The organism is Escherichia sp. E4385, from assembly GCF_963883145.1.
Classification (GTDB): domain Bacteria; phylum Pseudomonadota; class Gammaproteobacteria; order Enterobacterales; family Enterobacteriaceae; genus Escherichia.
In genome coordinates this window covers 114,569-171,348 of sequence record NZ_CAWOOJ010000014.1, presented here as the reverse complement: position 1 = coordinate 171,348, position 56,780 = coordinate 114,569, and the positions used below count along the sequence as shown (strand labels likewise).

The 56,780-nt window shown below is 52.0% G+C and carries 54 protein-coding genes, 1 tRNA gene and 2 pseudogenes (2 of these 57 running past the window's edge); 24 read left to right on the top strand and 33 right to left on the bottom strand.

Going from position 1 to position 56,780, the window contains the following annotated elements; all coding sequences use genetic code 11:
- The 4 genes in view from AACS80_RS15340 to cueR are tightly spaced (at most 3 nt apart) and all read left to right on the top strand, a layout consistent with a single transcriptional unit that may run on beyond the window.
- Positions 1–3,351: the final stretch of an Ig-like domain-containing protein gene (locus AACS80_RS15340; protein WP_135409627.1), read on the top strand. Its footprint begins 18,318 nt before the window's first position; 3,351 of the gene's 21,669 nt are visible here — the last part of the coding sequence; its start codon lies off the left edge, out of view; the stop codon is at positions 3,349–3,351.
- 3 nt (positions 3,352–3,354) lie between these two features.
- Positions 3,355–5,517 carry a type I secretion system permease/ATPase gene (locus AACS80_RS15335; RefSeq protein ID WP_135409628.1) on the top strand — a complete coding sequence of 721 codons (2,163 nt, stop codon included), beginning with the start codon at positions 3,355–3,357 and terminating at the stop codon, positions 5,515–5,517.
- Positions 5,514–6,689: an HlyD family type I secretion periplasmic adaptor subunit gene (locus tag AACS80_RS15330; RefSeq protein WP_130206337.1), complete on the top strand. Its 1,176-nt coding sequence runs from the start codon at positions 5,514–5,516 to the stop codon at positions 6,687–6,689. The genes AACS80_RS15335 and AACS80_RS15330 overlap by 4 nt, the downstream gene beginning before the upstream one ends.
- Positions 6,686–7,093 (top strand): Cu(I)-responsive transcriptional regulator, encoded by a 408-nt coding sequence (gene cueR, locus AACS80_RS15325; RefSeq protein ID WP_001026744.1) that lies wholly within the window; start codon positions 6,686–6,688, stop codon positions 7,091–7,093. The genes AACS80_RS15330 and cueR overlap by 4 nt, the downstream gene beginning before the upstream one ends.
- 3 nt (positions 7,094–7,096) lie before the next feature.
- On the opposite strand, the gene AACS80_RS15320 is transcribed toward cueR, so the two are convergent.
- From AACS80_RS15320 to AACS80_RS15310, 3 genes are read right to left on the bottom strand one after another with little or no spacing between them, the layout of a single operon-like run.
- Complete coding sequence (locus AACS80_RS15320) at positions 7,097–7,300, bottom strand: hypothetical protein (RefSeq protein WP_024257417.1); 204 nt, start codon at positions 7,298–7,300, stop codon at positions 7,097–7,099.
- The gene (locus tag AACS80_RS15315; RefSeq protein WP_130260281.1) at positions 7,297–7,719 is read right to left on the bottom strand and encodes a hypothetical protein; all 423 of its coding nucleotides are present in this window, start codon (positions 7,717–7,719) and stop codon (positions 7,297–7,299) included. The genes AACS80_RS15320 and AACS80_RS15315 overlap by 4 nt, the downstream gene beginning before the upstream one ends.
- 53 nt (positions 7,720–7,772) lie before the next feature.
- On the bottom strand, positions 7,773–8,789 hold the full coding sequence (locus AACS80_RS15310) for a YadA C-terminal domain-containing protein (protein ID WP_135409629.1): 1,017 nt from the start codon (positions 8,787–8,789) through the stop codon (positions 7,773–7,775).
- 365 nt (positions 8,790–9,154) lie between these two features.
- Between AACS80_RS15310 and AACS80_RS15305 the strand changes: the two genes are divergently transcribed.
- Positions 9,155–9,517 carry a hypothetical protein gene (locus tag AACS80_RS15305; RefSeq protein ID WP_001001643.1) on the top strand — a complete coding sequence of 121 codons (363 nt, stop codon included), beginning with the start codon at positions 9,155–9,157 and terminating at the stop codon, positions 9,515–9,517.
- A gap of 151 nt (positions 9,518–9,668) precedes the next feature.
- On the opposite strand, the gene AACS80_RS15300 is transcribed toward AACS80_RS15305, so the two are convergent.
- Both AACS80_RS15300 and AACS80_RS15295 read right to left on the bottom strand, forming a co-directional pair.
- Positions 9,669–10,127, bottom strand: a complete 459-nt coding sequence (locus AACS80_RS15300) for an NfeD family protein (RefSeq protein WP_130206345.1) — start codon at positions 10,125–10,127, stop codon at positions 9,669–9,671.
- Positions 10,124–11,041 (bottom strand): SPFH domain-containing protein, encoded by a 918-nt coding sequence (locus AACS80_RS15295; RefSeq protein WP_135409630.1) that lies wholly within the window; start codon positions 11,039–11,041, stop codon positions 10,124–10,126. The genes AACS80_RS15300 and AACS80_RS15295 overlap by 4 nt, the downstream gene beginning before the upstream one ends.
- Before the next feature lie 145 nt (positions 11,042–11,186).
- On the opposite strand from AACS80_RS15295, the gene fetA reads away from it, so the two are divergent.
- Positions 11,187–11,864 carry an iron efflux ABC transporter ATP-binding subunit FetA gene (gene fetA, locus AACS80_RS15290; protein ID WP_138183861.1) on the top strand — a complete coding sequence of 226 codons (678 nt, stop codon included), beginning with the start codon at positions 11,187–11,189 and terminating at the stop codon, positions 11,862–11,864.
- Positions 11,851–12,630 carry an iron efflux ABC transporter permease subunit FetB gene (fetB, locus tag AACS80_RS15285; RefSeq protein WP_010347707.1) on the top strand — a complete coding sequence of 260 codons (780 nt, stop codon included), beginning with the start codon at positions 11,851–11,853 and terminating at the stop codon, positions 12,628–12,630. Before fetA ends, fetB begins: the two co-directional genes overlap by 14 nt.
- A 62-nt stretch (positions 12,631–12,692) precedes the next feature.
- On the opposite strand, the gene cnoX is transcribed toward fetB, so the two are convergent.
- Genes cnoX through tesA form a run of 3 tightly spaced genes read right to left on the bottom strand, consistent with a single transcriptional unit; the run spans position 12,693 to position 15,030 of the window.
- Complete coding sequence (cnoX, locus tag AACS80_RS15280; RefSeq protein WP_138183860.1) at positions 12,693–13,547, bottom strand: chaperedoxin; 855 nt, start codon at positions 13,545–13,547, stop codon at positions 12,693–12,695.
- Between the two features lie 60 nt (positions 13,548–13,607).
- Positions 13,608–14,417, bottom strand: coding sequence for an NADP(+)-dependent aldehyde reductase (gene ybbO / locus AACS80_RS15275; protein WP_135409631.1), 810 nt, complete (start codon positions 14,415–14,417; stop codon positions 13,608–13,610).
- Positions 14,407–15,030, bottom strand: coding sequence for a multifunctional acyl-CoA thioesterase I/protease I/lysophospholipase L1 (gene tesA, locus AACS80_RS15270; protein ID WP_001295836.1), 624 nt, complete (start codon positions 15,028–15,030; stop codon positions 14,407–14,409). The genes ybbO and tesA overlap by 11 nt, the downstream gene beginning before the upstream one ends.
- On the opposite strand from tesA, the gene ybbA reads away from it, so the two are divergent.
- Both ybbA and ybbP read left to right on the top strand, forming a co-directional pair.
- Positions 15,001–15,687, top strand: a complete 687-nt coding sequence (gene ybbA / locus AACS80_RS15265; RefSeq protein ID WP_032237096.1) for a putative ABC transporter ATP-binding protein YbbA — start codon at positions 15,001–15,003, stop codon at positions 15,685–15,687. The two genes, tesA and ybbA, sit on opposite strands and share 30 nt — an antisense overlap.
- Entirely contained in the window at positions 15,684–18,098 is a 2,415-nt protein-coding gene (ybbP, locus tag AACS80_RS15260; RefSeq protein ID WP_135409632.1) for a putative ABC transporter permease subunit YbbP, read from the top strand. Before ybbA ends, ybbP begins: the two co-directional genes overlap by 4 nt.
- A 343-nt stretch (positions 18,099–18,441) precedes the next feature.
- Here the strand turns inward: ybbP and mnmH are convergent, their stop codons facing one another.
- Positions 18,442–19,536, bottom strand: coding sequence for a tRNA 2-selenouridine(34) synthase MnmH (gene mnmH / locus AACS80_RS15255; RefSeq protein ID WP_135409633.1), 1,095 nt, complete (start codon positions 19,534–19,536; stop codon positions 18,442–18,444).
- Positions 19,537–19,604: 68 nt separating this feature from the next.
- Complete coding sequence (gene allS / locus AACS80_RS15250; protein WP_135409634.1) at positions 19,605–20,531, bottom strand: HTH-type transcriptional activator AllS; 927 nt, start codon at positions 20,529–20,531, stop codon at positions 19,605–19,607.
- A 229-nt stretch (positions 20,532–20,760) separates the two neighbouring features.
- On the opposite strand from allS, the gene allA reads away from it, so the two are divergent.
- From allA to AACS80_RS15225, 5 genes are all read left to right on the top strand, one after another.
- Positions 20,761–21,243 (top strand): ureidoglycolate lyase, encoded by a 483-nt coding sequence (gene allA / locus AACS80_RS15245; protein WP_135409635.1) that lies wholly within the window; start codon positions 20,761–20,763, stop codon positions 21,241–21,243.
- 77 nt (positions 21,244–21,320) lie between these two features.
- Complete coding sequence (gene allR / locus AACS80_RS15240) at positions 21,321–22,136, top strand: HTH-type transcriptional repressor AllR (protein ID WP_000141275.1); 816 nt, start codon at positions 21,321–21,323, stop codon at positions 22,134–22,136.
- Between the two features lie 89 nt (positions 22,137–22,225).
- Complete coding sequence (gcl, locus tag AACS80_RS15235; RefSeq protein ID WP_135409636.1) at positions 22,226–24,007, top strand: glyoxylate carboligase; 1,782 nt, start codon at positions 22,226–22,228, stop codon at positions 24,005–24,007.
- A gap of 12 nt (positions 24,008–24,019) precedes the next feature.
- Positions 24,020–24,796: a hydroxypyruvate isomerase gene (gene hyi / locus AACS80_RS15230; RefSeq protein WP_130260272.1), complete on the top strand. Its 777-nt coding sequence runs from the start codon at positions 24,020–24,022 to the stop codon at positions 24,794–24,796.
- 106 nt (positions 24,797–24,902) lie between these two features.
- The gene (locus AACS80_RS15225; RefSeq protein WP_135409637.1) at positions 24,903–26,204 is read left to right on the top strand and encodes a uracil/xanthine transporter; all 1,302 of its coding nucleotides are present in this window, start codon (positions 24,903–24,905) and stop codon (positions 26,202–26,204) included.
- A gap of 36 nt (positions 26,205–26,240) precedes the next feature.
- Here AACS80_RS15225 and purK read toward each other — a convergent pair whose 3' ends face one another.
- The 5 genes from purK to ppiB all read right to left on the bottom strand — a co-directional run bounded on the left by purK (position 26,241) and on the right by ppiB (position 29,570).
- A complete protein-coding gene (gene purK, locus AACS80_RS15220; RefSeq protein ID WP_135409638.1) occupies positions 26,241–27,308 on the bottom strand; it encodes a 5-(carboxyamino)imidazole ribonucleotide synthase in 1,068 nt (355 codons plus the stop codon).
- On the bottom strand, positions 27,305–27,814 hold the full coding sequence (gene purE / locus AACS80_RS15215; protein WP_001295318.1) for a 5-(carboxyamino)imidazole ribonucleotide mutase: 510 nt from the start codon (positions 27,812–27,814) through the stop codon (positions 27,305–27,307). Before purE ends, purK begins: the two co-directional genes overlap by 4 nt.
- 95 nt (positions 27,815–27,909) lie before the next feature.
- The gene (locus AACS80_RS15210; protein WP_130260270.1) at positions 27,910–28,239 is read right to left on the bottom strand and encodes a hypothetical protein; all 330 of its coding nucleotides are present in this window, start codon (positions 28,237–28,239) and stop codon (positions 27,910–27,912) included.
- Between the two features lie 111 nt (positions 28,240–28,350).
- Positions 28,351–29,073 carry a UDP-2,3-diacylglucosamine diphosphatase gene (lpxH, locus tag AACS80_RS15205; protein ID WP_135409639.1) on the bottom strand — a complete coding sequence of 241 codons (723 nt, stop codon included), beginning with the start codon at positions 29,071–29,073 and terminating at the stop codon, positions 28,351–28,353.
- 2 nt (positions 29,074–29,075) lie between these two features.
- The gene (gene ppiB, locus AACS80_RS15200) at positions 29,076–29,570 is read right to left on the bottom strand and encodes a peptidylprolyl isomerase B (RefSeq protein WP_000256002.1); all 495 of its coding nucleotides are present in this window, start codon (positions 29,568–29,570) and stop codon (positions 29,076–29,078) included.
- Between the two features lie 173 nt (positions 29,571–29,743).
- On the opposite strand from ppiB, the gene cysS reads away from it, so the two are divergent.
- Positions 29,744–31,129, top strand: a complete 1,386-nt coding sequence (cysS, locus tag AACS80_RS15195; RefSeq protein ID WP_000912345.1) for a cysteine--tRNA ligase — start codon at positions 29,744–29,746, stop codon at positions 31,127–31,129.
- Positions 31,130–31,164: 35 nt separating this feature from the next.
- On the opposite strand, the gene AACS80_RS15190 is transcribed toward cysS, so the two are convergent.
- The 4 genes from AACS80_RS15190 to AACS80_RS15175 form a co-directional block, all read right to left on the bottom strand.
- Positions 31,165–31,686 carry a metal-dependent hydrolase gene (locus tag AACS80_RS15190; RefSeq protein ID WP_001143552.1) on the bottom strand — a complete coding sequence of 174 codons (522 nt, stop codon included), beginning with the start codon at positions 31,684–31,686 and terminating at the stop codon, positions 31,165–31,167.
- Positions 31,687–31,793: 107 nt separating this feature from the next.
- Positions 31,794–32,006, bottom strand: coding sequence for a ribosome-associated protein YbcJ (ybcJ, locus tag AACS80_RS15185; RefSeq protein WP_135409640.1), 213 nt, complete (start codon positions 32,004–32,006; stop codon positions 31,794–31,796).
- A 1-nt stretch (position 32,007) separates the two neighbouring features.
- The gene (gene folD / locus AACS80_RS15180; protein WP_130206375.1) at positions 32,008–32,874 is read right to left on the bottom strand and encodes a bifunctional methylenetetrahydrofolate dehydrogenase/methenyltetrahydrofolate cyclohydrolase FolD; all 867 of its coding nucleotides are present in this window, start codon (positions 32,872–32,874) and stop codon (positions 32,008–32,010) included.
- Between the two features lie 71 nt (positions 32,875–32,945).
- Positions 32,946–33,188, bottom strand: coding sequence for a hypothetical protein (locus AACS80_RS15175; protein ID WP_135409641.1), 243 nt, complete (start codon positions 33,186–33,188; stop codon positions 32,946–32,948).
- A 57-nt stretch (positions 33,189–33,245) separates the two neighbouring features.
- Between AACS80_RS15175 and AACS80_RS15170 the strand changes: the two genes are divergently transcribed.
- Positions 33,246–33,322 (top strand) — tRNA-Arg (locus AACS80_RS15170).
- Between the two features lie 42 nt (positions 33,323–33,364).
- On the opposite strand, the pseudogene AACS80_RS15165 reads toward AACS80_RS15170, so the two are convergent.
- Positions 33,365–33,508: pseudogene (locus AACS80_RS15165) on the bottom strand (integrase); the annotation flags it as partial.
- A gap of 94 nt (positions 33,509–33,602) precedes the next feature.
- Between AACS80_RS15165 and emrE the strand changes: the two are divergent.
- A complete protein-coding gene (emrE, locus tag AACS80_RS15160) occupies positions 33,603–33,935 on the top strand; it encodes a multidrug efflux SMR transporter EmrE (protein ID WP_001070440.1) in 333 nt (110 codons plus the stop codon).
- Positions 33,936–34,289: 354 nt separating this feature from the next.
- Here the strand turns inward: emrE and AACS80_RS15155 are convergent, their stop codons facing one another.
- The 6 genes from AACS80_RS15155 to cusR form a co-directional block, all read right to left on the bottom strand.
- On the bottom strand, positions 34,290–34,964 hold the full coding sequence (locus tag AACS80_RS15155) for a hypothetical protein (protein ID WP_240730953.1): 675 nt from the start codon (positions 34,962–34,964) through the stop codon (positions 34,290–34,292).
- 238 nt (positions 34,965–35,202) lie between these two features.
- A complete protein-coding gene (locus AACS80_RS15150) occupies positions 35,203–36,093 on the bottom strand; it encodes a DUF4434 family protein (protein WP_138183858.1) in 891 nt (296 codons plus the stop codon).
- Entirely contained in the window at positions 36,094–39,066 is a 2,973-nt protein-coding gene (gene nfrA / locus AACS80_RS15145; protein ID WP_135409642.1) for a bacteriophage adsorption protein NfrA, read from the bottom strand.
- Complete coding sequence (gene nfrB, locus AACS80_RS15140; RefSeq protein WP_135409643.1) at positions 39,053–41,290, bottom strand: cyclic di-3',5'-guanylate-activated glycosyltransferase NfrB; 2,238 nt, start codon at positions 41,288–41,290, stop codon at positions 39,053–39,055. The genes nfrA and nfrB overlap by 14 nt, the downstream gene beginning before the upstream one ends.
- A gap of 149 nt (positions 41,291–41,439) precedes the next feature.
- A complete protein-coding gene (gene cusS / locus AACS80_RS15135) occupies positions 41,440–42,882 on the bottom strand; it encodes a Cu(+)/Ag(+) sensor histidine kinase CusS (protein ID WP_138183857.1) in 1,443 nt (480 codons plus the stop codon).
- Positions 42,872–43,555: a copper response regulator transcription factor CusR gene (gene cusR / locus AACS80_RS15130; RefSeq protein ID WP_135409644.1), complete on the bottom strand. Its 684-nt coding sequence runs from the start codon at positions 43,553–43,555 to the stop codon at positions 42,872–42,874. Before cusR ends, cusS begins: the two co-directional genes overlap by 11 nt.
- 156 nt (positions 43,556–43,711) lie before the next feature.
- Between cusR and cusC the strand changes: the two genes are divergently transcribed.
- The 5 genes from cusC (at position 43,712) to pheP (ending at position 51,464) form a co-directional block, all read left to right on the top strand.
- On the top strand, positions 43,712–45,085 hold the full coding sequence (gene cusC, locus AACS80_RS15125) for a Cu(+)/Ag(+) efflux RND transporter outer membrane channel CusC (RefSeq protein ID WP_138183856.1): 1,374 nt from the start codon (positions 43,712–43,714) through the stop codon (positions 45,083–45,085).
- A gap of 157 nt (positions 45,086–45,242) precedes the next feature.
- On the top strand, positions 45,243–45,575 hold the full coding sequence (gene cusF, locus AACS80_RS15120; RefSeq protein WP_000709870.1) for a Cu(+)/Ag(+) efflux RND transporter periplasmic metallochaperone CusF: 333 nt from the start codon (positions 45,243–45,245) through the stop codon (positions 45,573–45,575).
- A gap of 15 nt (positions 45,576–45,590) precedes the next feature.
- On the top strand, positions 45,591–46,814 hold the full coding sequence (cusB, locus tag AACS80_RS15115) for a Cu(+)/Ag(+) efflux RND transporter periplasmic adaptor subunit CusB (protein WP_138183855.1): 1,224 nt from the start codon (positions 45,591–45,593) through the stop codon (positions 46,812–46,814).
- An 11-nt stretch (positions 46,815–46,825) separates the two neighbouring features.
- Positions 46,826–49,969, top strand: coding sequence for a Cu(+)/Ag(+) efflux RND transporter permease subunit CusA (gene cusA / locus AACS80_RS15110; protein WP_138183854.1), 3,144 nt, complete (start codon positions 46,826–46,828; stop codon positions 49,967–49,969).
- A gap of 112 nt (positions 49,970–50,081) precedes the next feature.
- The gene (pheP, locus tag AACS80_RS15105) at positions 50,082–51,464 is read left to right on the top strand and encodes a phenylalanine transporter (protein ID WP_064529014.1); all 1,383 of its coding nucleotides are present in this window, start codon (positions 50,082–50,084) and stop codon (positions 51,462–51,464) included.
- A gap of 96 nt (positions 51,465–51,560) precedes the next feature.
- On the opposite strand, the gene ybdG is transcribed toward pheP, so the two are convergent.
- The 6 genes from ybdG to AACS80_RS15075 form a co-directional block, all read right to left on the bottom strand.
- Positions 51,561–52,808 (bottom strand): mechanosensitive ion channel YbdG, encoded by a 1,248-nt coding sequence (gene ybdG / locus AACS80_RS15100; RefSeq protein ID WP_130206401.1) that lies wholly within the window; start codon positions 52,806–52,808, stop codon positions 51,561–51,563.
- Between the two features lie 257 nt (positions 52,809–53,065).
- Positions 53,066–53,719 (bottom strand): oxygen-insensitive NAD(P)H nitroreductase, encoded by a 654-nt coding sequence (nfsB, locus tag AACS80_RS15095; RefSeq protein WP_135409645.1) that lies wholly within the window; start codon positions 53,717–53,719, stop codon positions 53,066–53,068.
- A gap of 93 nt (positions 53,720–53,812) precedes the next feature.
- Positions 53,813–54,181, bottom strand: a complete 369-nt coding sequence (locus AACS80_RS15090) for an MmcQ/YjbR family DNA-binding protein (RefSeq protein WP_135409646.1) — start codon at positions 54,179–54,181, stop codon at positions 53,813–53,815.
- 64 nt (positions 54,182–54,245) lie between these two features.
- A complete protein-coding gene (locus AACS80_RS15085) occupies positions 54,246–54,494 on the bottom strand; it encodes a DUF1158 domain-containing protein (protein WP_130260260.1) in 249 nt (82 codons plus the stop codon).
- Between the two features lie 65 nt (positions 54,495–54,559).
- Entirely contained in the window at positions 54,560–55,678 is a 1,119-nt protein-coding gene (locus AACS80_RS15080; RefSeq protein WP_135409647.1) for a YbdK family carboxylate-amine ligase, read from the bottom strand.
- A 215-nt stretch (positions 55,679–55,893) separates the two neighbouring features.
- A complete protein-coding gene (locus tag AACS80_RS15075; protein WP_138183853.1) occupies positions 55,894–56,163 on the bottom strand; it encodes a hypothetical protein in 270 nt (89 codons plus the stop codon).
- Here AACS80_RS15075 and hokE (AACS80_RS15070) point away from each other — a divergent pair.
- Positions 56,132–56,284: a type I toxin-antitoxin system toxin HokE gene (gene hokE / locus AACS80_RS15070; RefSeq protein ID WP_000956465.1), complete on the top strand. Its 153-nt coding sequence runs from the start codon at positions 56,132–56,134 to the stop codon at positions 56,282–56,284. The two genes, AACS80_RS15075 and hokE (AACS80_RS15070), sit on opposite strands and share 32 nt — an antisense overlap.
- A gap of 119 nt (positions 56,285–56,403) precedes the next feature.
- Here hokE (AACS80_RS15070) and AACS80_RS15065 read toward each other — a convergent pair.
- Positions 56,404–56,665 (bottom strand): annotated as a pseudogene (locus AACS80_RS15065) (hypothetical protein); the annotation flags it as partial.
- Here AACS80_RS15065 and hokE (AACS80_RS15060) point away from each other — a divergent pair.
- On the top strand, positions 56,634–56,780 hold the 5' portion of the coding sequence (gene hokE, locus AACS80_RS15060) for a type I toxin-antitoxin system toxin HokE (protein WP_000956465.1). The gene runs 6 nt beyond the window's last position; the window shows 147 of its 153 coding nt (coding positions 1–147); it begins with the start codon at positions 56,634–56,636; the stop codon falls past the right edge of the window. The pseudogene AACS80_RS15065 and the gene hokE (AACS80_RS15060) sit on opposite strands and share 32 nt — an antisense overlap.

Sequence of the window (56,780 nt, the reverse complement as noted above, 5' to 3'; positions counted from 1 at the left end):
ACCGTGCGCGGCGTACTGGGCGCGGCGCTCGGCACTAATGAATTCGCGCAAATCAGCACCGACAACGGTGCAACCTGGGTGAACGTAACGCTGGCGGCAGACGGCCTGAACTGGAGTTACGTTGACGGACGCACGCTAACGAATGGCACGACGACCTGGCAGGTACGAGTGGTCGATCTGGCGGGCAACGTTGGCGCAACCGGCAGCCAGTCGGCGCAGATTGACACCGTTAACCCGGCGCAGGTGTTGACCATCGCCAGCATCAGCACCGACACGGGGAGTTCGTCCACCGACTTTATCACCAGTGATACCTCGCTCACGCTGACCGGTTCGCTGGGGGCGGGGCTTGCCAGCGGCGAAGTGGCGCAGATTAGCCTTGATGGCGGTGCGACCTGGACCACGCTCACTACCAACGGCACGCAGTGGACTTACACCGACAGCCGCACGCTGACCGATGGCAGCTATGTTTATCAGGTGCGGGTGCTGGATCTGGCGGGGAACACCGGCCCGGTGGTGTCGAAAACGGTGGTGGTCGATACGATTAACCCCACCGCCACGCCAACTATTGTGTCGTATACCGATGATGTCGGGCAGCGGCAGGGGACGTTAAGCAGTTCGCAGGCCACTGACGATACCACGCCACTGCTGAACGGCGTGCTCTCCGGTCCGCTGGCCAGCGGTGAAGTGGTTTACCTCTACCGTAACGGTCTGCTGTTAGGCGCGGTGACGATGGTAGGTGCGCTGAACTGGACCTACAGCGACAGCGGTCTGGTCAGCGGCGCCTATACCTACAGCGCGCGGGTAGTGGATCTGGCAGGGAATATCACCTCCTCCAGCGATTTTATCCTGACGGTCGATACCTCTATTCCGACCACGCTGGCGCAAATCACCAGCCAGACCACGCGCGATACCACGCCGATTATCAGCGGGGTGATCACTGCCGCGCTCGCCAGCGGGCAGTATGTCGAAGTGGTCATCAATGGCAAAACCTACACCTCGCAGCCGGGCGGTGCGGTGGTAGTCGATCCGGCGCATAACACCTGGTATGTGCAGTTACCGGATACCGATGTGCTGGCGGCGTCCGCGACCGCCTATAACGTCACCGCGCAGGTAAAAAGCTCGGCGGGCAACGGCAACACCGCCAACGTCAGCAACGGCACGGTGACGGTCAACGCGGCGATTGATTACACGCCCGCCTGGACAACTGCCAATAAAACGACCGCCTGGGGGCTGACCTACGGCCTCGACAACCACGGGATGTGGACGGTGCTGGCTAACCAGCAAATTATGCAATCAACCGATCCGCTCACCTGGTCGAAGACCGCACTGACGCTGGTGCAAAGCGGCAACAACTACGCCACCAGTTCAATTGCCGATTATGACCGTAACGGCACGGGCGATCTGTTTATCACCCGTGATGACTACGGTACGGGCTATATCAACGGCTTTACCAATAACGGCGACGGCACCTTTTCCAGCGCGATTCAGGTGAACGTCGGTACGCTGACGTGGTATGGCTCGATTGTGGCGTTTGATAAAGAGGGCGACGGCTATCTCGATTTCTGGATTGGCGACGCAGGTGGGCCGGACTCTAATACCTTCCTGTGGAATAACGCAGGCACTCTGGTAGGCAACTCCACCACCGCCAACAACGGAGGGAGCGCCACGGTCGGCGGGGTAGTAAACGGCTATCTTTCCCTTAACGAAGGTTCCGGCGTCGATCTCAACAATGACGGCAGGGTAGACCTGGTTCAGCACACCTTCAACCTGAATAACTACTACACCCTTTCATCGCTCATCAGCCAGGGCAACGGCACGTTTGTCTGGGGACAAAACACCATCAACACCTTCCTCAGCGTTGCAGGCAGCGGTGGTAACTCGACGTCTGTGTCCATGACCTGGGCAGATTTCGATGGTGACGGCGATATGGACCTCTTCCTGCCCGCCAGCCAGGGAAGAGCTAACTACGGCTCGCTGTTATTCAATACCAACGGCGTGTTGGGGAATCCGGTGGCGGTGGGGGCAACGGGTACAACCTATGCCAGCCAGTTCAGCGTGGCAGTGGACTGGGATCATGACGGGTTAATGGATATCGCGCGTATTGCTCAGACCGGGCAGTCGTACCTCTATACTAACGTCAGTAATGCCAGTAACTGGACACAATCTACCCTCGGCGGCAGCCAGAGCGGCATCACCAGCGGCGTGGCGGCAATGGATTACGACTGGGACGGCGCGGTGGATGTGCTGGTGACCAAACAGTCGGGCAGCGTGTTCCTCATCCGTAACACCAACACGGTGAGCTACGGCACCTCGCTGCACCTGCGTATCACCGATCCCAACGGCATTAACGTCTATTACGGTAATACCGTAAAACTCTACAACTCGGCGGGAGTGCTGGTCGCTACGCAAATCATCAACCCGCAGTCGGGGATGGGCGTCAACGACACCTCGGCGCTGGTCAATTTCTACGGGCTGAATGCCGGAGAAACCTACAACGCGGTGCTGATCAAATCCACCGGCACCACTGCCAGCAATATCGACCAGACGGTGAATACCAGTTGGGGCGGTTTACATGCCACTGATGCTACCCACGCTTACGATCTCAGCGCCGAAGCAGGCACGGCGAGCAACAACGGTAAGTTCGTTGGTACCGGCTATAACGATACCTTCTTCGCTACCGCAGGTACCGACACCTACGACGGTTCCGGCGGCTGGGTGTACAGCTCCGGCACCGGAACCTGGCTGGCGAACGGCGGAATGGACGTGGTCGATTTCCGCCTCTCCACAGTGGGGATCACCGCCAACTTAAGCACCACCACTGCCCAGGCGACCGGCTTTAACACCTCGACATTTACCAATATCGAAGGCATTTCCGGCTCCAACTTTAACGACACCCTGACGGGCAGCAGCGGCGATAACCAACTGGAAGGGCGCGGCGGTAACGACACCATCAACATCGGCAACGGGGGCCATGACACCTTGCTCTATAAACTGCTCAACGCCAGCGACGCCACTGGCGGCAATGGCTCGGACGTGGTGAATGGCTTTACGGTAGGGACATGGGAAGGCACCGCCGACACCGATCGCATTGATATCCGCGAGCTGTTACAGGGCAGCGGCTATACCGGTAATGGCAAAGCCAGCTACGTCAACGGCGTGGCGACGCTGGATGCGCAGGCCGGAAACATCGGTGATTTTGTCAAAGTCACCCAGAGCGGCAGCGACACCATCGTGCAGATCGACCGCGACGGCACGGGCGGCACTTTTGCGGCAACTAACGTGGTCACGCTGACGGGCGTGCATACCGACCTCGCCACATTGCTGGCGAATCATCAGTTGATGGTGGTGTAAATAATGAAAAAAAATGCCCAGTCCGTGGAAGCCTGGCTGGAGGCGATGATCGCCGTGGCGCGCTATTATCGCCTTGATTTTTCACAGGAGAACGTGCGCGCGACCGTCAACTGGGAGCGCGACAGCAAGCGGGAAGAGTTACTTACCGATATGGCGCGGCAACTGGGGATGGGGCTGCGGCTGGTGGAGTTTTCCGCCGATTCGCTTAACCCCTGGCGGCTGCCGTTGATTGCTGTGTTTGATAATCAACAGATTGGTGTGATCACCCGCCGCGACAATCACGACAATATCAGCGTTCAGTTCAGCGGTGACGAAGGGCTGGAAACCACGCTGAACGTCGCGGATGTTGAAGATAAAATTGTCGAACTGGCGCTACTGCGCCCGCTTAGCGCCATCCCTGATGCGCGGGTGGATGACTACATTCGCCCGTATCAGGCGAACTGGTTCTGGAGTCTGTCGCTGAAAGACTGGCGGCGCTACGGCGATATTATGCTGGCCTCACTGGTGGCGAACGTGCTGGCGCTGGCGGCGATGATTTTCTCGATGCAGGTTTACGACCGCGTCGTTCCGGCGCAATCGTACCCGACGCTGTGGGTACTGTTCGCCGGGGTGATGATGGCGATTCTGTTTGAGTTCTGTATGCGCATGGTGCGCACGCACCTCTCGGATATGATTGGCAAGCGGGCGGATCTGCGCATTTCGGATCGCGTTTTTGGTCACGCATTACGGCTGAAAAACAACGTGCGATCGAAATCCACCGGATCGTTTATCTCGCAGATCCGCGAACTGGAATCAGTGCGGGAGCTGATCACTTCCACCACCATTGGCGCGGTGGCGGATCTGCCGTTCTTCCTGCTGTTTGTCTTTATTCTGTGGATGATCGGCGGCTGGCTGGTGCTGGTGGTTTTGCTGGCGCTGCCATTACTGGTGATCCCCGGTCTGCTGATTCAACGCCCGCTGGCGCGGCTGGCGAACGAAGGGATGCGCGAGTCAGCGGTACGCAACGCTACGCTGGTGGAAGCCGTGCAGTCGATTGAAGACATTAAACTGCTGCGCGCCGAGCAGCGTTTTCAGAATCAGTGGAACCACACCAACGACGTGGCCTCGTCCATCAGCATGAGGCAACGTTTTCTCACCGGGCTACTGCTCACCTGGACCCAGGAAGTGCAATCCATCGTCTACGTGGTGGTGCTGTTGGTGGGCTGCTTTATGGTGATGAACGGCGACATGACCACCGGTGCGCTGGTCGGGACGACGATCCTGGCTTCGCGCACCATTGCGCCGCTGTCGCAGATATCCGGCGTGCTCTCGCGCTGGCAGCAGGCGAAAGTAGCGCGCAACGGGCTTGATGAACTGATGAAGCGCCCGGTGGATCAGCCGGAACACGGCAAACTGGTGCATAAAGCGGTGCTGCACGGCAATTATCAGTTCAGCAACGCGGTGTTTTATTACGACGAAGAAGAGAAAATTGCCGATGTGGCGATTGGCAAACTCAACATTCAGGCTGGTGAGAAAATCGCCATTCTCGGGCGCAACGGCGCGGGTAAATCAACGCTGCTGCAAATGCTCGCCGGAATGCGTATCGCCCAGCAGGGGCAGGTGTTGCTGGATAACATCAGCATCGGGCAGCTTGATCCGGCGGATCTGCGCCGCGACATGGGGCTGCTCAGCCAGACCGGACGACTGTTCTTCGGCTCGCTGCGGGAAAACCTGACGATGGGGATGCCGGAAGCCAGCGATGAAGATATCGAACGCGCGTTAACCCTCAGCGGGGCGCTGCCGTTTGTGCAGAAGCAGAAAAACGGCCTCAACTACATGATTCAGGAAGGGGGATTTGGTCTTTCTGGCGGCCAGCGGCAAACGCTGCTGCTGGCGCGGCTCCTCATCTCTCAACCGAATATCGTCCTGCTCGACGAACCCAGCGCTTCGCTGGACGAAATGGCGGAAGCGCACTTAATCGAACAACTGAAACAGTGGATTGGACATCGCACGCTGGTCATCGCCACTCACCGCACGGCGATGCTGCAACTGGTGGACAGGATAATCGTGATGGATCAGGGGCGGATTGTGATGGATGGCGCGAAAGAGGCCATTTTGCGTGAACAGGGCGAACCCACGGCGCGACGGGTGGTGTTGCAGGAGAAGAATAAGGGGTCTGCCGCATGAACGGACAACTGCAATATAACCGTGGCCTGACTGAACCCCGCCTGCCGCGCTCGGCGCTGGCGGTACGTGTGACCGTCGTCATGCTGCTCTGTTTTCTCGGCTGGGCGTGGTATTTCCAGCTTGATGAAGTGACCACCGGCAGCGGCACGGTAGAACCTTCCGGGCGCGAACAGGTGGTGCAGTCGCTGGAAGGCGGGATTTTGTATCATCTCGACGTGAAAGTGGGCGATATTGTTGAGCAAGGCCAGCCGCTGGCGCAGCTTAACCGCACCAAAACCGAATCCGACGTGCAGGAAGCAATGTCGCGGCTGTACGCGGCGCTGGCAACCTCGGCACGGCTGCGGGCGGAAGTCAGCAATAAACCGCTGGTGTTCCCCGACGAACTGAATAAATTCCCCGAGCTTATCGAGTCGGAAACGGCGTTGTACAACACTCGCCGCGACGGGCTGAACAAAGCCACCACCGGGCTGACACAAGGAATTAGCCTGGTCAATCGCGAACTGGCGATGACCCAGCCGCTGGTGAAACAGGGGGCGGCGAGCAGCGTCGAAGTGCTGCGTTTGCAACGACAGGCCAATGAACTGGAAAACAAACTCAGCGACGTGCGCACGCAATATTACGTTCAGGCACGGGAAGAGTTAGCAAAAGCCAACGAAGAAGTCGAAACCCAGCGTTCGGTGATCCGCGGGCGGGAAGACTCTCTCACCAGGCTGGACTTTACCGCGCCGGTGCGTGGCATTGTCAAAGACATTGACGTCACTACGGTTGGCGGCGTCATCGCCCCAGGTGGTAAACTCATGACCATCGTGCCGCTGGATGAGCAACTGCTGATTGAGGCGAAAATCTCCCCGCGCGATGTGGCGTTTATCCATCCGGGGCAAAAATCACTGGTGAAAATAACCGCTTACGATTACTCCATCTATGGCGGCTTACCAGGAGAAGTTGCGGTGATTTCACCGGACACCATTCAGGATGAAGTACGGCGCGATGTTTATTACTATCGAGTGTACATTCGCACCTTCAGCAACCATCTGGAAAATAAACATAAACAGCAGTTTCCGATATTCCCCGGTATGGTGGCGACGGTCGATATCCGCACGGGTAAAAAAAGCGTGCTGGATTATCTGTTGAAACCCTTTAACAAAGCACAGGAGGCGTTGCGCGAACGATGAACATTAGCGATGTGGCAAAAATTACCGGCCTGACCAGCAAAGCCATTCGCTTCTATGAAGAGAAGGGACTGGTGACACCGCCGATGCGCAGCGAAAACGGTTATCGTACCTATACGCAGCAGCATCTCAACGAACTGACCTTACTGCGCCAGGCACGCCAGGTGGGCTTTAACCTGGAAGAAAGCGGCGAACTGGTGAATCTGTTTAACGACCCGCAGCGTCATAGCGCCGATGTAAAACGGCGCACGCTGGAGAAAGTCGCGGAGATCGAGCGACATATTGAAGAGCTGCAAGCCATGCGCGACCAGCTACTGGCATTGGCGAATGCCTGCCCCGGCGATGACAGCGCCGACTGCCCGATTATCGAAAATCTCTCCGGCTGCTGTCATCATCGGGCGGGGTGAAAATCAGTTAATCCCCGTTTGCACTGAAAGAATATGCTGCAAACTTTCTACCATAATGCGCCCCGACTGAAATAAGCCTTCCTGGATTTCGTTGTTAACATTCACAGCGTGAACCAGGGAGGCTAATAACACCACTTGCAGGAAGGCAAAAATAAACGCACCGATAATCATAATATGCGTCATGGCTATTTTCTTTTGCTCCTTCATTTTAAATAGCCCACAAACTGGCCTTCTTTCATTAAGGCGACTTTTCCTGTGTGATGATAAACAATGACGTTATACAGACCCGACTGATATACGGTGGCATCTTTATTATCTTCATCTATGGCACATAACGAATCATTGAGATAAGCGAAGTTCTTACTGCTCATTCTGAAGGTAAGGCCAAATCCTTTATAAATGGATTTTTTAGTGGCCTGGGCATGTTGTGCGGCTTCTGCATTTTTAAATGCCTGCGCCTCGGATGCACTTAAAATAGCCGCCTGACGCTGTTGTTCTGCGAGATAACAGGTGTCATGACTGACGCCCTGCGCCTGGCAATCTGCGATGCGGGAAGTGGGGGAGCTACAGCCAGCCAGTAATATAACCGCCAGCAGGGAAAACGATTTAATGGTGCTATTCATCATTGTTAACCTTAAATAATGTGCGGATAATTGCGAATAAGAAATTGCTATTAAAATTAGAACGAATATCCCACGCCGACACCTGCGCCAAAATCAGATTGTGTATCCGCTGAGACTCCCGCTTTAATTACCGTATGAATTCCGGCATTAAAAGATGTTCCGACAGACACCGCAGATTCACCGTTGAACGTTCCAGCTCCCGCTGACACCATCATTAAATCACCGGTTTTCACCTGCGGCTGTGAGGCAATGGCAATGGCTGACGCGATCCCCGCATTAGCATCTTTACGGTTATCTTCAACTTCGTTTTTCAGCGAACTGAAATTGTTATTGAGCGTTGTAATCTGCTGGCTGTTATCAGCGACCCGGTTTTGGGTGTTGGTTAACTGTTGCTGCGTTTGTGCGGAATCTTGTCTCAGACTTTCAATTTGCTCATGTGCCTGGGCTGACTTCTGCGCCAGACTTTGCATTTGTTTGTCGTATTGAGTCCTTTCATTTTGCTGTTGTGCTGCCACATCGGTTGTCAGCGCATTCATTTTCTGCCCTTGTTCAGTGGTAGTGCGCTGATTAGCCTCATTTTGAGCCGCCAGTCTGGCATTAATCATCTCCTGATAATGCGCGGTATTTTGCGTATCTCCAGTCGCGGCGAGCGTTTTTTGTGTGGCTACGATCTGCGCCTGTTGCTCTGTAATTTGCGTTTGCTGGGCATCAGTTACCGCAGACTGTCGGGCGTTGATCATGCTCTGATAACGGGCAGTTGTCTGTACATCACCTGTAGCGGCAACGGTTTTTTGTCCTGCGTCAGGATCTGTCTGGACAGGGGGAGTCTGAGTGGTATTAGGTGTTTCAGAAGGGATGTAGTGATGTTCAGTCAAATAGGTATACGCAGCGGGGCTGTTGTCTGTGCGTTCTAAAAAGCGGGTAATCTTCTGCTCAATCTCCGATTGCGACATGCCAGAGTTAATGGCTGAAAGCTCTGTTGCCGCCGCTTCAATGGTATCACCAGCTAAAACAACAGGGCTGGATGTTGCTGAAATTATGAGTGCCAGTAAAGCTACGTTTACAGTTTTCATTCATTTTCTCTCGTGCAAAATAAGTCGCATTAGTGTTTCTATAAGAAACAAATAATATCATTTTAAGAAATAAACTACGTTGCAATTTAATCGAAATCTACGCCGCCATTTGTGTGATGTAAAGCGCATTTTTGGTTGGTGTAAGCGTAAATATTGCCAATAAGAAACAAAAAATGTTTCTTATATAAATAAAATAGAAAATCATTTTGTGCTCTTTCAATGTAAAAAAGAGTAAAGACTTGTTTTGATAAGCGAAATAAATGTTGTTTCTGGGCTAAACGTGAAGCTGTTCCTGATGTGTGCTAGAATGCGTTTCTTTGATAAATCTCAATTTTTAAGAGGTTTACGCCAGGCAGGAAAATTAAATGAATGAATTTGAGAAGATTTTTAATGAAATGAATCTGGACAGGGCGCTGCTCCCGATCCTTTTTCGTTCGAATCGCTCTACGGTGTGGAAGTATTTAAGCGGCGATAGTACGGCTCCTGCCTCTGCCATGTCGCTGATCATGCTGTTGCAGTTGATCCAGAAGAGAAACCCCGATCTGTTAGCCGAATGGTTAACGCTTTCTGATTTCACCATTCCGCCAGAAGTTTACCTGGACCAGCCTGATTACTGGAAAGGGTGGGTGTATACCCAACACAAGGTCAATAAAAACGTCCTGGAATATCTAAAAAAACACTATCCGGATGAAGACCAAAAAAACATGAATAAAGGCAGTGACGAGTAATTTGCCAATGCCAGTTAATATGGCGGAGGCGGCCGACGCGCCCGCGTTGCATCAGGCGTCGGTGCGCGACTGCCGGATGCGGCGTAAACGCCTTATCCGGCCTACGTTCAGGCACAGATTTGTAGGCATGATAAGACGCGTCAGCGTCGCATCAGGCGATGACCGCACGGATGATCAGCGTTATCCCTTCAATCGCAATAACCTCAACATGCGTACCTGCACCGAGATCCTCGCTGGCGCTGACGGGCCATGAACTGTCGCCGACGCGCATATGACCGCGCCCGTTGACTAACGGTGATTCCAGCACAAATCGTCTGCCGATCAATTGCTGTCCGCGCTGGTTTAAATGACTGTCACTGTGCTTTTGTTCGCGCACGCCTCGTGCCAGCCATTTCCACCACAGCCAGGCGGCAAGTAGCGTCAGGACGGCAAACATCACCCCTTGCCACTCCCAACCCAGCGGCAGCAACCAGACCACCAGGCCAGTAATCACCGCCGCGACACCGCTCCACAACAGATAACCATTGCCGCCCAACATCTCGGCTGCCAGCAGCAGACCGCCGAGACTCAGCCAAAAAATATGCGGATGGATAGCTATCATCTCGATCATGATTTCTTTCGCTCGTTCGCGCTGTCTTTCACCAGTTCAGCAATCCCGGCAATCGATCCCATCAGGCTGCTGGCGTCTAATGGCATCATCACCACTTTGCTGTTGCTGGAGGAACCAATCTGCTGTAACGCTTCGGTGTATTTCTGCGCCACGAAGTAATTCACCGCCTGAATGTCACCAGAAGCAATGGCTTCAGACACCATTTGGGTCGCGCGGGCTTCCGCTTCGGCAGAACGTTCACGTGCTTCGGCCTGTAAGAATGCCGACTGACGTTCACCTTCCGCTTTCAGGATTTGTGACTGTTTTTCACCTTCGGCTTTGAGAATTTCCGCCTGACGAATCCCTTCTGCTTCAAGGATGTAAGCGCGTTTGGTACGTTCCGCTTTCATCTGCGCGTTCATTGAAGAGATAAGTTCAGCCGGTGGGCGCACATCGCGAATTTCAATACGGGTGACTTTTATCCCCCACGGATTAGTGGCTTCATCGACAATATGCAGCAGACGCGAGTTAATGCTGTCGCGCTGAGAGAGCATTTCATCAAGTTCCATCGAACCCAGAACGGTACGGATGTTGGTCATGGTCAGGTTGATGATTGCCAGTTCCAGATTGCTGACCTCATAAGCCGCGCGCGGGGCATCAATCACCTGAATAAAGCAAACGGCGTCGATAGTGACGTTGGCGTTATCTTTCGAGATAACTTCCTGGGATGGGATGTCGAGCACTTGCTCCATCATATTGATCTTACGACCAATGCGGTCCATAAACGGCACCACCAGACTTAGCCCCGGCTGTAACGTTTTGGTATAACGACCAAATCGTTCTACCGTCCACTGATAGCCCTGCGGCACGATTTTGACGCCCGCGCCAACAATCACCAGCGCGACAAAAATGAGAATCGGGATAAAAATAAGCATCGGAAAAACCTCCTGTTGTACCGTCCATAAAGAGCAAAGTTGCTGCTTGATTAAACAAATTATACCTGATTACTGAAAGAGAGTTCCCCCTTATTCTTGCGGAGGATAAACTGTTTTTAGTAAAAATCAGAAAAAGGGATGGGTAATGCAGGAAAATAGTCTTTTGCTCCAACTGCAAAATGTTGGATATCAGGCGGGCGATACGAAGATTCTCAATAACATCAATTTTTCGCTGCGTGCTGGCGAATTTAAGTTAATTACCGGCCCTTCTGGCTGCGGTAAAAGTACGCTACTAAAAATAGTTGCTTCATTAATCAGCCCGACCTGCGGAACGTTACTGTTTGAAGGTGAGGATGTCAGCACACTAAAGCCAGAAACCTATCGCCAACAAGTTTCTTACTGCGCCCAAACGCCGGCTTTGTTTGGCGACACGGTCTACGATAACCTGATCTTTCCCTGGCAGATCCGTAACCAGCAGCCTGATCCGGCCATTTTTCTCGATTTTCTCGAACGTTTTTCCTTGCCGGACACCATTTTGACGAAAAATATCGCCGAGCTATCTGGTGGTGAAAAACAACGCATCTCATTGATTCGTAATCTACAATTTATGCCGAAGGTTTTATTGCTCGACGAAATCACCAGTGCGCTGGATGAAAGCAACAAACGCAACGTCAATGAGATGATCCACCGCTATGTACGTGAGCAAAATATTGCTGTGTTGTGGGTGACGCACGATAAAGACGAAATTAATCATGCGGATAAAGTGATTACACTGCAACCGTATGCCGGAGAAATGCAGGAAGCACGCTATGAACACGCATAATATTACCAACGAGTCACTGGCACTGGCATTAATGCTGGTGGTTGTCGCAATCTTAATTAGCCATAAAGAAAAACTGGCGCTGGAGAAAGATATTCTCTGGAGTGTGGGGCGCGCGATAATTCAGCTGATTATTGTCGGCTATGTATTGAAATATATTTTCAGCGTTGATGATGCCAGCCTGACATTATTGATGGTGTTATTTATCTGCTTTAATGCGGCGTGGAATGCGCAAAAACGCAGTAAATATATTGCTAAAGCTTTTATCTCATCGTTTATTGCCATTACGGTCGGGGCGGGAATTACCCTGGCGGTGCTGATTCTCTCAGGATCGATTGAATTTATCCCGATGCAAGTGATCCCTATCGCCGGGATGATAGCCGGTAACGCCATGGTAGCGGTGGGGTTGTGTTACAACAATTTAGGGCAACGCGTGATTAGCGAACAGCAACAGATTCAGGAGAAACTGAGTCTTGGCGCGACGCCGAAACAGGCTTCAGCGATATTGATTCGCGACAGTATTCGCGCGGCTTTAATTCCGACGGTCGATTCAGCAAAAACGGTTGGCTTAGTGAGTTTACCAGGAATGATGTCCGGGCTGATATTTGCCGGGATTGATCCGGTGAAGGCGATTAAATATCAGATTATGGTGACCTTTATGCTGCTCTCAACCGCCAGCCTGTCAACCATTATTGCCTGCTATTTAACCTATCGTAAGTTTTATAATTCGCGCCACCAGTTGGTGGTGACGCAATTGAAGAAGAAATGATGCGATGCCGGATGCGCAGCATCGCATCCGGCGTTGTGGTTCATGTGCCGATCAACGGAATATCAATACAACAATGCATACAGCTGGCGGCGATACTTCGACGCCAGTGCATCCCCCGTACCCAGCGCAGCGAGGATCTCCTGGAACGTTTTACGCGTCTGACCGTCTGCGGCGGTGAGATCTTTACGCAGATGCCCAAACAGTAACTCCAGCGCCTCTTCATTGCGCCCAACCTGATGCAGTTGCAGTGCCAGTTGCGTCGCCAGTGCGGCATCTTCTGGGTTCTCCGCCACCTGCTGTTGCAACTGTTGAATTTCCGGCGTATCTGCCGCCTGCTTCAGCAGTTCGATTTGCGCCACCAGCCCCTGGTAGCGGGTGTCCTGATCCTGCAACGGAATGGTTTTCAGCACGGCTTCTGCATCTTCAGAACGGTTCAGCTCAATCAGCGTTTCTGCCAGCAGCAGGCCGATTTCCCCGTTCTGATTCGACAACTGCCAGGCGTCTTTCAGCAATGGCAGGGCGTCGGTGTAATTGCCTTCCTGCATCAGTTGCATCGCCTGCTGGGCTTTCAGCTCTTCTTCACGCGGCAGCACTTTATCCAGCAGGGCGCGGATTGCTTCTTCCGGTTGCGGCCCCTGGAAGCCGTCTACCGGTTGCCCGTTCTGGAACAGATACACGGTCGGAATAGCGCGCAGACCAAACTGGGCGGCAATCATCTGCTCCGCGTCGCAGTCCAGCTTCGCCAGAATAAATTGCCCGTTGTACTGCGCCGCGAGGCTTTCCAGAATTGGGGTTAACTGCAAACAGTGCTGGCTACGTTCAGACCAAAAATAGAACAGCACAGGTGTGGTCATTGACTGTTCAAGAACCTGTTGCAGGTTAGATTCGTTAATGTTGACAATATTTTCTACGGACATGGAGTCGCTCTCTGTTGTCGATATTTTCTTTGACATGGGGGCTTAAGCGCGCGCTTCAACTCACCCCTGCAATATTTTGTCCATCGCGCACCCCGGCAGCAGGCGCTTAAGCACCATGACTGCCCAGGTCACCAGCGTCACCGGATAGCGCATCTTCGGCTTCTCGCTGATAAAAGCATGGCGCACTTTGGCAACCACCGCTTCCGGCCCCAACGTAAAGCGGGCGGCGATGCCGGGGTTTTCGACCGGTTTATCGCTTTGCGTCTGGTTGACGTTGTCGGTGAAACGAGTACGAATGGGACCAGGCTCAATCAGGCTAACTTTAATTCCGCTGTGACGTAGCTCCATGCGCAGTGCGTCTGACCACGCCTCCAGCGCATATTTACTGGCCGCGTAAGCGCCGCGGCCCGGCGTGGAGATTAATCCCATCACCGATGAGGTCATCACAATACGCCCTTCACCGTGCGGCAACATAGCCGGTAACAGGCGCATGGTGAGCTGGTGTGCGCCGAAAAAGTTGGCGGAAAACTGCTGTTCCATCTGCGCACGGCTGATGGTGGAAAGGGGGCCATACATGCCGAATCCGGCATTGTTAAAGATCCCATACAGACAATTATCGGTCAGGGCGATCACTTCGTCGGCTGCGCGATCAACACTTTCTGGCGAATCCAGATCGATCAACACGCCGGTGAATCCCATATTGTTCATGCGCTCAACATCATCCGGTTTCCGGCAACCTGCCAGCACATGAAAACCCTGGCGTTTTAATTCGAGCGCGCTTTCCAGGCCAATTCCACTGGAACATCCGGTAATTAAGACCGATTTTTGCATAACTTTACCTGTCAGGATCTCCGTTGCTTTATGAGTCATGATTTACTAAAGGCTGCAACTGCTTCGCCATCCAGTCGGCAATAAACGGCTGGGCGTCGCGGTTGGGATGAATACCGTCATCCTGCATCCATTGTGGCTTGAGGTAGACCTCTTCCATAAAAAAGGGCAGCAGCGGAACATCAAACTCTTTGGCGAGTTTGGGGTAAATGGCGCTAAAGGCTTCATTATAACGGCGACCATAGTTTGCAGGCAGACGTATTTGCATTAACAATGGTTCAGCGTTGGCGGCTTTGACATCCTGCAAAATCTGGCGCAGCGTTTGCTCGGTTTGTTGTGGCTGAAAACCACGCAAACCGTCATTGCCGCCCAGTTCAACCAGCACCCAGCGCGGCTGATGCTGTTTCAGCAGAGCCGGAAGGCGCGCCAGCCCTTGTTGCGAGGTGTCGCCGCTGATGCTGGCATTGACTACCGACGTTTTGCTCTGCCACTTATCATTCAACAAGGCAGGCCAGGCCGCGCTGGCAGACATTCGATACCCGGCGCTCAGGCTATCACCCAGAATTAATAACGTGTCCGCTGCGGCGGCACGGAAAGTTAACAGGACCAGGAACAGGAAGGGCAAATGCCAGCGGAAAACATTGTTGAAGTTCATCATCTTAAGAAGTCCGTCGGTCAGGGGGAGCATGAACTCTCCATCCTCACCGGAGTTGAGCTGGTTGTCAAACGTGGCGAAACCATCGCGCTGGTGGGCGAGTCGGGATCGGGTAAGTCAACCTTGCTGGCGATCCTCGCCGGGCTGGATGACGGCAGCAGTGGCGAAGTGAATCTGGTAGGACAACCGCTACATAATATGGACGAAGAAGCGCGGGCAAAGTTGCGCGCGAAGCACGTAGGCTTTGTTTTTCAGTCATTTATGTTAATTCCTACCCTTAACGCGCTGGAAAACGTCGAGCTTCCGGCGCTGCTGCGCGGTGAGAGTAGCGCGGAAAGTCGTAACGGGGCGAAAGCGTTGCTCGAACAGTTAGGGCTGGGTAAACGTCTTGATCATCTTCCGGCACAGCTTTCCGGCGGTGAACAGCAACGGGTGGCGCTGGCGCGAGCCTTTAACGGTCGACCTGATGTGCTGTTTGCCGACGAACCCACCGGCAACCTTGACCGCCAGACGGGCGATAAAATTGCCGACCTGCTGTTTTCCCTCAACCGTGAACATGGCACCACGTTGATTATGGTGACCCACGACCTGCAACTGGCGGCACGCTGTGACCGCTGCTTACGGCTGGTGAACGGGCAGTTGCAGGAGGAAGCATGATTGCACGTTGGTTCTGGCGCGAATGGCGCTCGCCGTCGCTATTAATTGTCTGGCTGGCGCTAAGCCTGGCGGTGGCCTGCGTGCTGGCGCTGGGCAATATCAGCGATCGCATGGAGAAAGGTTTAAGCCAGCAAAGCCGTGAGTTTATGGCGGGCGATCGGGCGTTGCACAGTTCGCGCGAAGTGCCACAAGCGTGGCTGGAGGAAGCGCAAAAGCGCGGCCTGAAAGTCGGCAAGCAGCTGACTTTCGCCACCATGACATTTGCAGGCGACACACCGCAGCTGGCGAATGTCAAAGCGGTGGATGATATCTACCCGATGTATGGCGATCTGCAAACTAATCCCCCTGGTCTGAAACCGCAGGCGGGTAGCGTATTGCTGGCCCCACGCCTGATGGCACTGCTTAACCTGAAAACGGGCGACACCATTGACGTGGGTGATGCCACCTTGCGGATTGCCGGAGAAGTGATTCAGGAACCGGATTCCGGTTTTAACCCCTTCCAGATAGCCCCACGCCTGATGATGAATCTGGCGGATGTCGATAAAACCGGAGCCGTGCAGCCGGGGAGTCGGGTCACCTGGCGCTATAAATTTGGTGGCAGCGAGAATCAGCTCGACGGCTATGAGAAATGGCTGTTACCCCAGCTTAAACCCGAACAACGCTGGTACGGTCTGGAACAGGACGAAGGCGCGCTGGGGCGCTCGATGGAACGCTCGCAACAGTTCCTGCTGCTTTCGGCGCTTCTGACCTTGCTGCTGGCAGTGGCTGCGGTGGCGGTGGCGATGAATCATTACTGTCGCAGTCGCTACGATCTGGTGGCGATCCTCAAAACGCTGGGGGCAGGGCGAGCGCAACTGCGTAAGTTAATCGTCGGTCAGTGGTTGATGGTGCTGGTGCTTTCAGCCGTTACCGGCGGGGCGATTGGCCTGTTGTTCGAAAGCGTATTGATGGTACTGCTCAAGCCCGTTCTGCCTGCCGCACTACCGCCTGCCAGCCTCTGGCCGTGGCTGTGGGCGCTCGGCACCATGACGGTCATCTCGCTGCTGGTGGGGCTACGACCGTACCGCCTGTTGCTGGCAACGCAGCCTTTACGCGTACTACGTAATGATGTGGTAGCGAACGTCTGGCCGCTGAAGTTTTATCTGCCGGTTGTCACTGTGGTGGTTGTGCTGTTGCTCGTCGGGCTGATGGGCGGCAGTATGCTGCTGTGGGCGGTGCTGGCGGGCGCGGTGGTGCTGGCTTTGCTGTGCGGTGTGCTGGGCTGGATGCTGCTGAATGTACTTCGCCGCATGACGCTGAAATCGCTGCCTCTGCGCCTGGCGGTCAGCCGCCTGTTACGTCAGCCGTGGTCAACGTTAAGCCAGCTTTCGGCATTTTCGCTCTCCTTTATGCTGCTGGCACTGCTGCTGGTGTTGCGTGGCGATCTGCTTGACCGCTGGCAGCAGCAGCTACCGCCAGAAAGCCCGAACTACTTTTTAATCAACATCGCCACAGAACAGGTTACGCCGCTAAAAGCGTTCCTCGCGGAACATCAGATAGTCCCGGAATCATTTTATCCAGTGGTGCGTGCGCGGCTGACGGCGATTAACGACAAGCCGACAGAAGGTAATGACGATGAGGCGCTTAACCGCGAACTCAATCTTACCTGGCAAAATACGCGGCCCGATCATAATCCGATTGTCGCCGGTAACTGGCCGCCAAAAGCCGATGAAGTGTCGATGGAAGAGGGGCTGGCGAAACGCTTAAACGTTGCCCTCGGCGATACCGTGACTTTTATGGGCGATACCCAGGAGTTCCGCGCTAAAGTGACCAGCCTGCGCAAAGTGGACTGGGAAAGTCTGCGGCCTAATTTCTATTTTATTTTCCCGGAAGGGGCGCTGGATGGGCAGCCGCAAAGCTGGCTCACCAGTTTCCGCTGGGAGAATGGCAACGGCATGTTGACGCAACTCAACCGCCAGTTCCCGACCATTAGCCTGTTAGACATTGGCGCGATTTTAAAACAGGTTGGTCAGGTGCTGCAGCAGGTAAGTCGGGCGCTGGAAGTGATGGTGGTGCTGGTCACCGCCTGCGGTATGTTGCTGTTGCTGGCACAGGTGCAGGTAGGAATGCGTCAGCGTCATCAGGAGTTGGTGGTGTGGCGCACCCTAGGCGCGGGCAAAAAACTGCTGCGCACAACATTGTGGAGCGAGTTCGCCATGCTCGGGTTTGTTTCTGGTCTGGTGGCCGCAACTGGTGCGGAAACGGCGCTGGCAGTGTTGCAGGCGAAAGTGTTCGACTTCCCGTGGGAACCGGACTGGCGGTTGTGGATTGTGCTGCCGTGCAGCGGTGCACTGCTGCTGTCACTTTGCGGCGGCTGGCTTGGCGCGCGACTGGTTAAGGGTAAGGCGCTGTTCAGGCAGTTTGCGGGGTGATGACAGGCGTTAGATTGCCTGATGCGCTACGCTTATCAGGCCTACGAAGAGCGTGCAATGTATTGAGTTTTCACGATTTTGTAGGCCGGGTAAGGCGTTTACGCCGCATCCGGCAGTCTTGCTACTAGCGTCGGGATTGTATCGCCAACATAGCTGTTTGAATATGCAGGCATCCTGACTTATAATTCACTTGCTAGATGAGGACTGTTTCATTTCTGCCCGGAACCACCAAGTCTTGGGCGGAAAAAATAAAAAAACCGACTGTCATGTCGGTTTTTTTATATCTGTATTCTGGTGCAACCATTCTGTTCTCACGACAATCGCCGTTTCAGAATACCGCCCATCACCGCGCCTTAACCCATTCCGCCACTTCCGCCCACTCACCGCGAAAGACAACTTTTTCCGCTTTTTTCTCAAGCTGATAGCGATACATCGGGTCGTAATACTCTTCAAGCAGCGGCACCAGCCAGGCCAGATGACCGTCGGTTGTGCCGGTTGAGAGTTGCGTTGTCAGCGCTGCATCCAGCCTTGCAGCCAGTTCGTTATAGCGCTGTAACCCCAGCCGACGCTTAATCGCTGAAAGCCCATGATGCAGGTATTCGCAATACGCTTGCCAGCCCTGTTCGTCGCCGTACGCATGGGTAAAATCATGATGCATACGCAAGAAATACTCTTCGTTCAGGCGTTCAAGACGGATCTCAAACGGATCTTCTACCACCGCAATCGCCGCCTGAGTCATTCGCTCGCGCAGGCATTCCGGCAGGTGATTCGAACCGATCATCCGGCTTTCATCTTCCAGCACCCACAGGCGCAGCTCCTGACGGGCGTCGGTTTTTAGCATTTCGGCAGCCAGCAGGTTTTCAAAACTCGCTTGGCTAAGTTGCGGCTGCAATGTGCGACCAAAAGCAGAACCGCGATGGCGCGCCAGCCCTTCCAGATCAACACCGTTCGGTTGTTGCTGCACTAACAGCGTTTTACCGCTGCCGGTACAACCGCCAATCAGTACTATCGGTTTTTGTGACAGTTCAATGGTCGCCTGAATCGCGGTCTGGCGCAGTGTCTTATAACCGCCTTCCACCAGCGGATAATCAATCCCCGCTTCATGCAGCCAGCGTTGCACAATATGTGAACGTTGACCGCCACGGGCGCAGCAGAGAATACCTTGCGGATTTTGCAGACACGCTGCCCGCCAGGCATCCATGCGCTGCTGACGAATTTCACCCGCCACCAGTTTATGCCCCAGCGCCAGCGCCGCGTCAGACCCTTGCTGTTTATAGCAGGTGCCAACGGCGGCGCGTTCATCATTATTCATTAACGGCAGATTGATAGCGGCGGGCATTGCGCCTTGCTCAAACTCGATGGGGGCGCGAACATCAATAATGGGCGTATCAGCAATCAGCAGGGCACGATAGTCCTGTTCCGTGTGTCTCTCTTGCATAGTAAAAAGTGAACCTCAAATCAGCTTGCGCGCTATTTTACGCGCCAACGCGCAAGGAAACTTGATTTTTAACTGTGTGAGTTGCCGAAAATTTCTAAAAATCCACTGATTTCCGGCCTGCGCTGGGTAAATAAGGCCACAATATCTTCCACCGCTTTGCCGCTGCCAAATTTACGCCATGCCAGACTCAATGGCGAAGGCGGGCGCATCGTCGGGATGACCCAGCTGACCAGTTGTTGATTATCAATCATCGACTGGCAAAGTGATTTTGGCAAAAAACCAATGCCAACGCCCGCCAGATGGGCGGCGATTTTCGTTTCCATATCAGGAACAATAATCTCTTTTTGTCCCGGCAAACGCCAGGCGACGCGTTTGGTTAAGGTGCGGGCGCTGTCTTCAATATTGACCGCAGGAAAGCGCCGCAATTGCGCTTCTGTTAGCGGCTCTTCAACCTTTGCCAGTGGATGATCTGCCGCCATGACAAAGCGCCATTGCACCGAACCTAAGGGATCAAGGCTAAAAGTATTTGCCAGTGCTTCTGTTCCCGTGACGCCGATAGCCAGTGAAAAACCTTCGTACAATAGCGAGTCCCAGACGCCTATATAGATTTGTCGGGAGATGTGAAACTGGGTAAAGGGGTAACGTTCATTCAACCACGCCAGCAGTTGGGCGACGGCCTCGGAATTATAGAGCAGGTTGTTGATGACGATATTCACCTGGCGTTCCACGCCATCATTCACCTGTTGCAGCTCGCTCGGCATGCTTTCCAGCCAACTCAGCCAGTCTCTGGCCTGACATAGCAGATGTTCGCCAGCCGCTGTCAACGTCACGCTGCGAGTCGTGCGGAAAAACAGCGCTACTCCGGTATTCTCTTCCAGAAGCTTAATGCGATAACTGATGGTCGCCGTCGTTTTACATAATCGTTCTGCCGCTTTTGAAAAACTTCCCGTTTCGGCAACAGCAATGAAAGTCCGCAAAGTTTCTGGATCAAACATCTTCAGGTATCCCCTTTTAAATCCGCAGGTTGCGTGATTTTCCTGTCCTTTGATTTACCTGTATTTTCACATGATAACCCTGTGTGATTTGTGGGCTAAATCTAGTTTTGGAAAAATATTCCAACTTTTGTGTTGATGTTGTTCTCTTTAGGTTTTAGATTGCCTGTTATTGAAACCTGGCTGACCGGTCGGCGGTGGTTGAACGGAATTATGTTACAAGGACAAAAAGATGAAACTTCAGGTATTACCGTTAAGTCAGGAAGCCTTTTGTGCTTATGGCGACGTTATCGAAACGCAGCAACGGGATTTTTTCCATATTAACAATGGCCTGGTGGAGCGCTATCACGATTTGGCGCTGGTTGAGATTTTTGAGCAAGACCGTACGCTTATCAGCATTAACCGCGCGCAACCGGCGAATCTGCCGCTGACCATCCACGAACTCGAACGTCATCCGCTGGGTACTCAGGCATTTATCCCGATGAAAGGTGAAGTGTTTGTAGTGGTCGTGGCGTCAGGTGACGATAAACCAGACCTGTCAACGCTGCGGGCGTTTATCACCAACGGTGAGCAGGGGGTGAATTATCATCGTAACGTCTGGCATCACCCGCTTTTCGCCTGGCAGCGCGTCACCGATTTTCTGACCATCGATCGCGGCGGCAGTGACAACTGTGATGTTGAAAGTATTCCTGAACAGGAACTCTGTTTTGCGTGACGCCTGCAACCGACTTGCATAAGATAAACTAATTGTTCATTGTTTATGCTCACTTGTAGGTCGGAGTTAACGTAGGTATGACGGAAGTTAGACGGCGCGGCAGGCCAGGACAGGCGGAGCCTGTGGCACAGAAGGGCGCACAGGCGTTAGAGCGGGGAATTGCGATTCTGCAATATCTGGAAAAAAGTGGAGGAAGTTCGTCGGTTAGCGATATTTCTCTCAATCTGGATTTGCCGCTCTCGACGACCTTTCGCCTGTTAAAGGTTTTACAGGCAGCGGATTTTGTCTATCAGGACAGTCAGTTAGGCTGGTGGCATATAGGATTAGGTGTCTTTAACGTCGGCGCGGCGTACATCCATAACCGTGATGTCCTCTCCGTTGCCGGGCCGTTTATGCGCCGCCTGATGCTGCTTTCCGGCGAGACGGTCAATGTCGCGATTCGTAACGGCAATGAAGCGGTATTAATTGGTCAGTTAGAGTGTAAATCGATGGTCAGGATGTGTGCGCCGCTGGGCAGTCGTCTGCCGCTGCATGCTTCCGGTGCGGGCAAGGCGCTGCTTTATCCGCTGGCGGAAGAGGAGCTGATGAGCATCATCCTGCAAACTGGTTTGCAGCAGTTTACGCCAACTACGCTTGTGGATATGCCTACCTTGCTGAAGGACCTGGAACAAGCGCGTGAACTGGGCTATACCGTAGATAAAGAAGAGCATGTTGTAGGCCTGAATTGCATAGCTTCAGCAATTTACGATGATGTAGGTAGTGTTGTTGCCGCTATCTCCATCTCCGGGCCTTCATCAAGACTGACAGAAGATCGTTTTGTCAGTCAGGGTGAGCTGGTCAGAGACACCGCCCGCGATATCAGCACGGCGTTGGGACTGAAAGCACATCCATAGTGTCTGTCGCATCCCGCTCTGCGGAGCGGGTTTTTTTGACAAAATTTGAAAGTTGGAAAATTTTTCCAATTAATATGGGTAGGAATAAAATGGCAAAAATGAGAGCCGTTGACGCGGCAATGTATGTGCTGGAGAAAGAAGGTATCACCACCGCCTTCGGCGTTCCGGGAGCAGCAATCAATCCGTTCTACTCAGCGATGCGTAAGCACGGCGGTATTCGTCACATTCTGGCGCGTCACGTGGAAGGTGCGTCGCACATGGCGGAAGGCTATACCCGCGCAACGGCTGGGAATATCGGCGTTTGTTTGGGAACTTCGGGACCAGCAGGCACTGACATGATCACCGCGCTCTATTCTGCTTCTGCTGATTCCATTCCTATTTTGTGCATCACCGGCCAGGCACCGAGAGCCCGTCTGCATAAAGAAGATTTTCAGGCCGTAGATATTGAAGCAATTGCTAAACCGGTCAGCAAAATGGCGGTTACAGTTCGTGAAGCGGCGCTGGTGCCTCGTGTGCTGCAACAGGCATTTCACCTGATGCGTTCTGGGCGTCCGGGTCCGGTACTGGTGGATTTACCGTTCGACGTTCAGGTTGCGGAAATCGAGTTTGATCCTGATATGTACGAGCCGCTGCCAGTCTACAAGCCTGCAGCCAGCCGTATGCAGATCGAAAAAGCCGTAGAAATGTTAATCCAGGCCGAGCGTCCGGTGATTGTTGCCGGGGGCGGGGTGATCAACGCCGATGCTGCCGCACTGTTACAACAGTTTGCCGAACTGACCAGCGTTCCGGTGATCCCAACGCTGATGGGCTGGGGCTGTATTCGGGACGATCACGAACTGATGGCCGGGATGGTGGGTCTGCAAACCGCGCATCGCTACGGTAACGCAACGCTGCTGGCGTCGGACATGGTGTTTGGTATCGGTAACCGTTTTGCTAACCGTCATACCGGTTCGGTAGAGAAATACACCGAAGGGCGCAAAATCGTTCATATCGATATTGAACCGACGCAAATTGGCCGCGTGCTGTGTCCGGATCTCGGCATTGTCTCCGACGCCAAAGCGGCGCTGACGCTGCTGGTTGAAGTGGCCCAGGAGATGCAAAAAGCGGGTCGTCTGCCGTGTCGTAAAGAGTGGGTTGCTGAGTGCCAGCAGCGCAAACGCACTTTGCTGCGCAAAACCCATTTCGACAACGTGCCGGTGAAACCGCAGCGCGTGTATGAAGAGATGAACAAAGCCTTTGGACGTGATGTTTGCTATGTCACCACCATCGGCCTGTCACAAATCGCTGCGGCGCAAATGCTGCATGTCTTTAAAGACCGTCACTGGATCAACTGTGGTCAGGCAGGCCCGCTAGGCTGGACCATTCCGGCGGCGCTGGGCGTGTGTGCTGCTGATCCAGAGCGCAATGTGGTGGCGATTTCCGGTGACTTCGACTTCCAGTTCCTGATTGAAGAATTAGCCGTTGGCGCACAGTTCAACATTCCGTACATCCATGTGCTGGTCAATAACGCCTATCTCGGCCTGATTCGTCAGTCGCAACGCGCATTTGATATGGATTACTGCGTACAGCTCGCGTTCGAAAATATTAACTCCAGTGATGTGAACGGTTATGGCGTTGACCACGTGAAAGTAGCGGAAGGTTTAGGTTGTAAAGCTATTCGCGTTTTCAAACCGGAAGATATTGCTCCAGCCTTTGAACAGGCGAAAGCCTTAATGGCGCAGTACCGTGTCCCGGTGGTGGTGGAAATTATGCTGGAACGTGTAACCAATATTTCGATGGGCAGTGAACTGGATAACGTCATGGAATTTGAAGATATCGCCGATAACGCAGCGGATGCACCGACTGAAACCTGCTTCATGCACTATGAATAAGGGAGATAAATAATGTTACGTTTCTCTGCTAATTTATCGATGTTATTTGGTGAATATGATTTTCTCGCCCGTTTTGAGAAAGCTGCACAGTGTGGTTTTCGTGGTGTTGAATTTATGTTCCCTTATGACTACGACATTGAAGAATTAAAACAGGTGCTGGCGAGTAATAAACTCGAACATACGCTGCACAATTTACCGGCAGGTGACTGGGCGGCGGGCGAGCGGGGTATTGCCTGTATTCCTGGCCGTGAAGAAGAGTTTCGGGATGGCGTAGCAGCAGCGATTCGTTATGCTCGTGCACTGGGTAATAAAAAAATTAACTGTCTGGTCGGTAAAACGCCGGCTGGTTTCAGCAGTGAACAGATTCACGCAACGCTTGTAGCAAACCTGCGTTATGCCGCGAATATGCTGATGAAAGAAGATATTTTATTACTGATTGAACCTATTAACCATTTTGATATTCCTGGTTTCCATCTCACCGGAACTCGGCAGGCGCTGAAATTGATTGATGATGTTGGTTGCTGCAATTTGAAAATTCAGTATGACATTTATCACATGCAGCGGATGGAAGGTGAATTAACCAATACCATGACTCAGTGGGCCGATAAAATTGGTCACCTGCAAATTGCCGATAATCCACATCGCGGCGAACCAGGGACCGGAGAAATTAATTACGAATATCTCTTTACGGTAATTGCGCAATCAAACTACGATGGGTGGGTAGGATGTGAATATAAACCGAAGACCACTACGGAAGAGGGATTAGCGTGGATTACCCCTTACTGCTAAATTAAAATATGCTGCAGACAAGGTTTTTAATACCTGGCTGGTGGGGAATGAAGTTATCTGTATTCGATAAATGATAGCAGTTGGCGCGATTTTAACAGGTGTTCCTATGTTTAATATTTCATTTAACCGCGAAAATATGTTGTCTGGTTTTCAGTGGTTTTTCTTCATTTTTTGTAACACCGTAGTGGTTCCGCCAACGTTGCTTTCGGCATTTCAGCTACCGCAAAGCTGTTTGCTGACACTGACGCAATATGCATTTCTGGCAACCGCATTAGCCTGTATTGCTCAGGCATTTTTCGGTCATCGCCGCGCTATTATGGAAGGGCCTGGAGGTTTATGGTGGGGAACGATCCTCACCATCACGTTGGGTGAATCATCGCGAGGTACACCGCTCAATGATATTGCCAATAGTCTGGTAGCAGGAATTGCGATTTCCGGCGTACTGACTATTTTAATTGGTATTAGTGGGTTAGGTCACCGTCTGGCACGCTTGTTCACCCCAACCGTGATGGTCGTTTTTATGTTGATGCTGGGCGCGCAGCTTACCACTATCTTCTTTAAGGGAATGTTAGGTTTGCCGTTTGGTATTGCTGACCCAAATTTTAAAATTCAGTTTCCAGCGTTTGCTCTGTCGGTAGCGGTAATGTGTCTGGTGCTGGCGATGATTATTTTTCTTCCCCAGCGTTTGGCACGTTATGGGGTATTGGTGGGGACAATACTAGGTTGGCTACTTTGGCATTTCTGCTTTCCTTCATCGCCAATCATTCATTCTGAACTGCACTGGCAATGGTTTCCCTTGGGGAGCGGAGGCAAGTTATCCCCAGGGATTATTGTGACGGCGGTAATTACCGGTCTGGTTAATATCAGCAATACTTATGGCGCAGTCCGGGGTACTGATATTTTTTACCCACAACAAGGGGCGGGAAACAGACGTTATCGTCGAAGTTTCGTGGTCACAGGGGTGATGACGCTGGTGACGGTGCCGATGGCTATTATTCCCTTTTCGCCGTTCGTTTCGTCTATTGGTTTATTAACGCAAACTGGCGATGCGACACGTCGTTCATTTCTCTACGGTAGTGCGATTTGTTTGTTGGTAGCGATGACTCCGCCACTGACGCGCTTATTCAGCAGTATTCCGCTGCCGGTAACGAGTGCGGTAATGTTAGTGTCTTATTTGCCATTACTCTTTTCTGCGCTACTTTTTAGCCAACAAATTAACTTTACGGCGCGTAATGTTTATCGACTCGCACTACCGTTATTTGTTGGGATCTTTTTAATGGGATTACCGCCTGTCTATTTACAGGATCTGCCATTAACGCTTCGCCCATTATTAAGTAACGGATTGCTGGTTAGTATTTTGTTGGCGGTGTTAATGGATAATCTGATTCCGTGGCATCGGCTGAAATGAGGTGACGGGTGACGAGAATTAGCCACCCGATATGGCTCAACTGAACTTACTCTGCGCCCACATCACGCCGCTGGCATACTCCGGCGGCAGTAATGGGATCAGCGCTTCCAGCGTCGCGGTCAGACGCGATGTGTCGCTGTCGGTCAAATTCAGATGCCCCACTTTACGCCCCGGACGGACTTCTTTGTCGTACCAGTGCAGATGCACCAGCGGCAGTTTCAGCCAGTCATAATTCACATCGCTACCAATCAGGTTGATCATCACCGACGGACTATTCACTACTGGTTGCGGTAACGGCAGAGCGGTAATCGCCCGCAGATGCAGCTCAAACTGGCTGATGCTGGCGCCGTTTTGCGTCCAGTGACCGCTGTTATGCACACGCGGTGCCAGTTCGTTGATCAACAGACCTTGCGGGGTGACAAAACACTCCATCGCCATCACGCCCACATAGCCCAGCTCCTGCATAATCGCCGACAACATCTCTTCAGCTTGCGCCTGCTGCTGCGCATTAGCCTGCGGGAACGCGACGCTGGTGCGCAAAATACCGTCCTGATGCAGGTTATGCGTCAGCGGATAAAACACTGTGCTGCCATCAAAGCCGCGTGCGCCAACCAGTGACACTTCACCAGAGAAGTTAATGCCCTGCTCGACAATACATTCGCCGTAACACTCTGCCGGTAACTGTTCGGTTTCATCGGCGCGTAAACGCCATTGACCGCGTCCGTCATAGCCACCAGTGCGACGCTTAACAATCGCCAGCTCGCCTAAACGATCAAACACCGCTGGCCACTCGCTGCGATCGGCAAGTAACTGCCACGGCGCGGTCGGCAGGTGGAGCTTGTCGAAAAGCTGCTTTTGAGTCAGACGGTCGGCAATAATCGGGAACACATCGCGGTTCACAAATGCCGGATGGCGCGCCAGCTCGCGGGTTAATGCGGTTTCCGGCCAGCGTTCGATCTCAGCGGTAATCACGCTTTGTTGAAAAGGCACCGCCGCCGGTTCAGCGTCCAGCCCGACCGGCCAGACAGCAATGCCTAACGGTTCGCCAGCCTGGCGCAGCATACGGCCTAACTGCCCGTTACCGAGGACGCAAACCTGTTTCATGCCGCACCTCGAGGGTCCGGGTTTTCCAGCACTTCGTCGGTCTGGGCTTTGCGCCAGTCATTCAGACGCTGGTGCAGTTCTTTATCATGAGTCGCAAGAATTTGTGCTGCCAGTAACGCCGCGTTTGCCGCGCCTGCTTTACCAATCGCCAGCGTACCTACAGGAATGCCGCGCGGCATTTGTACGATGGAGTAGAGACTATCGACACCGCTCAGTGCGGCGCTCTGTACGGGCACGCCCAGCACTGGCACCAGCGTTTTGGCGGCAATCATGCCCGGCAGGTGTGCAGCGCCGCCTGCGCCCGCAATAATCACCTGATAACCGTTCTCTTCGGCGCTTTCGGCGAAGCTGAACAGTTTATCGGGGGTACGGTGAGCAGAAACCACTTCAACGTGGTGCGGGACATTCAGGATTTCGAAGATTTCGGCGGCGAACTGCATGGTAGCCCAGTCGCTTTTGGACCCCATCACGATGGCGACACGCGCCGGATTATTGCGGGAAGACATGCGTCTTAAAACTCCTGTGGTGCACAACTCTCGGCTTTAGAGGGCACAGAGAATAGCACGGAAAGAGAGCAAGGAAAACGGTTGCGTAGGCGGAATTAACCGTCAGTTGTTGAGTTTTTAGTCTGCTCTGCGTGTTGATTATGCGCTCTGGCTGAACTGGCAAAGAATGCCCATATCAGCACAATGCTCCACGGAAAAAAGCAAATACCAACAATCAATATAAATCTTTCTACAAAGCGTTGGTTGTGAGGGCGGGTGAGTACTAAATAAATGAGCCAGAAATAGACTATCCACGAAATGACCGCCGCAGCTACCAGTGACAATGCGCCAAAATAGAAGCCGACAAGACCGAACCAGCTAATACACAGAGGTGCACCTGCCGTAAGGGCGATGCCAGAAATCAAAAATCCGTTGCAGCGTTGCATAATAATATTCCCTGTTGTTATTTCACTCAGGGATTTATTACCTTGCTGGCTCAGAAAAAGATATACAGGTTGCGTTAGTCCGGCGCTTTTTCAGAATCTATTCATTCGTGTTCAGAAGGGAAAATGAATTAATTCAACGTCATCTGCCGTGACTTTCACCATTGAACCTTTCGTATGCCAGGCACCGAGTACCACGCGAAAAGCCGGTTGCACATTGGCGATGAGCTCATGCACCGCCGGGCGATGGGTATGCCCGTGAATCAGCCATTGCACCTGATGTTTTTCCATCGCACTGACCACCGCGTTTTGGTTAACATCCATGATCGCCAGCGATTTACTGCTGTTGGCTTCTTTACTGTTCGCTCGCATTCGCGCGGCAATACGTTTGCGCACAAACAACGGCAGGGCGAGGAATAGCGTTTGCAACCAGGGTTTATGGACTTTAACGCGAAATGCCTGATAACCCGCGTCATCGGTGCACAGCGTGTCGCCATGCATAATCAATACCCGACGACCATAAAGTTCGAGCACCTTTTCTTCCGGCAATAACGTCATGCCGCTTTCACGGGCAAAGCGTTTGCCGAGCAGAAAATCACGGTTGCCATGAATGAAATAACAGGGAACGCCGGAATCGGATACCGCTTTGATCGCTGCCGCCATCTGGCGATGAAACGGGCTGGGATCGTCGTCGCCAATCCAGGCTTCAAACAGATCGCCAAGAATATACAGCGCGTCGGCCTTGCGGGCTTCTCCCGCTAAAAAACGCAGAAAACCGGCGGTGATCGCCGGTTCTTCCACGCAGAGATGAAGATCTGCAATAAAGAGTGTCGCCACGATTACTCGCTAACGGTCACGCTTTCAATGATAACGTCTTCTTTTGGCACGTCCTGGTGCATACCGCTACGACCGGTAGCGACACCTTTGATTTTGTCGACTACGTCCATGCCTTCAACCACTTCAGCAAACACGCAGTAACCCCAACCTTGCAGGCTCTCGCCGGAGAAGTTCAGGAAGTCGTTATCAACCACGTTGATGAAGAACTGGGCAGTTGCAGAGTGCGGTGCCTGAGTACGGGCCATTGCCAGCGTACCACGGGTGTTTTTCAGACCGTTGTTGGCTTCGTTTTTGATCGGCTCTTTGGTGGCTTTTTGTTTCATGCCCGGCTCAAAACCGCCGCCCTGAATCATAAAACCGTTGATAACACGGTGGAAAATGGTGTTGTTGTAAAAACCTTCGCGGCAGTAGTCCAGGAAGTTTTTAACTGTTTCAGGTGCTTTATCGTCAAAAGTTTTGATGACAATATCGCCGTGATTGGTGTGGAAAGTAACCATTTTTGCATCCTGTTCCGTTTGATTGGTGCTTCAACCCGGTTCGGGTCATATATAGGGTGGTGTTATAGCATAACCGCACGATCGGATCATCTCGCAATGTATGCTGATTCGCGCGGGAAATATGGGTATTATACGCAACTCAATTACCCACACATGTCTAAACGGAATCTTCGATGCTAAAAATCTTCAATACTCTGACACGCCAAAAAGAGGAATTTAAGCCTATTCACGCCGGGGAAGTCGGCATGTACGTGTGTGGAATCACCGTTTACGATCTCTGTCATATCGGTCACGGGCGTACCTTTGTTGCCTTTGACGTGGTTGCGCGTTACCTGCGTTTCCTCGGCTATAAGTTGAAGTATGTGCGTAACATTACCGATATCGACGACAAAATCATCAAGCGCGCCAATGAAAATGGCGAAAGCTTTGTGGCGCTGGTGGATCGCATGATCGCCGAAATGCACAAAGATTTTGATGCTTTGAACATTCTGCGCCCGGATATGGAGCCGCGCGCGACGCACCATATCGCAGAAATTATTGAACTCACTGAACAACTGATCGCCAAAGGTCACGCTTATGTGGCTGACAACGGCGACGTGATGTTCGACGTCCCGACCGATCCGACTTATGGCGTGCTGTCACGTCAGGATCTCGACCAGCTGCAGGCAGGCGCGCGCGTTGACGTGGTCGACGACAAACGCAACCCGATGGACTTCGTTCTGTGGAAGATGTCGAAAGAGGGCGAACCGAGCTGGCCGTCTCCGTGGGGCGCGGGCCGTCCTGGCTGGCACATTGAATGTTCGGCAATGAACTGCAAGCAGCTGGGTAACCACTTTGATATCCACGGCGGCGGTTCTGACCTGATGTTCCCGCACCACGAGAACGAAATCGCTCAGTCCACCTGTGCCCATGATGGTCAGTATGTGAATTACTGGATGCACTCCGGGATGGTGATGGTTGACCGCGAGAAGATGTCCAAATCGCTGGGTAACTTCTTTACCGTGCGCGATGTGCTGAAATACTACGACGCGGAAACCGTGCGTTACTTCCTGATGTCGGGCCACTATCGCAGCCAGCTGAACTACAGCGAAGAGAACCTGAAGCAGGCGCGTGCGGCGCTGGAGCGTCTCTACACTGCGCTGCGCGGTACAGACAAAACCGTTGCTCCTGCTGGTGGCGAAGCGTTTGAAGCGCGCTTTATTGAAGCGATGGACGATGATTTCAACACCCCGGAAGCCTATTCCGTGCTGTTTGATATGGCGCGTGAAGTGAACCGTCTGAAAGCAGAAGATATGGCAGCGGCGAACGCAATGGCATCTCACCTGCGTAAACTTTCCGCTGTATTGGGCCTGCTGGAGCAAGAACCGGAAGCGTTCCTGCAAAGCGGTGCGCAGGCAGACGACAGCGAAGTGGCTGAGATTGAAGCGTTAATTCAACAGCGTCTGGATGCCCGTAAAGCGAAAGACTGGGCGGCGGCAGATGCGGCGCGTGACCGTCTTAACGAGATGGGGATCGTGCTGGAAGATGGCCCGCAAGGGACCACCTGGCGTCGTAAGTAATTGCGCTATTGCCGGATGCGAGTTCTCGCATCCGGTTATCGCCTGCGCCACCACAACATTCCCATCAGCACCATCCCCGGCAACCATACCCACATCAATTCGGAAATTATCACCTGATGCCCGTACGGCGTGGTGTAACGAGACAACGCAAACGGCGCGACTTTAATCACCTGCCAGGGAGCGAAAAAGCGTTCATCTGACCACGGCCACAGCCAGCCAACGCCCTTACCGCCAGTGGTTACCGAATCCAGCAAACTGTGCGATAACAACGAGACGGTTAAAAAAAGCCAGCAGCGAATCAGCCCAGCCCTGAACCATCGACGCCCAATCAGTACGCATAACAGCGGGACAACAAACGCAAACACCAGCGAATGGGTAAACCCGCGATGACCAAAAACATTGCCGTAAGCAACGCCAAATTTAAACGACAATACGTCGGCGTCGGGCAGCATCGCCAGGATGATTCCGGCAAATAACAGACGCGGCGGGATGACTTTCGAACCCAACCCTAAACCAATGCATAGGGGAACGGCGGCGTGCGTAATAACGGTTGGCATGATGGTCGCTTCGGCAAAATGTCGATGCTATCAGCATGGATGAACGGGGCGTAGAGGGCAAAAGTCTGAAAAGAGAACCGGCCTGTTGATACAGGCCGGGAAAGGGCTCAGGCAACAACCTGTACGCTGTGACCCGCAAAACTCACAGTCTGACCGGCGACGATTTTGCAACGTTTACGCGTTTCAACTTCGCCGTCGACTTTTACCTGGCCTTCTGCAATCGCGATTTTCGCCTGCGCGCCGCTTTCGCTCCAGCCTTCCAGTTTCAGCAAGTCGCACAGCTCAACGTACGGATGTTTACCTAAAGAAAATGTCGCCATGTTACTCACCCTGTGGATCATGATATTCAACGCACGCCTGTAGCGTGTTTTCAATCAGCGTGGCAACCGTCATCGGGCCAACGCCGCCGGGGACAGGCGTAATCCAGGAGGCGCGTTTAGCCGCGTCTTCAAACACTACGTCGCCCACAACTTTGCCATTTTCCAGACGGTTGATGCCGACATCAATCACAATTGCGCCTTCTTTGATCCAGTCACCTGGAATAAAGCCCGGCTTACCGACGGCAACGATCAACAGATCGGCATTTTCTACATGATGACGCAGATTTTTAGTGAAGCGGTGAGTCACGGTGGTGGTGCAACCTGCCAACAGCAGTTCCATGCTCATCGGGCGGCCAACGATATTCGATGCGCCAATCACCACGGCGTTGAGGCCGAAAGTATCAATGTTGTAACGCTCAAGCAGCGTGACGATACCGCGCGGAGTGCAGGGACGTAGACGCGGCGCGCGCTGGCACAGACGACCGACGTTGTAAGGATGGAAACCGTCCACGTCTTTGTCCGGGTGTATACGTTCCAGCACTTTGACGTTATCAATACCCGCCGGTAACGGCAGTTGAACCAGAATGCCATCGATGGTGTTGTCGGCATTCAGTACATCGATAAGCTCCAGCAGCTCTGCTTCGCTGGTGGTTTCCGGAAGGTCGTATGAGCGGGAGATGAATCCCACCTCTTCGCAAGCTTTGCGTTTGCTTGCGACATAAATTTGCGATGCAGGGTTGCTACCCACCAGCACAACGGCCAGTCCCGGCGCCCGCAGTCCGGCTGCAATACGCGCCTGAACTTTTTGAGCAACCTCAGAGCGCACCTGCTGCGCAATCGTTTTACCATCTATAATCTTTGCTGCCATCAGAGAGAGGATTCCATCTGTTACGTAGGTCGAAGGGGATGCGCCTATTTTGTCAGAAGCGGGGCGCGCTGTCAGGTTTCGTTTTCTGGACTATCTGTAATCCGCTGTTTTTTTGGCAACAGAGAGTTGCTGGTTTGATAGTTACCCGGCTCATATAAACGCACAATTATTCGTAACGTAAGAAAATTGTACTCTTTATCAATGAAAACAGGTTTACCTGTCCCAGACTGAGGGCGGATATGTGTTTCCTTGCTCTCATGGTGAGATAAATAGACACCGCCGTACACTTGTTCAGCAACCGGTTCAAAAGCCATTGACTCAGCAAGGGTTGACCGTATAATTCACGCGATTACAGCATCTCGCGGTGTAATGCGCCCTTAGCTCAGTTGGATAGAGCAACGACCTTCTAAGTCGTGGGCCGCAGGTTCGAATCCTGCAGGGCGCGCCATTACAATTCAATCAGTTACGCCTTCTTTATTTCCCCATAATTTCAGAAATGGAACATCTTTGGGATATCATCACCAAAAATGTCGTCAGTTTTCCTCGCGTGCTCCGTCAAATGATTAGGCGCAAGGTGAGCATATCTACGCACCATTTCTATGGATTCCCATCCGCCCATTTCCTGAAGCACTGATGAAGAACATCAATGAATGCACCAGGAGGAAACCAGTGAGTTAGGTTCAAACTGTAGTACAATTCTCTTCGGTATTAACAGGAAAGAATATGCTATGAACCCTTATATTTATCTTGGTGGTGCAATACTTGCAGAGGTCATTGGTACAACCTTAATGAAGTTTTCAGAGGGTTTTACACGGTTATGGCCCTCTGTTGGTACAATTATTTGTTACTGTGCATCATTCTGGTTATTAGCTCAGACGCTGGCTTATATTCCTACAGGGATTGCTTATGCTATCTGGTCAGGAGTCGGTATCGTCCTGATTAGTTTACTTTCCTGGGGATTTTTCGGCCAACGGTTGGATCTGCCAGCCATTATAGGCATGATGTTGATTTGTGCCGGAGTGTTGGTGATTAACTTATTGTCACGAAGCGCACCACATTAAAAATAGTTTCGTTCGAGTTTAATAAAATGCATCAGCCCGTATGTTTATACGGGCTGCTTTTTTATACTGCGGGTAAATATTTTTAAGCACGTGGAGCTGGGGATTACCACATTTGCGTTCTGAACAGTAGCAATAAAGTTTTCGGTGAGAAATGCTGTCGGCATTTGTGATTAAATGATTTATAGCAATATAAAAAGGAACTCTTAAGTCTGTTTATTTTTTTAGATTCATACTCATCGTGGATAAAAATCAGAACCACCCGCTGAACGGGTGGTTTTACGTAAGTTTAATTTTATAATTTCAGTGATTTTTTTACGCTACAATAATGCAAATGATAGTGGACAAAAAACACAATCAGTCAATGTGGTCACTGTAGGATGCAACTGCCTGAGCATGGTAACCTGCCCCAAATTTCTGTCTGAACCCATCATTGCTAAGATAATAATAAGAATTATTATCTTTATTAAAGGCGTAAATGCCACACAAACCGGAGTCCTCATTAATTGTGTTCCATCCGCTATTAGCTACATTACCCCATTCCTGGTAAAGTCCTGCGTTAACTTCTCGCTTGATAATATGTGTTGCATAATGATCATCATAATCGTAACTATCGATATCCTGCGCTTCAGGAAATTCCCCGTTCATTTTTTTAATCCACGGTAAAACATCTTTAACCGATTTATAATTTTCAATGCTGTATTTGAAAAAACGCTTTACGATAAATAAATAAACACCGGCAGATTGATTTGTTATTTTATCAGTGGCGTAAATACCAAATAAATTCCAAACACACTTTTCATCTACGTTCGGAAAAGTCACTGTGCCATCCTGACTCACCGCCAGAACATTATTGTCTGCATCAGTGACACAGCTCCATGTTACCTTATCATTATTAACTGGGTCATTATCAATGACCATCTTGAAGGTGGCGCCTGGAAACAAGCTGTTAGGAAAATTGTAACCAAACTTCATATCATTGTTAATATCATAGATATGGTTATCAACTAAAACGCCTGTAATTTTACTCATTATGGACCCTCTTTGTTTATTAAATAAAAGGTTGTATTCCTGTGTAAAGGAATATGCTGATATTAATGCAGTTAATAAATAATTGTTCTTATTTAAAATTTATATAGTGGTATGAATATGATTATATAATGCCTCTGAGTAGTGGCTACACCGATTATTTGTGTCCAATTAATATTTACAGGATTCTGACCAGGAAAGTGAAAAGGAAAGGAGCGAGCAAAGTCGCTCCCTTAAATCATTAATACTCAAGAATGCCGTGAGCGACAGGCAAATAGCGCAGGGAGAAATAGAGCACGTCTTTACCACAGGAGGAACGTTTCGCTAACAGCGAAGCAATTTCTGCATCCGGTTTTGGTTTTGCTTCAAAGGTTTTACCTTTACCGGCGACAAACAGTTCATAAACAACGCCGCTGGCGGGGGAGAAAGTTTGGCAATCGGCACTGGCCTGCAGATAACGCTCACGCTGTTCGGCAGTAAGTTTATCGACACCGCTACCATCCTGTACCCAGACGTGGATGCCAGTAGATTTCACTTGTTCCAGCAGTTGCCGATAGCCATCGGGCGACATGTTTCCGGCGAAAAAGCTACTGATATAAACCGGTTTTGCCGAAACATCACTGATCAGCCGTTGTGAGTTGTTTAGCCACTTCAGCAATGGCTGGCGAGCGGCTTCGCTGCGCCAGTTCAGGTCGTCAATTTCTGCGCTGATATACCAGCCATCCGGCGTAACGCCGGGTGCGGCGCTCCATAATCTGGCCTGCTGGAGATCGGCGACCAGCAGGCGATTAAGATAGCTCTCCAGCGCCGCGGACGACTGCTTCTGATGCAGAAAAAATTCCGGATCGGCATTCAAACCAACAATCAGCTTCAGGCCAGCTTGTTGCGCAGCTGCGGCACGCTTAAACAATAATGCCCGCTGTTCTGGCTGGGTGAATGCATCGCCGTAACGGGTCCATTGCAGAATCAGGGTGTCGAATCCTTGCAAATGCAACTGACTCATCAGCCCACGCCACTGGGCGTCGGTGACCTGACTATCGCGATTTTGTGGCTGCCAGATAATACCTTTCATCGCAAAGGAAAAAGGACTGACCAACAAAAGTGTCAGCAATACGAAAATTAACTTACGCATTTACCAGTGCACTCCAATGGTGAGAAACGCGTTGTTGCGTTCCCCTGTACGTTGATTAATCGCCTTAAAGGTATGTTGATATTCGACGCCGAGACTGACTTTGTGCGGCCAGGCGTCGTAGTGCGTCTCGCCGGTCCAGATGTTCCAGCGTACGCCGACGCCGCCCACCTGCGCGCCCTGAGTACCTTTATCCCGATAGCCGTTACCTTGTACGTGAGCGTAAGGTTCAATAGTCTGCCCGTTCGCTACCTTCTGGTGCCAGCTAACTCGATAATCTGCCGTCCACGCCTGAATATCCTGACGAAAATATTGCGCCGCATCGAGATACAGGTTTTGCGCAAACCAGCCAGAACCGTTCGGGTGCCACTCATCGCTGTATTTTCCGCCGTTAAAGAACGAGGCGCTGGCACGCAGCATGGTGTCGGAGGCGCCATTTTGCCCGTTTAGTGGGAACTGCTGTTCAACGGCGAGGAAAAAGATCTGATCGCGCAGCGGCTTCCAGCGCAATCCGGTGCCTGACATCGGACTTTTCACCGGCATCATCACTCCGTTTTCTCCGGTATCGGCAAAGACGCGGCTATAAACCGAGAGCAGGTCGCCTTCCAGCAGCATATTGCGCCCGATGCGGTACTCAGCTTCCAGCTGCCCGTAACTGCGATAGCTTTTACCTGGCGCCGAACCGCCGACATTATTGCTTGCCGAGCTTATAGCCCCTGAGCGTAACCCGATAGAGGAATCAAAATTAAAACTCCAGCGGCGACCGGTATCCTCATGCAAACGACGGAAATTAAAGCGCTGTTGATTTTGTTCCGGCGTTAGCGGTGTAATCAGCGCCTGATTATCAATGTCATCAATCACCTGCCGTGCGTAGTGCAGCGTCGCAGGCATATCATCCAGACGTTGATTCACGTAGGCCAGTTGTCGGATCAGTGCCGGATCGTCCGGTAGTCCTTTATGCGCCTGTTCCAGCATCTCCCGCGACTGCGCGATATCACCACTATCCCACAGGGCGTAGCCGAGCGCCGCCTGGGTGTTGCTGTTATTGGGCTCCAGTTCAAGCGCGGCGCGCAGATCGCTCACTGCCGCTGAGACATTATGACGTTGCCGATAAATCGTTGCCCGTGCGACGTAAGCATTGGCGGAAGGCGCGATATTGATTGAACGAGTGAGATCGTTCAGTGCAAGTTCTGGCTGAGCTGGGATATAACGTTGCGCATGCAGCCACCAGTATTGGGCATTGTTTCCCAGCCCGCGTTGTTCTGCCTGTTGAAGCCAGCGATCGCGAGCCGCGCCATTTCCCGCCGCCTGAGCGGTATTGGCGGCGGCGAGCAGATCCTCATTGCTCATATCGTGAAGGCTGATTTTCTCCCAGGCTGCCAGGGCGGTGCTGTAATCTTCCACCTGATACGCCTGATAAGCCACGGCGCGATGTTGCCAGGCGTTCGGTTGCCTTTTTTCCGCCTGAAGCCATGCATATAACGCCACGCCGGGGAGTGTTTCACGATAACACTTCGCCAGGCGGTTCCAGGCGGCAGCATCATAAGAAGGTGACATATCCCCAAGCAAACGAACGATTGCCGGGCAATTATCCGCAATACCCGGCAACTGGCTTTGCCACTGACGTTGCGCCGCCAGCGGCAAGGGTTTCGATAAAATCGCCACCTTCGCCGGAGTTGCCAGGTAAGGATGACTTTCCAGCAGAGAAGCCAGCCGTGTCATTAAAGTCTGGCTGACACGCGCATCGCCCTGGAAGGGATAGCGTTGCAATAATAAATCGGCAGCTTCGCGTGACTGCCCGGCCTGCATCAGTTGCCAGGTGAGTTGATCCAGTCGCGTAAGATTTGCCGGTTCTCGCTGATACAACAATCGTGCCAGACGCAGCGCTTCTGCTTTATTATGGGTCGCCACGCTGATGGTATAACGCTCTTCAAGCATTTCATCGGCGGGGAGGGTAGCGAGCAGTCTTTGCGCCGCGTCGTACTGACCTTCTTTTAACAGCACCGGTAGCGTTGCGCCAACAACATACTGGCGGTTATCGGCAAACTGTACCTGATGATTCGCCAATGCCTGCACGGGATTGGCGCTGTATTTCGATAACAGATAGAGCCAGCTTTTCTCTTGTGCGTCCGTGGTAAACAGCGGCGTGTTTTCAGCGAGATAACGCTGGAGACGTGTTTTTTCGCCACGATAAGCCAGCGCGGTCGCGTAAGTAATGTACGACTGTGGATCGGTGAAGATCCCCACTGATTGCAGAGCAAGGATCCGATCGTCCAGCTGCCCGGCAAGAAGCACGTCAAACCACTGACGGCGTTCTGCCACGTTTAATGTATTCTGCTGGCGTGCTTCATTGTATAGCGTATCTGCCTGCGACCATTGTTTCAGATAGATTGCCCTTTGTAGCAGATCGGTTCGCAGCGTTTTTCCTTCCGGCGATGCGGCAAACGTTGCATCGTTCAGTTGCGCTCTGGCGACAGGCAACTGCGCCAGCCGCAGGGCATTCTGCCCGACTTCACTGCGACAACGCAGGGTCGGTGCAGCATCGCACGCTTTTTGCTGGGCGAGCAACTCTTCAACAGTCGTAACGCTTTTCACTTCCACTGGAATTGCCGCCAGACTGCGCTCAAGCCGGGCATCCCCTGGGTGACGTTTCAGTTGATCCTCAAGCAATAATCGCGCGCGGTCATCATGACCAAAATGGCGATAAGCTTCCGCCAGATATAACGTCAACGGAATATTATCCGGCACCTGCTGGTGTATATATTCAAATTCGCGGATGGCGGTTGCTTCGTCGTTATTTTTCTGTGCCTTCAGCGCCTTATCGAGACGGGGATAAATAACAAAATGGCGATAGTCGCTCAGCCCCAGCTCTTTTGCGCTGGTGCCGATATTGTCTGCGAGTGCGCTGGTACTCAATAAAGACGTCAGCAGTAAACCAGACCATCCGATGACGCGATTAAGGTTATTCTCCTTCATTTTCGGACTCCAGTTGCGCAACCTGTTCTGTGTTTAAACCTGCTTTGAGTAATAATGATTGCATCGAAACTTGTAATTCGCGTTGAATTGACAGTACGCGATCCAACGTTTCCTGGCTGATAACGCCTTCGGTGACCAAAAACTTGCCGAGCGGCAGAGAACTGCGTTCATGGCGCAATAACAACACGTTAATGGCTGAACGATTAATATGACCGAGCGTGGTCAGTATTTCGGCGAACAGGAACTGATGCGGCACATATTGCCGCCAGATTTCACCGGCCTGCTGTTCCGTGAGCCACTGATGCTGAACCGCATTGTACAACATTGCCCGTGGATCGTGGCCGCGCCGACGTGCATACCAGTGACGTAATCCAGTGACAATTTGTCCACGCAGAACAATGACGTAACGTACTTTCCGTCCGACCTTACGCGCCAGCGCTGCCAGAGAAACCGGGTCAATACCGTCTTCACTGCCGACAATTAACTCATCATTTTCCAGACGCAGCGGCAGCACCGCATAATGTAGCGCCACAGAGGCCGGCATTTCGACAATCAGCGAAGAAGGGATCTGCCAGGCATCGATGGATTCCCACGCCACGCCGTTTTGTTCAGCCAGCGCTTGCGCCAGTTGTTCGGCGCTGATCAATCCTTGCATTAGCATCGAACCGCCGAGACGTAAACCTTCGACACGATTACGCAGTGCTGTATCGAGTTGCTCTTCGGTGATGACCTGATTTTCCAGCAGAATTTGACCTAATGGGCGCAACGAACGGGTATCGCCAGTCACGCTGGGGAAATCGTGCGTCGTTTTATCCCACGCCACGCGACGCGGATCGCCGTGCTGAAGAACCTGTTTCAGCGCGCGCCAGTTAGCCATAAAGTTAATCAGGTTGCCCCAGAACAGACGCAGGATGGAAAGCAGGCCCTGTGTCAAACCGTAGTAGCCGGTGACAAAAATCACCCGTTGCACAATGCGGTTAACCATCAAGCCAAAGTTTAGCCACAGCAGGGTCATAAACCATGCACTGCCGCTGAAGATAGAAAGGAAATGCCAGGCATCAGGCCACAAGCTTTCATACGCCAGCAACAGCAAAAGCTGGATCATTACCAGCATCGCGAGGAAGCTGACAAAGTTACTGATTGCCCCTTTGCGGTCGCGCCAAAGAAAGTAGTTCAGCGTCAGGCTGGAGGTCCATTTGTGAGTTTTAAAACCCTGGAAAACAATGCCGATGATCCAGCGAGACTTTTGCCGAACCGCAGTCGAAAAGGTATCGGGGAAATATTCGCGCACGCAGATCATGTTTGATGTCCGCGCGTGCTGTAAAAATTTACGCTGCTCGCGTTCTTTGGCTTCGTCCACCACCGGAAAACGGACAAAAATTTCCGTCATACCTTTCTCTTTCAGGCGGAAACCAATGTCGTAATCTTCAGTAAGACTCTGCACGTCGAAAGCGATACCGTCACCGTCGGCTAACAGCGCGGTCACGGCGCGGCGGCTGAAGCAGGTACCGACGCCTGCGCTAGGCACCTGTCCGGCGAGAGCTTCACGCACCGGAACATCTTTGCCATGCAGTTCTGAAAACTCATCGATATAGGTCATGCTGGTGAAGTGCGTCCATTCGCGTTCGAACGGATACACCGGGATCTGAATCAGATCTTTACGCTCGACCAGATAGTTGAATAGACGCAATTCCATTGGCGAAATCACGTCTTCAGCATCATGCAGGATAAAACCAGCAAAGGCGAAATTGGCGCTACGTTCAAACTGGGTAATGGCATCCAGCACATTGTTCAGACAGTCTGCTTTACTGGTGGGGCCAGGACGCGCGCAGACCACCTTGTGCACGTTCGGGAAGCGAGCGCACACTTCGTCAACATCACGCTGAGTGTCAGGGTCGTTGGGGTAAGTGCCAACAAAGATATGATAGTTTTCGTAGTCGAGCGTGGTCGCTGCCAGCTCGGCCATATTGCCGATGACGCCTGTTTCGTTCCACGCCGGAACCATAATCGCTAATGGTTTTTCATCCGGCTTATACAGTTCGCGGTAACTCATTCGCGGGTAGCGGCGATAAACACTCAACTTGCGCTTAATGCGGCGTACCCAGTAGACGACATCAATGAAAAAATCGTCCAGCCCGCTGATGAACATTATGACCGCTAACGTTATCGCGATTACTTTTAAGCCGTAGAGCCAGGTAGCAAAAACATCAAGAAGCCAGTCCACACAAAAACCTTACATTAACGCTGGTTATGTTTAGGGTGGCGTATATTAAGGTTTTTTATGAATTGTGACAGCTTTTTACCGTTAATAGGTATGACTATTGCGGCACGTTATTTTTACACTGGTTATAAAAGCTGCCGATTGCTGAATGATTAAGCGGGTAATGTGATAACAAACCTGGTCCCTCGCGCATCTGACGTTACCGCAACCGTGCCTTTATGCGCGACAACAATTGATTTCACTATCGCCAGACCAATGCCGCTACCTTCGCCTTTTCGCTGACGGGAAGGGTCAACGCGATAGAAACGGTCAAACAATCGTGGTAAGTGCTCGGGCGCAATGGGCGTTCCGGGGTTTTCGACGGAAACTTGCACTTGGTGATCGACCGTCTGGCAGCGCACTACAATTGCCTTTCCGGTTGGCGTATAACGCAGGGCGTTAGAAAGCAGGTTGCTTAACGCCCGACGCAGCATCAGCGGATCGCCCGCAACCTGACACTTGTTGCCAACAAACCGCAACTCCACGCCGCGATCTTCTGCTAACGCCTCAAAAAAATCGAACACTTTGCCGACTTCATCCACCAGGTTGAGCATTTTTTTTTCGGGGATTAACTGGTTGTTATCGGCCTGGGCGAGAAACAGCATATCGCTGACCATTTTCGCCATTCGGGTCAGCTCTTCGAGATTAGAGTAGAGCACATCTTCCAGCTCCTTCTGGCTGCGCGACTGGCTGAGGGCGATTTCCGTTTGCGTAATGAGATTCGTAATTGGTGTGCGAATTTCGTGGGCGATATCCGCTGAGAAATTGGACTGGCGGGTAAAGACATCCTCAATACGCTCGATCATATGGTTGAACGACAGTACCAACTGTTCCAGCTCAATCGGCACGGTCTGCGGGTCAAGGCGAACGTCGAGATCTTTCGAGGTGATATTCTGGATTTGACGGCTGACGCTGCGGATCGGCGCGTGACCTTTATGTACCGCCAACAGCACGATAAAGACGATCAGGATGCTGATGATCGATGCGGTCATAATAAGTTTATTCATCAAATCATTTATGTAATGAAGATGAAAATCGATCGAAAGCGCGATGTAGAGCGTATAAATCGGTTTGCCGTCCGCCTGCGGGCCAACCGGCAAGCTAATCATCCGCCAGTTGCTGTGTTCCATATGCCCGTGACCGTGGCCCGGCATCATAATCGTCGGGCCGGAGAGGAGAAACACTTCGCCACCTTGGGCATCTGTATCGGGTATTGCGTCACGAGCAAATTCGCGGATATCCGGCGCACCGGGGGAGTGATACACCGTTTTACCCTGGCTATCTGCCAGAGAAATCAACACGTTGGAATAACCACTGACAATGTCTTCCAGCGTCATTAAGCGTTGGGCCTGTGTCTCGTCAGGGTGATTAAGTACGCGTTCAAGTGTGGCGCTAATCTCTTTTAAATCATTAATATCCTGCTCGGCAAAATGCACTTTTACCGAGTGGATCATGATCCATGCAAAGGCGAAAAATGCTGCAATGGTGGCAAGGCTGATAAAAAAGGTCAGGCGGGTTGCCAGCGAAAATGGGCGCTGAAACGGCTTACTGGCCATCCGGCACCTCAAGCATATAGCCTACGCCGCGCACGGTTTGAATCAGCTTTGGTTCAAAGTCGTTGTCGATTTTGCCGCGCAGCCGCTTCACCGCCACATCAATGGCGTTGGTGTCGCTGTCGAAATTCATGTCCCACACCTGCGAGGCGATAAGCGAGCGGGGCAGCACTTCGCCCTGATGACGAAGGAAAAACTCCAGCAGAGTAAATTCTTTACTGGTCAAAGTGATGCGCGCGCCGCTGCGGGTGACTTTGCGGCTGACGAGATCGACCATCAAATCGGCAACCTGAAACTGACTTTCGATAATCACCGCCGCCCCGCGCCGCAGTAGAGTGCGCACCCGCGCCAGCAGTTCAGCAAAAGCGAACGGCTTCACCAGATAGTCATCCGCTCCCAGCTCCAGCCCTTTGACGCGATGTTCAATGGTGCCAAGCGCGGTAAGCAACAGAATCGGCATCCCTTTATTGGCGGAACGCAACATGCGCACGATATCCCAGCCGTTCACGTCCGGCAGCATAATATCGAGGATTATCAGGTCATAATCACCGGTCATCGCCAGATGGTAGCCATTCAGCCCGTTGTCGGCCAAATCGACCACAAAACCGGCTTCGGTTAACCCTTTGGTCAAGTATTCTCCGGTTTTCTTTTCATCTTCGACAATCAACAGTTTCATATTTCCTCCGCATGTTGCTCGGGCAATTCTAGAGTAGCGGGATCAGATGGCAATCGCTTATTGGCAAAATGACAATTTTGTCATTTTCCTGTCACCGGAAAATCAGAGCCTGGCGAGTAAAGTTGGCGGCATAAAATCACCAGAAATTATGCGCCTATGTCTCATTGTAAATTCCTGACACTTTGTGTGGCCCTTGCGCTAAGCGGTTGCTCACTGGCACCGGATTATCAGCGTCCGGCAATGCCCGTGCCGCAGCAGTTCTCACTCAGCCAGAACGGCCTGGTTAACGCAGCGGATAACTACCAGAACGCGGGCTGGCGCACCTTTTTTGTTGATAATCAGGTGAAGACGCTGATTAGCGAGGCGCTGGTGAATAACCGGGATTTGCGCATGGCGACGCTGAAAGTGCAGGAAGCGCGGGCGCAATATCGTCTGACCGATGCCGACCGCTACCCACAGCTCAATGGCGAGGGCAGCGGCAGCTGGAGCGGCAATCTTAAAGGCGATTCCGCCACGACGCGGGAGTTCTCGACTGGCCTTAACGCCAGCTTTGACCTCGATTTTTTCGGTCGTTTAAAGAACATGAGTGAAGCCGAGCGACAGAATTATTTAGCCACTGAGGAAGCCCGACGCGCGGTGCATATTCTGCTGGTTTCTAATGTCGCGCAAAGCTATTTCAATCAGCAGCTGGCGTATGCGCAATTGCAAATAGCCGAAGAAACGCTGCGTAATTATCAGCAGTCCTATGCGTTTGTCGAAAAACAATTGTTGACCGGTAGCAGCAATGTTCTGGCGCTGGAACAGGCTCGCGGAGTGATAGAAAGTACCCGCAGCGACATCGCTAAACGTCAGGGTGAACTGGCGCAGGCGAATAATGCATTGCAACTGTTACTGGGTAGCTACGGCAAGCTGCCGCAAGCGCAGACAGTAAACAGCGGCAGCCTGCAAAGCGTTAAATTACCGGCGGGCTTGTCGTCGCAAATTTTATTGCAGCGCCCGGATATTATGGAAGCTGAACACGCGTTAATGGCGGCTAATGCTAATATTGGCGCAGCACGTGCGGCATTTTTCCCGTCTATAAACCTGACCAGCGGAATATCGACCGCCAGCAGCGATCTGTCGTCATTATTTAACGCCAGCAGCGAGATGTGGAATTTTATTCCCAAAATTGAGATCCCCATTTTTAATGCCGGACGCAACCAGGCAAATCTGGATATCGCCGAAATTCGCCAGCAGCAGTCGGTGGTGAATTATGAACAGAAAATCCAGAATGCTTTTAAAGAAGTGGCAGATGCGCTGGCATTACGTCAAAGCCTGAACGATCAAATCAGCGCCCAGCTGCGTTATCTGGCATCGCTGCAAATTACTTTGCAACGGGCGCGGGCATTATATCAGCACGGCGCAGTAAGCTATCTGGAAGTGCTGGATGCCGAACGTTCTTTATTTGCAACCCGACAAACTTTACTTGACCTGAATTATGCCCGTCAGGTTAACGAAATTTCTTTATATACCGCACTTGGTGGCGGTTGACAGCAATATACTCGTCATACTTCAAGTTGCATGTGCTGCGTCTGCGTTCGCTCACCCCAGTCACTTACTTATGTAAGCTCCTGGGGATTCACTCGCTTGTCGCCTTCCTGCAACTCGAATTATTTAGAGTATGACTTTTAACTCCAGGAGAGAATAAATGAAAAAAGCACTGCAAGTCGCAATGTTCAGTCTGTTTACCGTTATTGGCTTTAATGCCCAGGCTAACGAACATCATCATGAAACCATGAGCGAAGCACAACCACAGGTTATTAGCGCCACTGGCGTGGTAAAAGGTATTGATCTGGAAAGCAAAAAAATCACCATCCATCACGATCCGATTGCTGCCGTGAACTGGCCGGAGATGACCATGCGCTTTACCATCACCCCGCAGACGAAAATGAGTGAAATTAAAACCGGCGACAAAGTGGCGTTTAATTTTGTCCAGCAGGGCAACCTTTCTTTATTACAGGATATTAAAGTCAGCCAGTAACCCAGGTTTAATGAGATGAAAAAAATCGCGCTTATTATCGGCAGCATGATCGCGGGCGGTATTATTTCTGCGGCAGGTTTTACCTGGTTTGCCCAAGCTGAACCGCCCGCAGAAAAAACGTCGACCGCAGAACGTAAAGTCTTATTCTGGTACGACCCGATGTATCCCAATACGCGGTTCGATAAACCAGGTAAATCGCCGTTTATGGATATGGATCTGGTGCCGAAATATGCCGATGAAGAGAGTTCTGCGTCTGGTGTACGCATTGACCCGACCCAGACGCAAAATCTGGGGGTGAAAACGGCTACCGTCACGCGCGGGCCGCTGACTTTTGCCCAGAGTTTTCCGGCGAATGTCAGTTACAACGAGTATCAGTATGCCATTGTGCAGGCTCGCGCTGCCGGGTTTATCGATAAGGTTTATCCGCTTACCGTGGGCGATAAAGTGCAAAAGGGCACACCGCTTCTCGACCTGACCATTCCCGACTGGGTGGAAGCGCAGAGTGAGTATTTACTGCTGCGCGAAACCGGCGGTACGGCGACCCAGACTGAAGGCATTCTTGAGCGGCTGAGACTGGCGGGAATGCCGGAGGCGGATATTCGCCGCCTGATTGCCACGCAAAAAATCCAGACTCGCTTTACGCTCAAAGCGCCCATTGATGGCGTGATCACCGCGTTTGATCTGCGTGCGGGTATGAATATCGCCAAAGATAACGTGGTCGCGAAAATTCAGGGTATGGACCCGGTATGGGTCACTGCTGCGATCCCGGAATCCATCGCCTGGCTGGTGAAAGATGCCTCGCAGTTTACGCTCACCGTTCCGGCGCGACCCGATAAAACACTCACCATCCGCAAATGGACGCTGCTACCCGGCGTGGATGCTGCGACCCGCACGCTGCAGCTGCGTCTGGAAGTCGACAACGCCGACGAGGCGCTAAAACCGGGCATGAACGCCTGGTTGCAACTCAACACTGCCAGCGAACCGATGCTGCTCATTCCGTCACAGGCGCTGATTGATACCGGCAACGAACAGCGGGTGATTACCATTGATGCCGACGGGCGCTTTGTACCGAAACGCGTTGCCGTTTTCCAGGCATCGCAAGGCGTCACCGCGTTACGCTCTGGTTTGGCAGAAGGTGAAAAGGTGGTTTCCAGCGGCCTGTTCCTGATTGATTCTGAAGCCAATATTTCTGGCGCACTGGAGCGGATGCGCTCTGAAAGTGCTACCCATGCGCATTGAGGGAATAGCCAATGATTGAATGGATTATTCGTCGCTCGGTGGCGAACCGTTTTCTGGTGCTGATGGGCGCGTTGTTTCTGAGTATCTGGGGCACCTGGACCATCATTAACACGCCAGTGGATGCACTGCCGGATCTTTCCGATGTACAGGTGATTATTAAAACCAGCTATCCCGGTCAGGCACCGCAAATCGTTGAAAATCAGGTGACTTATCCGCTAACTACCACCATGTTGTCGGTGCCTGGCGCGAAGACGGTGCGCGGTTTCTCGCAGTTTGGCGACTCTTATGTATATGTCATTTTCGAAGATGGCACCGATCCGTACTGGGCGCGCTCGCGGGTGCTGGAGTACCTCAACCAGGTACAGGGTAAGCTGCCTGCGGGAGTCAGCGCCGAGCTGGGGCCAGATGCCACGGGTGTTGGCTGGATCTATGAATATGCGCTGGTGGATCGCAGCGGTAAGCATGATCTGGCCGATTTACGCTCATTGCAGGACTGGTTTCTCAAATATGAGCTAAAAACCATCCCTGACGTTGCGGAAGTGGCGTCGGTGGGCGGTGTGGTGAAAGAGTATCAGGTGGTTATCGATCCCCAGCGCCTGGCGCAGTATGGCATCAGTCTCGCCGAAGTGAAAAGCGCGCTGGATGCTTCAAACCAGGAAGCGGGCGGTTCGTCGATCGAACTGGCGGAAGCGGAATATATGGTGCGCGCCAGCGGCTATCTGCAAACGCTCGACGACTTTAATCATATCGTTTTAAAAGCCAGTGAAAATGGCGTGCCTGTTTATCTGCGTGATGTTGCCAAGGTCCAGATTGGCCCGGAAATGCGCCGGGGCATTGCCGAACTGAACGGCGAAGGCGAAGTGGCGGGCGGGGTGGTGATCCTGCGTTCCGGCAAAAACGCCCGTGAAGTGATCGCCGCCGTGAAGGACAAACTGGAAACGCTGAAAAGCAGTCTGCCGGAAGGCGTGGAGATAGTTACAACATACGATCGCAGTCAGCTCATTGACCGCGCCATCGACAACCTCAGCGGCAAGTTGCTGGAAGAGTTTATTGTGGTGGCGGTAGTCTGTGCGCTGTTTCTCTGGCATGTGCGCTCGGCGCTGGTGGCGATTATTTCGTTGCCGCTGGGGTTGTGTATTGCTTTTATTGTCATGCACTTTCAGGGACTGAACGCCAATATTATGTCGCTGGGCGGCATTGCGATTGCCGTCGGGGCGATGGTCGATGCCGCTATCGTCATGATCGAGAATGCGCATAAACGGCTGGAAGAGTGGCAGCACCAGCATCCTGACGCCACGCTGGATAATAAAACGCGCTGGCAGGTGATCACCGATGCATCTGTTGAAGTGGGTCCGGCGCTGTTTATCAGTCTGCTGATTATCACGCTGTCGTTTATCCCGATCTTCACCCTGGAAGGGCAGGAAGGGCGTCTATTTGGCCCGCTGGCGTTCACCAAAACTTATGCGATGGCGGGGGCGGCGCTGCTGGCGATCGTAGTGATCCCTATCCTGATGGGGTACTGGATCCGTGGCAAAATTCCGCCAGAAAGCAGTAACCCGCTCAATCGCTTTTTGATTCGTATTTATCATCCGCTGTTGCTGAAAGTATTGCACTGGCCAAAAACCACGCTGCTGGTGGCGGCACTTTCGGTGCTGACGGTTCTCTGGCCGCTCAATAAAGTTGGCGGGGAATTTTTACCGCAGATCAATGAAGGCGACTTGTTGTATATGCCATCGACGCTGCCAGGGATTTCCGCAGCGGAGGCGGCGAGCATGCTGCAAAAAACCGACAAGCTGATTATGAGTGTACCTGAAGTGGCGCGGGTATTTGGCAAAACTGGGAAAGCGGAAACCGCCACCGATTCTGCTCCGCTGGAGATGGTCGAAACGACCATCCAGCTTAAGCCGCAGGATCAGTGGCGGCCAGGCATGACGATGGACAAAATCATTGAGGAACTGGATAACACCGTGCGTCTGCCGGGGCTGGCGAATCTGTGGGTGCCGCCAATTCGTAACCGTATCGATATGCTCTCAACCGGCATTAAAAGCCCCATCGGCATTAAAGTTTCCGGCACTGTGCTGGCGGATATCGACGCGATGGCGGAGCAAATTGAAGAAGTGGCGCGAACGGTACCAGGCGTGGCTTCTGCTCTTGCCGAGCGTCTGGAAGGTGGGCGCTATATCAACGTCGAGATTAACCGTGAAAAAGCCGCGCGTTACGGTATGACGGTGGCGGATGTGCAGTTGTTTGTGACTTCTGCAGTGGGCGGGGCGATGGTTGGCGAAACGGTGGAAGGGATTGCCCGTTATCCAATTAATCTGCGTTATCCGCAAAACTGGCGCGATAGTCCGCAGGCGCTGCGTCAGCTGCCGATCCTGACGCCGATGAAGCAGCAAATTACCCTCGCAGACGTGGCCGACGTTAGAGTCTCTACCGGACCGTCGATGCTGAAAACCGAGAATGCGCGCCCGACGAGCTGGATTTATATCGATGCCCGCGATCGTGACATGGTGTCGATGGTTCACGATCTGCAAAAAGCAATTGCTGAGAAAGTGCAGTTAAAACCGGGCACCAGCGTGGCATTCTCCGGGCAGTTCGAGTTGCTGGAGCGCGCCAACCATAAGCTGAAACTCATGGTGCCGATGACGCTGATGATCATCTTCGTGCTGTTGTATCTGGCGTTCCGTCGGGTGGGCGAAGCGTTGCTGATTATCAGCAGTGTACCGTTTGCGCTGGTGGGCGGCATCTGGTTGCTGTGGTGGATGGGCTTTCATCTTTCTGTGGCAACGGGCACTGGCTTTATCGCCCTTGCCGGGGTCGCCGCCGAATTTGGCGTGGTGATGCTGATGTATTTACGTCACGCCATAGAGGCCGAGCCGTCGCTGAATAATCCGCAAACATTCAGCGAGCAGAAGCTGGATGAGGCGTTGTATCACGGCGCGGTACTGCGCGTGCGCCCGAAAGCGATGACGGTGGCGGTGATTATCGCTGGTCTGCTGCCGATTCTGTGGGGAACGGGAGCGGGTTCAGAGGTGATGAGCCGCATCGCCGCGCCGATGATTGGCGGCATGATCACCGCACCTCTGCTATCGCTGTTTATTATCCCGGCGGCGTATAAGCTGATGTGGCTGCATCGGCATCGGGTTTGGAAATAAAAGTAGAGCCGGGGAAGGATACCCGGTTTAACTGTGTGGATTGTGTCTTGCGACGATGGGCACTAAATGTTAAAAGGTGCCCCTCAACAAAAAAGACACACAGGGGAAAGGCGTGAAAAACGCGTCAACCGTATCGGAAGATACTGCGTCGAATCAAGAGCCGACGCTTCATCGCGGATTACATAACCGTCATATTCAACTGATTGCGCTGGGCGGCGCTATTGGTACTGGTCTGTTTCTTGGCATTGGCCCGGCGATTCAGATGGCGGGTCCGGCTGTATTGCTGGGCTACGGCGTCGCCGGGATCATCGCTTTCCTGATTATGCGCCAGCTTGGCGAGATGGTGGTCGAAGAGCCGGTATCCGGTTCATTTGCCCACTTTGCCTATAAATACTGGGGACCGTTTGCGGGCTTCCTTTCTGGCTGGAACTACTGGGTGATGTTCGTGCTGGTGGGAATGGCAGAGCTGACCGCTGCGGGCATCTATATGCAGTACTGGTTCCCGGATGTCCCCACCTGGATCTGGGCTGCCGCCTTCTTTATTATCATCAACGCCGTTAACCTGGTGAACGTGCGCTTATATGGTGAAACTGAGTTCTGGTTTGCGCTGATTAAAGTGCTGGCGATTATCGGCATGATCGGATTTGGCCTGTGGCTGCTGTTTTCTGGTCATGGCGGTGAGAAAGCCAGTATCGACAACCTCTGGCGCTACGGTGGTTTCTTTGCCACCGGCTGGAATGGGCTGATTTTGTCGCTGGCGGTGATTATGTTCTCCTTCGGAGGGCTGGAACTGATTGGTATTACTGCCGCTGAAGCGCGCGATCCGGAAAAAAGCATCCCTAAAGCAGTGAATCAGGTGGTGTATCGCATCTTGCTGTTTTATATCGGTTCACTGGTGGTTTTACTGGCACTCTATCCGTGGGTGGAAGTTAAATCCAACAGTAGCCCGTTTGTGATGATTTTCCATAATCTCGACAGTAACGTGGTGGCTTCTGCGCTGAACTTCGTTATTCTGGTAGCATCATTATCGGTGTATAACAGCGGGGTTTACTCTAACAGCCGGATGCTATTTGGCCTTTCTGTGCAGGGTAATGCACCGAAGTTTTTGACTCGCGTTAGCCATCGCGGCGTGCCGATCAACTCGCTGATGCTTTCCGGGGCGATCACTTCGCTGGTGGTGCTGATTAACTATCTGCTGCCGCAAAAAGCGTTTGGTCTGCTGATGGCGCTGGTGGTGGCAACGCTGCTGTTGAACTGGATTATGATCTGCCTGGCACATCTGCGTTTTCGCGCGGCGATGCGACGTCAGGGGCGTGAAACACAGTTTAAGGCGCTGCTTTATCCGTTCGGCAACTATCTCTGCATTGCCTTTCTCGGCATGATTTTGCTGCTGATGTGCACGATGGATGATATGCGCTTGTCGGCAATTCTGCTGCCGGTGTGGATTGTATTCCTGTTTGTGGCGTTTAAAACGCTGCGTCGGAAAGCGAAATAATAGTGCCGATTGGATAAGGCATTCACGCTGCATCCGACAAAACGATGACAATAATCTGAAGCCGCTCTCATCCATTCGATGAGAGCGGTTTTTTAATTACTGCTTAAATGCGTCCGCCAGGGAGCGAATATCATTGCTGGTTGGCGACTGATGAAGTCGCAGACCAAACTCTTCGACGATCGCAAATATATGGTCGAATATATCAGCCTGAATGCTTTCATATTCCAGCCATACCACGGTATTAGTAAACGCGTAGATCTCAAGCGGTAAACCGTTATCGCCCGGAGCCAACTGGCGCACCATTAAGGTCATATCTTTACGAATCCGCGGATGGTTACGCAGATATTCGTTCAGATAGGCACGAAAGGTTCCAATATTGGTCATTCGGCGCAGGTTTAATACCGACTCCGTAGAACCTTGCTGGCGATTCCACTCATTAATTTCCTGATGGCGGCTGGTTAAATAAGGCTTTAACAAATGCGCTTTATTCAGCCGCTGCATTTCAGTTTCATCAAGAAAACGAATACTGGTGACATCAATACTGATACTGCGCTTAATACGCCGCCCACCGGATGCCGACATCCCGCTCCAGTTTTTAAAGGAGTCAGATACCAACGACCAGGTGGGAATAGTGGTAATAGTATTGTCCCAGTTGCGCACTTTGACGGTGGTTAAGCCGATATCAATTACTGCGCCATCCGCGCCGTATTTTGGCATTTCCAGCCAGTCGCCCAGTTTCAGCATATCGTTCGCGGAAAGCTGAATGCCGGCCACCAGACCGAGGATCGGATCTTTAAACACCAACATCAGCACGGCGGCCATCGCGCCAAGACCACTGATCAGAATTGCCGGTGACTGACCAATCAGCAGTGAGATCATCAAAATGCCGACCAGAATCGCGCCGATCAGTTTAATCCCCTGAAATATCCCTTTTAACGGCAACTGTTTTGCCGCCGGGAATTTCTGTGCCAGATTCAAAATAACATCCAGCAACGAGAAGACAGAAAGCAGCGCATACATCATGATCCACAACTGCGCGCAGGTGGTCAGAATATCAGCTGCTTCAGTGCCTTTTTGCAGCCAGAATACCGCCTGAATATTGACGATAATCCCCTGGAGGGTAAAAGCTAAACGGTGGAAGAGTTTATTTTGGGTAATGATTTGCAGCCACAGCCGTGAACTGGCAATGGCACGTTTTTCGAAGGTACGTAGTACCACCCAGTGCAAAATAATATGCACCACGACGGCGGTCAGAAAAATAATACCGAAAATCATCACCATCGAGGTGGTGTGATCAAACTCAATACCCGCTAAATCTTCAACCTGGGATATTAAATCCTGCATAACATCTCCTATATACAACAGCGGCCTATGATGACGGCTGAAAGGGGGTTATGCAAATCAGGAGAATCTGAGGGGGAATTTCCTGCGAGAGCTGATGGCAAATATAAAATTGCCTGATGCGCTACGCTTATCATGCCTGCCTTGAATGAACTGGACGAACTTGTAGGCAGGATAAGGCGGTCACGCCGCATCCGGCATAAACAAAGCGCACTTTGTTAGCAATCTGAGCCGGGATGGGGTCCCGGCTGTCAGGATAATTACACTTCGGTTACGGTGATACTTTGTGGCAGACGAGATTTCGGCAGCGTCGCGTTAAAATCTTCAACGCTGTGATGACCTACCGGAACAACCACCAGACTGGTATAGCCTTTCTCTTTCAGACCAAATTCATCATCGAGGATCGCGGCGTCAAAACCTTCGATGGGTACCGCGTCCAGACCCAGAGCCGCCACGCCGAGCAGGAAATTACCGACGTTGAGATAAACCTGTTTTGCCATCCAATCTGCATCATCATGCAGATCTTTACGATGCATATCGGCGAAGAACTTGCGACCTTTATCGTTCGCGGCTTTCGCTTCCGGTGTGGCAAAGCGGCCATCAGCATCTTCCTGGTCAACAACCAGCTTCAGCCAGGCATCGTCCATCGCAGTTTTCGCGCAGAACACCACGACGTGCGAGGCATCAAGCATTTTACGCTCGTTGAACACGTAATTATCGGCGGCGGATTTAGCAACACGCGCTTTGCCTTCTTCAGTGCTGGCAACAATAAAATGCCACGGCTGGGAGTTGGTGCTGGATGGGCTGTATTGCAGCAGAGTTTTGATCTGCTCGGCCTGTTCCGGGGTAAGTTTTTTGCTGGCATCAAATGCCTTAGTGGAATGACGCTTTAAGGCGACAGAAATGATATCCATAAAGACTCCATGTGTAAGTAATTTTGCGTGCCAGCAGATTACAAGGTTCAACGAGAAATGGTAAGCGAGAAAAATGCGCTATAGATTTCCACTTTAGCCCGGACGCACTCTTTTTTGATCGCGCTTTGCTAAACCATCAACCACTAAGTTCCAGGAGTCGTTGATCAGATCGCTAAGTAACGCTTCGGAGATTTCCTCGCCGGGATAAACCGAAATCCAGTGCTTTTTATTCATGTGATACCCTGGCTTAATGCTTGGGTATATCTGCTGATTTAACAGGGATTTTTGTGGATCGGACTTCAAATTGACAAAGGGAACGCCGCGCAGTTCTGACGACAACATAAAAATCTTGCCGCCAATTTTAAACACATCGAACTCCGGGCCAAAAGGCCAGCAAAGCTCGACAAAGGGTAACTCAAGGGCCAGGCGTTTCGCCGTTTCGTGCAGTGATTGCTTATCCATAAACGTTCCTTTAGGCGAAGGAGAATAAGCAAAGTATGCCGCGAAGCACGACGATAATCGACGTTTAATCCGCCAGCGAGAACCAGCGTCGCCAGATAAAGCGCAGAACAAAATACTCAATAGCGCCCAGCACTAAAAACCACAGGCAAAACAATAAAGTGTAAAGCTGGCTAAGATCCATCAAATGGAACGAGGTCACCAGTTTTTGTGCCAGCGTCAGCCCCAGTGCGGGGGCGGGCAGCAGCAGGCAAGAGAGGAAAGCCATCAGCAAAATGCCTGCTGCGGTGGTCAAGGTTTCTAAAGGGTGTTTCATGACATTGTTAAATGTAAGTTAAAACACCATTGTCAGGGATATTCTTCTGTAAGGCAATTCCCGGCTTAGTCACCGGCCCAGATCTCACAATGCTTTTTCACCAGCCCAATCAGCGAGCCGCCATCGGCGACGAAATCGCGCATCAATTGTGCTTCATTCAGGCCGCTGGCAACCTGGCGATACAGGGCCTCAATCGCACTCGACGCGCCAATTTTATGTGCGGAAGGGGCGATTTTTTCCAGTAAACGCAAGGTGTCCTCCGTTAGAGGCCGACGATCGCCGGTGTGCGGATCGGTAATGACGCCTTCCAGACCATAACGGCAGGCCTGGAAACGGTTGAATTTATACAGCAGGTAATCTTTCTCCTGATGTTTGAACGGGCGTTCCGTCAGTAACCAGTGGGCGGTAGCCTGAATCAATCCCGCCATATTTATCGCATGGCTAAGGGTTAACGGAGTATCCATCACCCGAACCTCCACCGTGCCAAAATGGGGGCTGGGGCGAATATCCCAGTGCAGATCTTTAATGCTGTCGATCATCGTGGTGTAACTCAGACAGCGAAACAGGGCTTCAAATTGTTGCCAGTTACTGACCCACGGCATCGGGCCATTATCGGGAAAGGCGGAAAAAATATTGGGTCGTGAGGAGGCAAAGCGTGTATCCGTTCCTTGCATATATGGCGACGCGGCGGAAAGGGCGATAAAGTGCGGCACAAACCGTGACAAGCCGTGCAGCAAATAAATAGCGTCATCGCCACTGGCGCAGCCAACATGGACATGCTGACCAAAAACGGTCGCTTGCTGGATGAGATAGCCAAAGTTTTCCAGCGTTCGTTGATAGCGTTCGTTATCGCATACCTCCTGACGCTGCCATTTCTGAAACGGGTGCGTGCCACCGCCACAAATTTCCAGATGATGGTCTGCGGCTGCCTGCAATACGACTTTCTGCATCGCTGAAAATTGCCCGGCAGCCTCGTTGATATCACGGCAAACATCCGTCGCCAGCTCCAGCATACTTTCGGTGATATCGTGCTTTACTTCTCCGGCCGTGATCTTATTTTTAACCGCGTCAATCAGCGTTGAAGAGTCCTGGCTTAAGTCATAGCCCGGCGGATTAACCACCTGCATTTCCAGTTCAATACCGAGGGTAAAAGGTTCAGAAACATGAAAATTGGGTAATGGCATAGGTTTCTCTTATGTTGGCGTTTTCATTTCAGTATAGAAGTGGGAGCGGCTGGGCGAGATGCGGAAGTTCTGGAATGTTTCTTTTTTTTGGTGATGGTGAATTGATTGTGACTGAAGCAATTTGGCTACATTTTGCAATGTGACCAGTTGCGTCTTAGCTGGCTGGCGGCGAAGAATTTTGAGGATTGAGGCATGCAGAAAAAACGGGTTCAGCTTCAGTTGATCAAATGGGGAGTGAGAAGTCCGAAACAGGATTTGCTGTATAAATAAACAGCCATTTTGCTAAGGAAGGGTAAGATAACGGCGGGTGCCTGAAGCTTTCCGGTTTCAGGTTTACTCTGAGGTCTGGAAAGATGAAGCCCCAGGACGATATTTCTATCAACCCTGGGGCTACCTACCCAAACCTGAACAATTTGGATGGTAGTCCCTTCTTCGCATGGAGGCAATATAAACATGCTGACGAAATATGCCCTTGTGGCAGTCATAGTGCTGTGCTTAACGGTGCTGGGATTTACGCTTCTGGTCGGAGACTCGCTGTGTGAGTTCACCGTAAAGGAACGTAATATTGAGTTTAAGGCTGTTCTCGCTTACGAACCGAAGAAGTAGCCGTTGTGCGGGGAGCAATCCCCGCATATCCGGTTGTCAGGTCAGGATGGTAAGGCACCTGCTTTACACTTTCGCCCGCGGTCAGTGATGGCTGCGGGCGATTTTGTTTTAAGGGCAATGATCAGTTTTGCCGACAGAAGTCCGAAACAGGATTTACTGTATAAACAAACAGCTATTTTGCTAAGGAAGGGTAAGATAACTGCGGGTGCCTGAAGCTTTCCGGTTTCAGGTTTACTCTGAGGTCTGGAAAGATGAAGCCCCAGGAGATATTTCTATCAACCCTGGGGCTGCCACTCCAAACCAGACAATTTGGATGGTAGTCCCTTCTTCGCATGGAGGCAATATAAACATGCTGACGAAATATGCCCTTGTGGCAGTCATAGTGCTGTGCTTAACAGTGCTGGGATTTACGCTTCTGGTCGGAGACTCACTGTGTGAGTTCACCGTAAAGGAACGTAATATTGAGTTTAAGGCTGTTCTCGCTTACGAACCGAAG

What these genes read in the sequence shown, in the direction of transcription:
- nfrA (WP_135409642.1), bottom strand. Translation starts at nt 39,066, where the DNA reads ATGAAGGAGAATAACCTTAATCGCGTCATCGGATGGTCTGGTTTACTG.
- ybbO (WP_135409631.1), bottom strand. Translation starts at nt 14,417, where the DNA reads ATGACTCATAAAGCAACGGAGATCCTGACAGGTAAAGTTATGCAAAAA.
- cusR (WP_135409644.1), bottom strand. Translation starts at nt 43,555, where the DNA reads ATGAAACTGTTGATTGTCGAAGATGAAAAGAAAACCGGAGAATACTTG.
- AACS80_RS15315 (WP_130260281.1), bottom strand. Translation starts at nt 7,719, where the DNA reads ATGATGAATAGCACCATTAAATCGTTTTCCCTGCTGGCGGTTATATTA.
- cusS (WP_138183857.1), bottom strand. Translation starts at nt 42,882, where the DNA reads ATGGCCAGTAAGCCGTTTCAGCGCCCATTTTCGCTGGCAACCCGCCTG.
- AACS80_RS15075 (WP_138183853.1), bottom strand. Translation starts at nt 56,163, where the DNA reads ATGACTGCCACAAGGGCATATTTCGTCAGCATGTTTATATTGCCTCCA.
- gcl (WP_135409636.1), top strand. Translation starts at nt 22,226, where the DNA reads ATGGCAAAAATGAGAGCCGTTGACGCGGCAATGTATGTGCTGGAGAAA.
- ppiB (WP_000256002.1), bottom strand. Translation starts at nt 29,570, where the DNA reads ATGGTTACTTTCCACACCAATCACGGCGATATTGTCATCAAAACTTTT.
- AACS80_RS15320 (WP_024257417.1), bottom strand. Translation starts at nt 7,300, where the DNA reads ATGAAGGAGCAAAAGAAAATAGCCATGACGCATATTATGATTATCGGT.
- AACS80_RS15175 (WP_135409641.1), bottom strand. Translation starts at nt 33,188, where the DNA reads ATGGCTTTTGAACCGGTTGCTGAACAAGTGTACGGCGGTGTCTATTTA.
- purK (WP_135409638.1), bottom strand. Translation starts at nt 27,308, where the DNA reads ATGAAACAGGTTTGCGTCCTCGGTAACGGGCAGTTAGGCCGTATGCTG.
- folD (WP_130206375.1), bottom strand. Translation starts at nt 32,874, where the DNA reads ATGGCAGCAAAGATTATAGATGGTAAAACGATTGCGCAGCAGGTGCGC.
- nfsB (WP_135409645.1), bottom strand. Translation starts at nt 53,719, where the DNA reads ATGGATATCATTTCTGTCGCCTTAAAGCGTCATTCCACTAAGGCATTT.
- ybdG (WP_130206401.1), bottom strand. Translation starts at nt 52,808, where the DNA reads ATGCAGGATTTAATATCCCAGGTTGAAGATTTAGCGGGTATTGAGTTT.
- AACS80_RS15085 (WP_130260260.1), bottom strand. Translation starts at nt 54,494, where the DNA reads ATGAAACACCCTTTAGAAACCTTGACCACCGCAGCAGGCATTTTGCTG.
- cnoX (WP_138183860.1), bottom strand. Translation starts at nt 13,547, where the DNA reads ATGTCCGTAGAAAATATTGTCAACATTAACGAATCTAACCTGCAACAG.
- cusC (WP_138183856.1), top strand. Translation starts at nt 43,712, where the DNA reads ATGTCTCATTGTAAATTCCTGACACTTTGTGTGGCCCTTGCGCTAAGC.
- cysS (WP_000912345.1), top strand. Translation starts at nt 29,744, where the DNA reads ATGCTAAAAATCTTCAATACTCTGACACGCCAAAAAGAGGAATTTAAG.
- cusF (WP_000709870.1), top strand. Translation starts at nt 45,243, where the DNA reads ATGAAAAAAGCACTGCAAGTCGCAATGTTCAGTCTGTTTACCGTTATT.
- AACS80_RS15225 (WP_135409637.1), top strand. Translation starts at nt 24,903, where the DNA reads ATGTTTAATATTTCATTTAACCGCGAAAATATGTTGTCTGGTTTTCAG.
- fetB (WP_010347707.1), top strand. Translation starts at nt 11,851, where the DNA reads ATGAACACGCATAATATTACCAACGAGTCACTGGCACTGGCATTAATG.
- AACS80_RS15300 (WP_130206345.1), bottom strand. Translation starts at nt 10,127, where the DNA reads ATGATCGAGATGATAGCTATCCATCCGCATATTTTTTGGCTGAGTCTC.
- AACS80_RS15155 (WP_240730953.1), bottom strand. Translation starts at nt 34,964, where the DNA reads ATGAGTAAAATTACAGGCGTTTTAGTTGATAACCATATCTATGATATT.
- AACS80_RS15090 (WP_135409646.1), bottom strand. Translation starts at nt 54,181, where the DNA reads ATGGATAAGCAATCACTGCACGAAACGGCGAAACGCCTGGCCCTTGAG.
- AACS80_RS15335 (WP_135409628.1), top strand. Translation starts at nt 3,355, where the DNA reads ATGAAAAAAAATGCCCAGTCCGTGGAAGCCTGGCTGGAGGCGATGATC.
- cusA (WP_138183854.1), top strand. Translation starts at nt 46,826, where the DNA reads ATGATTGAATGGATTATTCGTCGCTCGGTGGCGAACCGTTTTCTGGTG.
- AACS80_RS15310 (WP_135409629.1), bottom strand. Translation starts at nt 8,789, where the DNA reads ATGAAAACTGTAAACGTAGCTTTACTGGCACTCATAATTTCAGCAACA.
- hyi (WP_130260272.1), top strand. Translation starts at nt 24,020, where the DNA reads ATGTTACGTTTCTCTGCTAATTTATCGATGTTATTTGGTGAATATGAT.
- AACS80_RS15295 (WP_135409630.1), bottom strand. Translation starts at nt 11,041, where the DNA reads ATGCTTATTTTTATCCCGATTCTCATTTTTGTCGCGCTGGTGATTGTT.
- tesA (WP_001295836.1), bottom strand. Translation starts at nt 15,030, where the DNA reads ATGAACTTCAACAATGTTTTCCGCTGGCATTTGCCCTTCCTGTTCCTG.
- AACS80_RS15330 (WP_130206337.1), top strand. Translation starts at nt 5,514, where the DNA reads ATGAACGGACAACTGCAATATAACCGTGGCCTGACTGAACCCCGCCTG.
- ybcJ (WP_135409640.1), bottom strand. Translation starts at nt 32,006, where the DNA reads ATGGCGACATTTTCTTTAGGTAAACATCCGTACGTTGAGCTGTGCGAC.
- allS (WP_135409634.1), bottom strand. Translation starts at nt 20,531, where the DNA reads ATGTTTGATCCAGAAACTTTGCGGACTTTCATTGCTGTTGCCGAAACG.
- purE (WP_001295318.1), bottom strand. Translation starts at nt 27,814, where the DNA reads ATGTCTTCCCGCAATAATCCGGCGCGTGTCGCCATCGTGATGGGGTCC.
- cusB (WP_138183855.1), top strand. Translation starts at nt 45,591, where the DNA reads ATGAAAAAAATCGCGCTTATTATCGGCAGCATGATCGCGGGCGGTATT.
- allA (WP_135409635.1), top strand. Translation starts at nt 20,761, where the DNA reads ATGAAACTTCAGGTATTACCGTTAAGTCAGGAAGCCTTTTGTGCTTAT.
- AACS80_RS15150 (WP_138183858.1), bottom strand. Translation starts at nt 36,093, where the DNA reads ATGCGTAAGTTAATTTTCGTATTGCTGACACTTTTGTTGGTCAGTCCT.
- cueR (WP_001026744.1), top strand. Translation starts at nt 6,686, where the DNA reads ATGAACATTAGCGATGTGGCAAAAATTACCGGCCTGACCAGCAAAGCC.
- emrE (WP_001070440.1), top strand. Translation starts at nt 33,603, where the DNA reads ATGAACCCTTATATTTATCTTGGTGGTGCAATACTTGCAGAGGTCATT.
- ybbA (WP_032237096.1), top strand. Translation starts at nt 15,001, where the DNA reads ATGCCAGCGGAAAACATTGTTGAAGTTCATCATCTTAAGAAGTCCGTC.
- fetA (WP_138183861.1), top strand. Translation starts at nt 11,187, where the DNA reads ATGCAGGAAAATAGTCTTTTGCTCCAACTGCAAAATGTTGGATATCAG.
- AACS80_RS15080 (WP_135409647.1), bottom strand. Translation starts at nt 55,678, where the DNA reads ATGCCATTACCCAATTTTCATGTTTCTGAACCTTTTACCCTCGGTATT.
- hokE (WP_000956465.1), top strand. Translation starts at nt 56,132, where the DNA reads ATGCTGACGAAATATGCCCTTGTGGCAGTCATAGTGCTGTGCTTAACG.
- allR (WP_000141275.1), top strand. Translation starts at nt 21,321, where the DNA reads ATGACGGAAGTTAGACGGCGCGGCAGGCCAGGACAGGCGGAGCCTGTG.
- mnmH (WP_135409633.1), bottom strand. Translation starts at nt 19,536, where the DNA reads ATGCAAGAGAGACACACGGAACAGGACTATCGTGCCCTGCTGATTGCT.
- AACS80_RS15210 (WP_130260270.1), bottom strand. Translation starts at nt 28,239, where the DNA reads ATGCAACGCTGCAACGGATTTTTGATTTCTGGCATCGCCCTTACGGCA.
- AACS80_RS15305 (WP_001001643.1), top strand. Translation starts at nt 9,155, where the DNA reads ATGAATGAATTTGAGAAGATTTTTAATGAAATGAATCTGGACAGGGCG.
- AACS80_RS15190 (WP_001143552.1), bottom strand. Translation starts at nt 31,686, where the DNA reads ATGCCAACCGTTATTACGCACGCCGCCGTTCCCCTATGCATTGGTTTA.
- ybbP (WP_135409632.1), top strand. Translation starts at nt 15,684, where the DNA reads ATGATTGCACGTTGGTTCTGGCGCGAATGGCGCTCGCCGTCGCTATTA.